The following is a 55680-nucleotide window of genomic DNA, read 5'->3' on the forward strand; positions in this document are numbered from 1 at the left end:
ACGACACGGCAAGACTCCCACCCCGGACACCGCCAGCCACGACCGACACAAGTCACCAACACGACCGCCGCGCCCACGATCGCCCACACCCGAGCGACCACAAACCGCAACAGCCTGGCAGAGGCCCACCCCGTATGCACTTCCACCGTTCAGAACCCACGAACGCGACAGGAGCGCCCGTTTCGCGACCACAGACGGCTGAGAATCGGGGTTGGGGGACGTCAGCTGCGGGGGACTTGGCTCCAGGGGACGTTCTTGTCGACGCGCACGTCGCCGGGCAGGCCGAGGACCTGTTCGCCGAGGATGTTGCGCATGATCTCCGAGGTGCCGCCCTCGATCGAGTTGGCCCGGACGCGGAGGAACGCGTAGCGGAGCCCGTGGCCCGTGCCCTGCACGTCGAGGTCGCCGGGCCGGCGGAACGTGTAGTCGAAGTCGATCAGGGCCTGAGCGCCGAGCAGGTTCATGCAGAAGTCGTACAGCGCCTTGTTCAACTCGGAGTAGGCGAGCTTGGCGATCGACATCTCCGGCCCGGGGTTCCCGGCGCGGGCGTTCTGCGCGGCACGCATGTTGGTGAGCCGGCCGACTTCGGCCTGCACCCACAGCTGCATCAGGCGATCCTTCACGGCCGGGTCGCGGTCGGCCTCGGCGATCTCGTTCCACACCTCGACGGCGTCGTTCGCCGCGCCGCCGGGACGACCGGTGCCGCCGCCACCGCCGCCGATGGCGTTGCGCTCGTTCATCAGCGTGGTGAGGCTGGCGCGCCACCCCTCGCCGACGTCGCCGATGCGGTGCGAGTCGGGGACCCGCACATCGGTCATGTAGACCTCGTTGAACTCGGCCTCGCCGGTGATCTGTCGCAGCGGTCGAACCTCGACGCCGGGTGACCGCATGTCGAGGGCGAAGTAGGTCATGCCCTTGTGCTTGGGTGCCTCGGGGTCGGTGCGGGTGACGAGCATGCCGAAGTCGGCGAGGTGGGCCAGGGTGTTCCACACCTTCTGTCCGTTGACCACCCACTCGTCACCGTCACGCACGGCGCGCGTGCCGAGGCCGGCGAAGTCCGAACCGGCGCCGGGCTCGGAGAACAGCTGACACCACTTCTCCTCGCCGGTGAACATCGGGCGCAGGAACCGCTGCTTCACCTCGGGGCTGCCGTGGGTGGCGATGGTCGGGCCCGCGAGGTGCATGAAGAAGGTGCTCGGCTCGGTCGGCGCCGCGCCGGCTTCGCGAAGCCGGCGCTCGACCAGCTTGTTGAGCTCGGGCCTGACGCCGAGGCCTCCGTCGCCCTCGGCGAAGTGCACCCAGGCCAGGCCGGCGTCGAACTGGGCGCCGCGGAACTCGACGTTGCTCGTCGTCTTCGGGTCGTGCGCGGCGAGGAGCGCGTCGATGGCGGCGTTGACCCGCGTCGTGTCGGCGTCGGTCGAGGTGGGGGCGGCGTCGGTGGCAGTCATCAAGGCCGAAGTGTTGCAGCAGAACGGGCCCGAACCACAAGCGGGCCGGATCGCCACGACGGCGAGCCGAGAGGAAAATCTGGCAGCCCTCGACCCGCACCGGATGGGGGAGCCGGGGGTCGAGGGCTGCGAAAAACATGATGGCCCAAACGTGGCCGTCTTCGCTCGCTGGAATGACGTGTCGTTGGGCACGGGTCTGAGTCCCCCGACACATGGAGGTACTCAGGCGTCGTCGATGACTGCGTCGGGGGGCAGCGGATCCTGCTCGTCCACGGGAGCAAGTCCCCAGTCGATCGTCTGCCAGACCTCGACGAGTTGGGGGCGCAGGTCGGCCTTGACCTCGAGCCGGACCTCGTCGAGGGGCGGGGTGCACGTGGCATCGGCGACGGCGACACTGATCTCGAGGTCGACCAGGTCCTGCCACTCAGGGTGGTCCGGGGAGCTCGGCTTCCATGCCTCCGAGAGCGCGAGCCGTTCGATCGTCTCCGCGTCCCGGTGGTAGTCGACGATCGACGACTGCATCTCGTCGGGTGCGGCGAAATCGTGGCCCGCCGCGCTCACGCACGCCCGCCACTGCTCGCGAGCGTCGCGGACGCGTGGGTCGGCATCGACGTGCGCCTCGAAGTCGGCGAGGGCCTGCTGCACCATCGGGTTCCGGGACGGATCGACGCCGTCCTGGTCGATCGCGTCGTAGCACTCCTGCTGCACGGCGAACCACGCGTCCTGCTCGCTGGGGCTGAGATCGGCGAGCTCGACGCCGATCTCGATGGCCTGGGCCTGACTGACGTCGGGGTCGAGGGCGGTCCAATAGCCATAGCCGTACTGCTGGGCGTACTCGATGCGGTCCATGCCGCGGTAGGGGTCGAACCCGATGAGGTCCTCGTCCACGCCGACGTACTCGAACCCGGCCTCGTTCATGCACGCCTGCATCGCCTCCACGAACCGTCGGTCCTGACTGCGCAGGTACTCGTCCAGCTCGTCGTCGGGGACGAGACCGAGCAGCATGTCGATCTGAAAGTCGATGTCGGGTGGCGGTGCGGGCGAAGTGTCGTCGGGCGGCGCCGCGCCGGCAACTGCGGCGGACGCAGCCGTCGTGACGGCGACGAGGGTCAGGACGCCGGCCATGGCTCGCGGTCGGAACATGGTGTCTCCTGGTGTGAGTTCGGGACGGGACACGACGTCGTGTCGCTGGGTTCTGTCCGCGAGCGGGCCCTCGTTTCCGCGGAAACGGCTCGGACCGTCCGGACAGTTCCCCGTCATGAGGTCCAGTGCAGTCCGTGGTGGTCGCGTCGTCGGCCCGGCGGGGCCCGTTCGATGAGCGGCTCGTCGGCACGCCGGCACGTCGTCGTGGGAGTCGTCGTGGCGACGTTCGTCGGAGTGGCGCTGGCCGGATGGGCAGCCGGCTCGCGGGTGCAATCGCCGGCCGCCGCAGCCGCCAGGGCGCGTGCGCCCGAACCGTCGCTGATCGCCGCCCCCGTGGAGTTGCGGATCCTCGCGTCGCGCGTGGTGACGCGAGGCGATGTGGTTCCGGGCGAGTCGGTCACGATCACGGGGCCGTCATCGGACGATGGCGCGACGGTGACACGGGTCCCCGTCGCCGTCGGCGACGAGGTCGCCGAGGGCGCCGCGGTCCTCGAGATGTCGGGACGGCCCGTTGTGGTGATCGAGGGAACCGTCCCCGCCTACCGGACGATGCGGCCGGGCGTGAAGGGGGCAGACGTGGACCAGTTGCAGACCGGACTCGAGCGTCTCGGCTGCGACACGACCGGCGATCTCGGCGTGTATGGCGACGCGACGAAGGCCTGTGTCGCCGAGCTCTACGACCGGCTCGGGTACGAGCCGGTCCCCAGCTCGGACACCGAGGCCACCGACCTCGCCGACGCGCGCGAGGCGATGGCCGATGCCGAGGAGACGCTGGGCGCGGCGGAGGTCGCCCTCGACGACGCGGCGAAGGGGCCGGCCCGGGCAGATGTCGTCGCCGCCGAGATCGCCGTGGACGCGGCGCGACGCAACGTCGAGCGGTCGACCACCGCAGCGGTCGTGGCCCAGGTCGCTGCCGACGCTGCCGTCGACAACGCCCTGATGTCCGCCAACTCCGTGCTGGCCGATGCCGAGTCGACGGCGCCGGAGCGGGCGGCGGCGTCGGCGGCTGTCGAGGCCGCCGCTCTCGCCGCCGACGTGGCGGCGCGTGACTCCGTCGAGGCTGCTGAGGCTGCCGCCGAGGAGCTCCGTCTCGCCCAGGCGACGCTCGCCGATCTCATCGCGCCACCGGACGTCACGGCCGAGGCCGAGGCCCGGGCGCGGGCCCGAGACGCCCTCGATCGGGCGACCGCGGCGGTGACCGATCTCGAGGCACGGTCCGGACCGACGATTCCTTTCGGGGAGGTCGTGTTCGTGCCGGCGCTGCCGGCGACCGTCAGCTCGTTGCGAGCGGAGGTCGGTGACGACGCGGCAGGCGGCGATGATGGAGGGTCGGGCGCCGACGGCTTGATCGTCCTCGCCACGTCCGCCCTCCAGGTCGAGGCGACCGTGTCGCCGTCGGACGCGGCGATCCTCCGTATTGGCATGACGGTCGAGGTCATGAACGACGGGATGTCGACGACGGCGATCGCCGGTCGGCTGTCGTTCGTGGGCGAGCAGGTCGAATCGTCGGGGGACGGCCGGCAGCGAGGTCTCCCCGTGATCGTTGATGGTGTCGACCCGATTCCGCCGGCATGGACCGGCTCCAACGTCCGCGTCACCTTCACCGCCGCCGCCACCTCGTCGCCGGTTCTGGTGGTGCCCCTTGCCGCGGTGTGGTCCGGCGCTGACGGCCAAGCACGCGTGGAGGTGGTCGACGACGACGCCGGGACCGTGACGGCGGTGGCTGTCGAGCCCGGCCTCTCCGCCGATGGCTTCGTGCAGGTGACGCCCGTGGCGACCGGCGAGCTCGGAGAGGGCGACCAGGTCGTGGTGGGGGAGAACTCGTGAGGCGCGGACGCGTGTCCGGACGTCTGGCCGTGGCCGTGCGACGGCTCGCCGCCGGCCTCGTCGCGGTGGCCGCGGTGAGTTCGGCGGGCCAGGTGGCTGCCGTCGTCGTTGCCGGATCGCGAGCCCCCACGACGTCCGGTGACGCCGTCCGGGCGGCGAAGCTCGGCTGGACGCGGTTCGTCGCCGGCAACGTCGTGGCGCCGACGGCCGTCTCGGAGCCGTGCCCGATGCTGTCCGCCGAGGCGGCGTCCGCAGCGGTGGCCGACGTCGGCGCCGTGCCGAGCGCCCTGCCCTCGGGCGTCTGGCTCGACCGGCGCTCCGTCGGCGCCGGGATCATCAGCATCGCCTGTGGCGTCGACCTCGCCGACGCGTCGGAACCTGCCGGCTCCACCGGGCTCGTCGTCGAGGCGACGATCCTCGACGGCCAGGTCGGCTTCGCCGCGTACGCCGAGCACATCGCCGGTCGCGACGTCGAGGTCGCCGCGGCTCCGGTGCTGGGCGGCGAGCAGGCTGGGCGCTGCCGCAACGACCCGACGATGTGCGTCGCGTCGTGGCACTCGGATGGGCTGGTCGTCACCGTCAAGCTCGATGGGCCGCGGAGCGAAGCCAGCGAGTCGCAGGCGTTCCAGCTGCTCGAGGCCGTCGCGCCGACCGTGCTGACGAACCTCGCGGCGGTGTCGTGAGCGTGGCGACGACACCGGGCAGCGGGCCGACGCCGGACCACGAGCCGCCGGCGCCGGCATCCGTGGTCGAAATGCGCGGTGTGACCAAGACCTACCCGTCGGCTCCGCCCGTGACGGCGCTGCGCGAGTGCGAGCTGCGCGTCCAGCGCGGCGAGTACGTGGCGATCATGGGGCCATCGGGATCGGGAAAGTCGACGCTGCTCAACGTGCTCGGTCTCCTCGACGACCCGTCGACGGGCGAGTACACGCTCGATGGTCAACCGACGGCTGGTCTCTCGGAGCGGGCCCGGTCGGGACTTCGCGCCCATCTGATCGGCTTCGTGTTCCAGTCGTTCCACCTGGTCGGCTACCGCACCGCGGTCGAGAACGTCGAGGCCGGCTTGCTCTACCAGCGCGTCCGTCGTCGAGAGCGCCGGCGTCGGGCGCTCGACGTGCTCGAACGGGTCGGGCTCGCCGAGCGGATGTGGGCGACCCCGTCACAGATGTCGGGGGGAGAGCGTCAGCGCGTCGCCCTCGCCCGCGCCCTGGTGCGGCGGCCGGCCCTCGTCCTGTGCGACGAACCGACCGGCAACCTCGACACGGCGACCGGGGAGCAGGTGCTCGCGCTCGTCGACGAGCTGCACGACGACGGGTTGACGGTGGTCGTCATCACCCATGACATCTCGGTCGGCCGCCGAGCCGATCGAGTGGTCGAGATCCGCGACGGCATCGTGCAGGGGGGAGTCGCGACATGAGCCGGTGGAAAGGATCGCTCCGATCGTCGCTGGCTGCGAGGGATCTGCTCGGCGAGGCGGCCGCGGCGATCACGCGACGACCGGGGCGATCGTTGCTCACCGCACTGGGCACCACGGTCGGTGTCGCCGCCTTCGTGGCGACCACGGGACTCGCCGCGACCGCCCAATCCCAGGTGGGCGAGCACTTCGACGAGTTGGTGGCGACCGAGGTCCGCGTGACCGATACGCAGCAGCCGGCCGGAGGGGCAGCGGAGTCGGACGCGCCGTTCCCCGCCGACGCGCAGCAACGTCTCGAACGTCTGGCCGGCGTCGAACACGCCGGCCTCTACTGGAAGGTCGACGACGACGATCTCGACGTCCGCACACTGGTCGCGCTCTCTCGTCGACCCCGGTCGCTCGGCGTGATGGCGGTGAGCCCCGGCGCCCTCCTCGCGGCCCGCCCCGACGTCGGCACCGGGCGCCTCTTCGACGACTTTCACGACCGCCGGGGCGAGCGGGTCGCCCTGCTCGGCCGCCACGCTGCCGAGCAGCTCGGCATCACGCGGGTCGACAACCAGGCAGCGATCTTCATCTCCGATCACGCGTACGTCGTGCTCGGGATCATCGACCACGTCGAGCGCGTGCCCGAGCTCCTCCAGGCGGTGGTCGTCCCGAGCGGCACCGCCATCGCCGACTTCGCCAACGAGGAGGCTGATGACACCGTGCTCATCGAGGTGGCGCCCGGCGCAGCCGGACTCATCGGGTCCCAGGCCGCGATGGCCGTGCGGCCGCAGGATCCCGACCGGCTGGCGGTCGTCGCCCCACCGGAGCCCGGGGCGTTGCGGGCAACGGTCGAGTCGGACGTCACGGCCCTCCTCTACGGCCTCGCCGGCCTGTCCTTGCTCGTCGGCATGATCGGGATCGCCAACACCACCCTCGTCGCGGTGCTCGAGCGTCGCTCCGAGATCGGTGTACGTCGCGCGCTCGGCGCGCGGCGGCGCCACGTGGCCGGGCAGTTCCTCGCCGAGTCGGCGACGCTGGGGACGCTCGGAGGGGTGCTCGGTGCGAGTCTCGGGATCCTGGTGGTGGTCGTCGTCTCGGCGCAGCGCGGGTGGACCACCACGCTGGATCCCGCGCTCACGCTGCCGGCCCCCGTCATCGGCGCCGTCACCGGTCTCCTCGCCGGGCTCCAGCCGTCGTGGCGAGCGGCGCGGGTGGCGCCGGCCGACGCGCTGCGGACCGACTGAACCGCCGCGTGTAACGACTTCCGGACTCCGGACAGAATTGGTCGTGACCTTCGACGCGCGCCAGCGGTTCGACGCGATCTTCCGTGCGCACTACGCAGCGGTGCGTCGCTACGCGCACCATCGGTCGATCGTCGGCAGCGACGCCGACGACCTCGTGAGCGAGACCTTCCTGGTCGCCTGGCGCCGCCTCGACGTCGTGCCGGCCGACGCGCTGCCGTGGCTCCTCGCCGTGGCCGCCAACGTTCAGCGCAACCAGGCGCGCACCCGTCGGCGCCATCGCTCGCTGTTGGAACGTGTGCCGCGTCCCGAGCCGGTCGCGCCGCCGGCCGAACCGGGTCTCGGGTCGAGCCGGATCCGGTCGGCCCTCGATCGGCTCTCGGCGGCCGACCGGGAGATCCTCATCCTGGTCGCCTGGGACGACCTGACCGCCCAGCAGCTGGCCGTGGTGCTCGGCACCACGGCCGGAACGGCGCGGTTGCGCCTGCATCGGGCCCGCCGCCGGTTCGCCGGGCAGTTGGAAGCCGACGAACCGGCGGCGGTCATGTCGATGGTGGCGCTTCTCGACGAACGAGCGGGGCTTGCGACATGAGCCGATCGTTCGAGCCGGGCCGCGACGATGACCGGTCCCAGTCGGCATTCGACGCCCTTCGCACCGCCCGGCCGTCCATGGCCGATGACCTGGCGGACCCGGACGGCCCTCGCGCCCGAGCGATCTGGCGCGAGATCCTTGAGGACCAGCCGGAACCGGCGCGACGGACACGCCGTGTCGTGTTGCGCGTCGGGCTCGGTGCCGTTGCGGCGGCCGCGGCGATCGCCGCCCTCGTCGTGGTCCCGGGACGCCAGGGGGCGCCCGCGTCGGGTCGACCGGCCGTGTCGCCGGAGGCACCACCGTCCACGGTCGGGGCGACGCTCCTCCCGCCGACGACATCTGGTCCGCAGCCGACGAGCCCGCCCAGCGCGCCGATCGTGCCGACCGTACCGATCACGGCTGCGCTTCCGTCGTCGTGGCCGGTGATCGCCTCTGCCGATCCGGTCGGCGACGCGATGACGGCGCAGGCGACGGTGTCGTTCGAGTCCGGCTCCTCGGTGTGGCACGCGGTGGTGACGCTCGCCGACGGCGCCTTGCTGATCGGGATGGACACTTCCGACGGCGGTACATCGGTTGCCGACGAGCGCCTCTTCGTCGATGGCCACTGGTACGAGCCGACCCCGGATGGATGGCAGCCCGACCCGTCGCCGACGCTGCCGATCGTTCGTCCGACGCCGTCCGATCCACGGGAGCTCCTCGATCGGCTCACCCCGACGGCCGGCTTCGAGCCCGACGGGACCCACATCGTCGACGGCATCGAGACCGTGCATCTCCGGGCAATGACGCCTGGCGCGATCGACCCGGCGTTGCTCGCCCTCCTGCCGACCTCGGCCGACACGTCGATCGGGTCGCTGGAGCTCTGGGTCGACTCGAACCGCATCACGCGGCGCATCGACGTGGTCTACGTCGATGGGGACGACGTGGACGGCGCCGTCGTCGGCGCCGACGGCACGCGCGTCATCGAGCTCGAATCGTCGTTGGTGTCCATCGTGTTCAGCGCCGTCGGTGAACCGATCGCTCTCGACCCGGCGACCACCACGCAGCGCTGAGCCCGCCGTACCGCGCCGTAGCGCCCTGCACTGCCCGGTCGTTCGCAAACCGGAGCGGGCGCCTGTCGCAGTGCAGTATTCTAGAGACGTCGACGAAGAGCGCCGGGGAGGGCTCGCCGACGGGCAGGTACCCGAGCCGGCTCCGACAGGTGCGGGCCGACGGGCCGTGCGCACCGTCGGACAACACCCGCTGGTCACGGCCAGCGGGTGTTGCACGTACGGGCCGTTGCGGCCGAACCTGCTGCTACAGCGCGGCGGGCAGGAGCCGGTTGACGTTCTGGTAGAAGAAGTAGAGCGTCACGAGGAACGGCACGACGCCGACGGCGAGGCCGACCCAGCTGTTGCGCAGGCGGCGAGCCAGCAGGTACGCCGCCACCACGACGGCGGTGGCGATCACACCCCAGAGGGCCACCTGGGGGAACGCCGCCCGATCGTCGAACCAGTGGCTGGAGAAGGCGTCCTCGCTCCCGTCGCTGGCCTCGCCGAGCGTGCCGCTCCCCGCGTCGTCGGCGCCGGCGACGGCCGGTGTGGTGTCCGGCCCGGTCTCGACCGGCGCCGGGCTGGTGGACACGACCGGGTCGTCGACGAACGTCGTGGTGGGGGCGACGGCCGAGGTCGGCGGGGCGACCGTGGCCGGCTCGGTGGTGGCGGGCTCGGTGGTGGCGGGCTCGGTGGACAGCGCCGGGATCGTCGTGGCCGCAGGCGCGGCGTCGCCGCCCTCGCCCGGAAGGGCGACCGCACCGTTGTTGCCTCGTGGCACGTAGGCGCCGACGGGCGACGACAGCTCGGGCACGAAGTCGGCGTAGAGGATGTAGCGCTGCTTGGCGGTGCCGACCGGCGTGCAGGTGGTGAGCGTGAGCGTCGCCCTCGTCGTGTCGGTGGTGGCCACGACGTGGCTGTCGTCGGGGTTGACGGTCTCGCTCCCGGTCATCACGTAGACGTAGATGCGCCCGTCGGGCAGGAGGAACCCGATCTGGTCGCCGACCTTCACGTCGGGAAGATCGTGGAACGGCTGACCCCACGTGGTGCGGTGGCCGGCGATGGCGGCGTTGCCGAGCTCACCGGGGAACGGCGTGTCGGGGTAGTGGCCGGGCCCGTCCTGCAAGTCGGTGGGGCCGACGCCCTGCACCACGTTCTGCCCCTCGATGCCGATCGAGGGGATCCACAGCTGACCGATGAACTCCTCTTCGTCGACGTAACTCCAGTCGAGCACCTGCGGCGCCGCCGCAATGGACGTCGTGGGGGCGGCCGTCGTGGTGGGGGCCAGCGTCGCGGTGGTCTCGGGAGCCGCGGTTGTGGTCGGAGCGACCTCGCCGGTGGTCGGAACGCTCGTGGGCGCCGCCGTGGTGGGCGCCGTGGTCGGCGCGGCAGTGGTGTTCGTGGTGGTGGAGATGGCCTCGAACGGGTTGACGTCGGGATCGACGCCATTGGCCTCCATCAGCTCCTCGAAGCGCCCATCGAGACGGTTCTGCGCCCGGGCGTACTCGATGCCGGTGCCCCAGAGCTGGTACGCGACGAAGCCGAACATCAACAGTCCGGTGCAGATCAGCACCTTTCCAAACAGCCGCACACCCCACCGGACATCCTTGGGAACGGGCGGACGATCCCACCTCGACGTTCGCGCCATGCCGGGAAAGGTACAGGCCGGTGCCCGTCGACGACTCGCACTTGCGCCAGCGCCCAGCAGCACGACGAGGTGGACGAAGGCGTTGACCGCACTGGGAACCCGCCCGGTTGCGCCAGTAGCGTCCCTGCAGATGGATGCGGCCGGTCCCGACGCGCAGCCGCGCCCACCGGTTGTGGAGCTCGACGGGGCCGTGGCCGTCCTCGGCCGCTTCCCCGCTCTCGCGGGGGTCACGCTCACCGTCCGGCCCGGCGAGATCGTGCTGTTGCGCGGGCCCAACGGAGCCGGTAAGACCACGCTGCTGCGGCTCTGCGCCGGGCGGATCCCGCTGGTCCGCGGCGAGGGGACCGTGCTCGGCTGCGACCTGCGCACCGATCGCAAGCAGCTGCGCCCGCTCGTCGGCGTGCTCGGGCACCGCAACGGGCTGTACCTCGACCTCACGGTCGCTGAGAACGTGCAGTTCTGGGCGTCGGTGGTGGGGGCTGGCCCGGGCGAGGTGGACACGGTGCTCGGCCGCCTCGGCCTGTCGGGCCGGCTGGCCGGGTTGCCGGCGCGCCGGCTGTCGGCCGGTCAGATGCGCCGCACGGCGTTCGCCTGTTTCGTCGTGCGCCGGGCCCACCTCTGGCTGCTCGACGAACCTCACACCGGCCTCGACGCCACCGCCCGTGACGAGATCGACGACATCATCCGGCAGGCCTCGTCGTTCGGGGTGACCGTCATCCTGGCCAGCCACGAGCTCGAGCGGGCGTCGGCGCTGGCCACCCGCACGATCGAGCTGGCCGGGGGCACCGTCGTCGGCGACTTCGACCCCCGGGCCGAGGCGTTCGGATGACGCCCTTCAAGCGCTGGTTGGCGACGGTGGGCATCGTCGTTCGGCGAGATCTGCTGGTCGAGTGGCGCAGCCGGGTCGCCGTGCAGCAGGTGCTGCCGTTCGCCGGGATCGTCGTGGTGATGTTCGCCTTCGCCATCGACGACCTCACCCTGCTGCCGCTGGTGGCACCGGGGCTGATCTGGCTCGCCACGCTGTTCTCCCTGCTCGTGATGGTGCAGCGCTCGTTCTCGTTCGAGACCGAGGACGGCGCTCTCGACGCCCTGCGTACCGCGGGCCTGCCCGCGTCCGCCCTGTACTGGGGCAAGACGCTGGCCCTCGCCGTGCAGCTGGTCGCCCTCGTGCTCGTCCTGCTGCTCGTGGCGATCCCGCTGTACGACGTCGAGGTCGAACCGGGATCGATCGTGCTGTTGGTCACGACGGGCCTCGCCGTGACCTTCGCGATGGCCGCCGTTGGTACCCTCTACGGAGGTCTCGCGGCCGGCGCCCGAGGGCGGGAAACCTTGCTCCCGTTGCTCTTGCTCCCGGTCGTGGCGCCTGTTCTGATCGGAGCAACCCGAGCGGTCGAACCGGCTATCGGTGCCGAAGGCACGGTGTCGGAGGGCTGGCCCTGGATGGGGCTCGTCGTCCTCTTCGCCGTGCTCTACGGCGCCGCCGGCACGGTGGCATTCGGCCCACTCATCGAGGAAGAAGAAGCTGCATGAGCGCAGAGACGGCAGGAACGACCGGCAGCGCCCGCACCGGCACGACGGCCACCCGCAACCTCGGCATCGCCTGCCTCGCCGGGTGTGTCGCCCTGGCGGCGTTCGCCCTCGTGTTCTCGCCCCGCGACTACGCCCAGAAGGACGCCGTTCGGCTCATCTACCTGCACGTTCCCACGGTCTGGGTGGCGTATCTGGCCTTCGGTGTGACGGCGATCGCGTCGGCCACCTACCTCTTCTCCAAAAAGAAGGCGCTCGGCTGGGACCGCCTGGCCGGGGCGTCGGCCGAGGTCGGGGTCCTGTTCATGGCCCAGACGCTGCTGGTCGGCGCGCTCTGGGGGCGTCTCACCTGGGGCGTGTTCTGGCAGTGGGATGCGCGTCTCACCACCACCGCGTTCCTCTTCGTGACCTACATCGGCTACCTGGCCGTGCGTGGTCTCGGCGGCTCGCACCAGCAGCGGGCCAAGCGCAGCGCGATCCTCGGCCTGCTCGCCGTCCTCGAGATCCCGCTCGTGCACTTCAGCGTCGAGATCTGGCGCAGCCTCCACCAGGAGGCCTCGGTGCTCAACCCCAACGGTGACGTGCACATGGAGGGGATGATGCTGTTCACGATGTTCTTCGGGCTCGTGGTGTTCACGCTGGTGTTCGCCTGGCTCGTCATCCACCGCATGCGCACGCTCGCCGCCGAGGACCTCGTCGACGACCTCGGCCTCGACCACGCACTCGACCTGCGCCGCCGCGAATCGCTCGGCAGCGCCACCGTCCCGACGTCCGGCGGCACGCCCGGCGCATCGACAGGAGCCTTCTGATGGAAGACGCCGGATTCATCATCACGGCCTACGTGGCCGTCGCCGTCTCGACGATCGCCTACGCGTGGAACGTCATCCGCCGGGGTCGTCGAGCCGCCGCCCAATTGGCCGACGACGACAAGCCCTGGATGTGACCGGGCGTGACTGAAACCCAAAGTGGCGACATCGGTGACCGCGGCGGCGACCTCGACCTGTCGCCCCGGACGCCAGCGCCCACCACGTCGAGCCGCACGGTCAGCTCCCGTCGCAAGTGGGTCTCGATCGGCGTGCTGGTCGCCGTGCTCGGCGCCGGCGTCGTCATCGTCACGCAGTTCCTGCGATCGGCGGTCGACTACTACTGCAATGTCGACGAGATCGGTGTGCGCGACGGCTGTGATGCCGGCCGCCGGTTGCGTGTGCAGGGTGTGGTCGACGAGGGCACGGTGACGCAGAGCGCCGGCTTCACCGAGTTCTCCATCTCGTTCAACGGTGTATCGCTCCCGGTCCGCTACCGCGGCGAGCCGGGCGGCATGTTCGCCGAGTGCGAGCCCGTCGTCGTGCACGGTCGTCTCGGTGACGACCAGGTGTTCGCCGGCGACGCCGTCGAGGTGAAGCACTCCAACGAGTACAAGGAAGAGAACCCCGACCGCGTCGAGGGGTCGGGACCCAACTGCGGCGTCTACGACGAGAGCGCCTGATCGATGTTGCTCGCGGCCAGTATCAACCGCGCCTTCGGGCAGGCCGGGTTGTTGCTCGTGCTGGCTGCCGCCGTGTCCGGCGCCGCGTCCACCGTGTACGCCATCCGCTCCGGGAATCGCAAGCTGCTGCGCCAGGGTCCGATGTACGCCGCGCTCGGGCTGTTCGGTGCGGTGCTGGCCGTGGCGATGATGCAGCGGGCGCTGATCACCCGCGATTTCTCGATCGCCTACGTGCAGCAGGTCGGCTCGCCCAACACTCCGCGGCTGTACAACATCGCTGCCATGTGGTCGGCCCTCGAGGGCTCGATCCTGTTGTGGCTGCTCATCCTCGCCGGCTTCACCGCCGCCGTCGGCTGGCGCTTCCGCAGGCGCACCGACGACCCCTTGGTGGGCTGGGCGTTCGTCGTGATGTTCGTCGTGCTGGCCTTCTTCGCCCTGGTCAGCTTCGGCCCGGCAACGCCGTTCGGCGCCGGGGCCGAGACGTTCGCACCGGGCGGACCCAACCCGTTGCTGCAGAACCACATCCTCGTGCTGTTCCACCCGCCGATCCTGTACCTCGGCTACGTGGGCATGACGGTGCCGTTCGCCTTCGCCATCGCCGCCCTGATCACCGGCCGTCTCGGCGAAGGCTGGCTGCTCGAGACGCGGCGCTGGGCGTTGTTCTCGTGGGCGTTCCTCACCATCGGCATCCTCCTCGGAGCCTGGTGGAGCTACGAGGTGCTCGGCTGGAGCGGCGTCTGGGCCTGGGACCCGGTCGAGAACGCCAGCCTCCTGCCGTGGCTGACCGCCACCGCCTACATCCACTCGGTGCTCGTCCAGGAGCGACGCGGCATGCTGCGCGTCTGGAACCTCTCGTTGCTGATCTCGACGTTCTGCCTCACGATCCTCGGTACCTACCTCACCCGCTCGGGCATCCTCAGCAGCGTCCACGCCTTCGGCGACGGTCCGGTGGGCAACTACCTGCTCGCCTTCTTCGGTGTCGTGCTCGCCGTGTCGCTCGGCCTGATCGCGTGGCGGGGCGACCGCCTCCGATCGCCGGGAACGATCGACTCCCCGCTCTCGCGTGAGGCGGCGTTCCTCGCCAACAACGTGATCTTCGCCCTGTTCGCCTTCGTCGTGTTCCTCGGCACGCTGTTCCCGCTGCTCGTCGAGGCGTTCCAGGACCGGCGGATCACGGTCGGCGAGCCGTACTTCGACCGCCTGACGATGCCGATCGGGCTCCTCCTGCTGTTCCTGATGGCGATCGCCCCGGTGCTGCCGTGGCGCAAGGCGAGCAGCGAACTGCTCCGTGAACGTCTCTTCTGGCCGGCCGTGTGCGGTGTGATCGTCCTGGCGATCGCCGTCGCCGTGGGCGCCACCGGCTGGGCGCCGCTCGTGGCGTTCGGCCTGGGCGGCTGGGCCGCAGGGGCGTCGCTGCGCCAGGTCGTGCTGGCCACTCGCCGCAACGGCTGGCGCGGCCTCGTGGGCCGGGCCAACGGCGGCATGATCGTCCACCTCGGCGTGATCCTCATCGCCGTCGCCCTCGCCGCGTCGAACAGCTACACGCGCTCGGGCACGCTCGCCCTCGAAGCCGGCGAACCGGTGGCCTTCGGCGGGCACACGTTCGAGCTGCAGGGTGTGGTGATGGAGGAGACGTCGGTCGGTCCGGCGACGATCGCCAACGTCCTCGTCGACGGCGAGCAGGTCTACCGGCCTCGCATCACGCTGTACACCGACTTCGGCCAGAACATCCCGACGCCGAGCGTGCGAACCGGGCTGGTGAAGGACGTCTACCTCACGCTCGAGGGGCGCAACTCGGAGAGCCTCGACACCGAGGCGACGATCCGCGTGTTCGTCAAGCCGCTCATCGTGTGGTTGTGGATCGGCGGCGGGATCATGGCGATCGGTACGTTGCTCGCCGCCTTCCCTGGCTCACGCCGGCGCCGGCCGACCGATCCCGTCTCGGCCCCCGTCACCCCGTCGGGCGCACGCAAGCCCACCACGCCCGACGCGCCCGACACCCCGGATCCCGAACCGGAGCTCGCCAATGTCTGACACCCTCGCGCCATCGACGCCGGCCGATGCCGACGGTGACGGCGGCGGCCGCAGCGGCCGCTCGCGCATCGCCCCGTTCGTCGCCCTGGGCATCGCTGCGGTGTTCGCCCTGCTGTTCTTCGTCTTCGCCCGCAGCGACTCCGGCGAGGCCGAGTCGGCCGACACCAGGTGGCTGAACCAGCCGGCGCCGGACACGACCGGACGGCTCGCCGGCACCGGCGGCAACACCGGTGTCCCCGAGCGGACGTGGAGCCTCGCCCAACGCAGCGGCAGCTGGGTGGTGCTCAACTTCTTCGACTCGACGTGCGGGCCGTGCGTCGCCGAGCATCCCGAACTGGTCGACTTCGACGCCGGCCAGGACACGCGCGGCGCCGACCAGATCGAGCTCGTCTCGGTGCTGTGGGGCAACGACCCGGCGCGCTCGTTCGAGTATCTCCAGGAGAACGGGCTCGACTGGGACGTCGTGTACGACGACGGGTCGATCGCCAACGTCTACGGCGTCACCAAGGTGCCCGAGACGTGGATCGTCGACCCCAACGGGTACGTGCGCCGGCGCTACATCGGCGAGGTGAGCGCTCAGCTGCTCATCGACACCGTCGCCACGTTCGAGGCGCCGGTCCAATGACCGCCACGCTCGCTGCTCGCAGCTCCTTCAACCACCGGCTGAAGGGCTGGCCGGGGTGGATCGTCCTGCTCTTCCTCGCCGTGTTGTTCGTCGTGATGGGCGCCGTCGGCAACGATGGCGTGTCGACGCCCGAAGAGCGGGCCGACGCCATCTCGAGGCGACTGGCGTGCCCGGAGTGCAACGGCGAGACGGTGTACGAGTCGCAGGTGACGGCGTCGGTGAACATCCGCCGCGAGATCCAGGCGATGGTCGACGAGGGGCGTCTCAGCGACGACGAGATCGTCGCCGCGCTCGAGGAGAACTACGGCGAGCGGCTGCTCCTCCTGCCGACCGGGAAGGGCGTCAACGTGTTGGTCTGGGCCCTGCCGGTGGCCGCCGGTGTCGCCGGACTCACCGGGCTCGTGCTCGTGTTCTCGAAGTGGCGGCGCGAGGCCGCCCTCGAGGACGGACCCACCGACGAGGACCGGGCGCTGGTCGCCGCCGCCCTCGACGACGAGTCATGACCCCGCGCGTCGACCTCGACCGACTCGCCACCCTCGAGGCCGAGCGGACGTTCCTGCTGCGCTCGCTCCGCGACCTCGAGGCCGAGCACGACGCCGGCGACGTGGAAGACGACGACTACGTCACCCTGCGCGACGGCTACACCAAGCGGGCCGCCGACGTCCTGCGCCAGATCGAAGCCGGCCGGGCCGAGCTGCCGCCGAAACGGCCGGTCAACTGGTCCCGCCGACTGGGCATCGGCGCCGCCATCGTGGCTGCCACCGCCGGAATCGCGTGGCTCGTCGCCGATCGATCCAGCCAGCGTCTGCCCGGCCAGGAGATCACCGGTGGTCAGGCCGTGGCCGAGCGCGACGACGTCCCGGCACTGATGGCCGAGGCCCGGCAGTTGTTCGGCGCGGGCGTCAACGCCGACGCCGCCGATCGCTACCAGCGGGTGCTCGAGCTGGAGCCCGACAACGTCGTCGCCAAGACCTATCTGGCGTGGCTGCTGTACATCAACACGCTCGGCCAGCCCGACGAGATCCGCACGGTCGCCGTCGAGGCGGCGAGGGATCAGCTCACGGAGGCGGCCGAGCTCGATCCGGGCTACGCCGACCCACACTGCTTCTTGGGTGTGATCGCCGGCAACTTCGACGGCGACGTGGAGACCGCTCGCGCCGAGGCGGAGACGTGCATCGAGCTCGACCCACCCGGTCAGATCGAGGGCATGGTCCAGGACTTCATCGACGGCCTCGAGCCGTCCACCCGTCCCGAGTCGACGGCTCCATAGCCAGCGCCGCTCACGTGCGGTCCCGAGATAGTGCCAGGCACTATCTCGGAAGAGCGTCTGGCACCCTCGCCGCGTTCAGTCGAAGCGGGGCGGGTGTTCGACGGCGGCGGTGGTGAAGATCGGTTCGTCGTCGGGGGAGCGCTCGTCGGGGCCGTCGAGCACCCAGATGGTCGCTTTGCGCCAGTCGGGCTCGGTGGTCAGTTCCATGCCCCGCCGGACGAGGGCGCTGATCAGATCGGGGATCACGTCGCCGTGGCTGCAGATCACGGCCCCGTCGGGCAGCTCGGCCACGAGGGCCAGAGACTCCTCGAACGAGGCGCCCTCCATCAATCGTTCGTCGACCTCCACCGCCAGGCCCGCCTGTTCGCCGAGCGGCTCGAGCGTCTGCACGCATCGCAGGATCGGCGACGACACGAGGCGCGTCGGCTTCTCCTCGATCAGCCGCTCGGCCAACGCCGCCGACTGCGCCCGTCCACTGTTGGAGAGCGGCCGGACCTCGTCGGGGGCCCCCTTCCAACGCTTGCGGTCGCCGGCCTTGGCGTGGCGGACGACGAACAGTCTCATCGCGCCGATGCCTCACCAGTCAGGCGGGTGTGCCGGGCGGTGATGGCCCGCACCACGAGGAACCAGGCGACGGCCGAGACGATCGACACGACGGCCTGGGCGATGATCAGCCCCTTGCTGTCGTTGAGGTACTCGGCGAGGTCCTCGACGTCGCCGCCCAGCTGGGTGCCCGACCCGAGGACGAACTGGCCCACCTGCACGGCGGCGAGGATCGTGAAGACGAGCGGCAACACGCCGTAGACCACGAACCAGAACCAGATCACCGGGTTGTCGCGGCCCTGCCGCCACGCCGGCGAACCGGGCGGGACGTCGGGGTCGGCGGCCTTCCACGATTCGCGCAGCACGAGCAGCGGGATGATGAAGAGGATCGGGGGGAGGACCCATCCACCGATCGCCCAACCCGGCGCCCACGTGACCTGGCGCCCGAGGGTCTGGTGGTTGCGGATCACGCGATAGAGCCAGACGATGCTGAGCACGAGCAGGGCGATGCTCGCCGCACCGCCGAGCAGACCGCTCATCGAGTTGGCCGTGATCGCGTCGCGGAACTCGTCCTCGTCGTTGTTGCGCAGGAAGTCCTCGGCGGCGTCGAACGCACTCGACGTGGTGGCCAAGCCGATGATCCCGCTCAACGCCGACACACCGAGGAGGATCGAGATCCAGCGCTCGAGGCCGCCGACACGGGCGAGGTCGCCGCGCCAGTTGGTCTCCGTGTATCCCACGTAGCCAGGTGGCGGGGCCATCGGCGGGGGAGGCGGCTGGGGCGGAGGCGCAGGCGCGTCGCTCATCGCCTGCGGACGTTACTTGTGATCGACGACGTTGTCGCCAGGAGGGGATCTGTCACAGCACGCGCAGGGCGTCGCTGAAGATCTTCTTCGGCCGCAGATCGACGGCGATGCGCTCGGCGAGGGCATGGAACGCCCGGCCGGTCTGGCTGTCCGGTTCCACCGCGGCGATCGGCTTGCCGGAGTCGCCGCCCTCGCGCAGGGCCGGCACGAGCGGGATCTGGCCGAGCAGCGGCACGCCCAGCTCGGCGGCCAGTTCGGCGCCGCCGCCTGACCCGAAGATCTCGTAGCGCTTGCCGTCGTCACCGGTGAACCACGACATGTTCTCGATGACGCCGCGGACCTCGAGATTCACCTTGGCCGCCATCGCCGCCGACAGGCGCGCCACCTTCTGCGCCGCCTCCTGGGGCGTGGTCACCACGTACACCTCGCCGCGGGGCAGGTACTGCGCCAGCGAGATCGCGATGTCGCCGGTGCCCGGCGGCATGTCGATGAGCAGGAAGTCGGGGTCGTCCCAGAAGACGTCGGAGAGGAACTGTTCGAGCGCCTTGTGCAACATCGGGCCACGCCAGATGACCGCTTGGCCCTCGGGCACGAAGTAGCCGATCGAGATGCACTTGACGCCCCACGACTCGGACGGGATGAGCATCTGATCGATGGCCACCGGCTCGGCGTCGGCGCCGAGCATGCGCGGGATCGAATAGCCGTAGATGTCGGCGTCGACCACCCCGACCGAGTGACCGCGCGCGGCGAGGGCGACGGCGAGGTTGGTGGTGACCGACGACTTGCCGACACCGCCCTTGCCGGAGGAGATCAGCAGCGGGCGGGTCTTGGAGCCGGGCTGATTGAACGGCACCGGGCGGCCCTCGGCGTGACCCTGGGGCTGGCCGTGGCTGTGACCGTGGGCATGGCCGCCCGACGACTGCAGCTTGATGCGCAGGTCCTCGCGCTCCTGGTCGGTCATCACGGTGAAGTCGAGGTCGACGGCGGTGATCCCGAGCGGGGCGAGGGCGCCGTGGACGCGGTTCTGGATCTCGTTGCGCAACGGGCAACCGGCGACCGTGAGGGCGATCGTGACGGCGGCGGCGCCGTCACCCACCGGTTCGGCACGGCGCACCATGCCCAGATCGACGATCGAACGGTGCAGCTCGGGGTCCTCGACGGGGCGTAGCGCCTCGACGATCTGCTCGGACGTGACGGGCATCGGCTTCTCCGTGGCTCGTGGGGAACGCTGCCGGCCTGGACTGGTCGGGAGCGCCGCGCCAGGGCCTGCGCGGCCCGGACGCTGCGGAAGGACATTTGCACTATCCCGATAGGTAGAATACCGGCATGACGCAGCCGGTGACGGGTGCGCCCCACGCGACATCCGGCCCGCAGGCCGGTTCGGGGGCAGCGGGAGACCCCGGGTTCACGGCCGTCGTGTCGGCGATCACCGACGCCTTCGGCGACCCCACCCGCCGCCGCATCTATCTGTTCGTCCGCGAGCACACGACGCACGACGACCAGCCCGTCGGCGTCACGGCGTCGGAGGTGGCCGCCGAGGTCGGGGTGCACCCCAACGTCGCTCGCCATCACCTCGACAAGCTCGCTGCCGGCGGCTACGTGGAGGTCGTCGCTCGCTCGGTCGGCGACAGTGCCGGTCGCCGTGCCGGCCGCCCGTCGAAGCACTACGTCGCCGTACCGGGCGACACGGCAGCCGAGCTGCCGCCCGTGCGCAGTGACGATCTCGTGCTCGCCCTGCTCGGTCAGGCCCTCGCCCGCCTTCCCCAGCCCGACGCCGAGGCGATGGCCGAGGAGGTCGGAGCGACCTACGGCCAGCAGCTCGCCGCCGGTCTCACGGGCGACGCCCTCGTGGCCGGTCAGCGATCGTTGCGCTCGGCGATGCAGTCGGTCGCCGCCGCCCTCACCGCCCACGGCTTCGCCGCTCGCACGGGGGCCGGCGACAAGTTGCGCATCATCAACGACCACTGCCCGTTCGGCAGCCTCGCCCTGGACCACCCTGTCCTGTGCGCGGTCGATCGGGGACTGGTGCGGGGCATGCTCACTGCCCTGTACCCGTCGGGCGTCACGCTCGACGTGGCGACGGAGTCCAGCCGCGCCCGCGGCGACGCCATCTGTACAACCGCGTTGTGAGAGCGCTCGTTCCCCGCACCAACAAACTCGCCGCAGGCGACGAGCGCAGCGAGGTCGCCGAGGACGAACGCCGTACGATGCGGGCGTGGACGTACGCATCGGTGTGACGCAGGCCCCTCGCGAGATCAACCTCGAGCTCTCCGACGACGACGAACTGGCGGTCCCGCGTATCGAGGCGGCCCTGGCGGGCACCGACGACGTGCTCTGGCTCACCGATCGCCGGGGCAAGCGCGTCGCCGTGCCGTCGGCGAAGATCGCCTACGTCGAAATCGGTGCCGCCGACGGCGAGCGTCGCATCGGCTTCGGGGGCTGAGCGACCCCCCGGCAGTCTCGAGAGCGAGCGACCGGCACGATGCACCTGCTCGACCGGCAGCTCCTCTTCGTCACGGGCAAGGGCGGCGTCGGCAAGACGTCGGTCGCGGCCGCCCTCGCTCACCTGGCTGCCCGCTCGGGCAAGCGAACGCTCGTGTGCGAGATGGACGCCAAGGGCGCCCTCGCCGCCACGCTCGACGCCGGCGAGCTGCAGTTCGAACCGCGCCGTCTCGACGACGACCTCTACGGCATGGCGATGAACACCGAGGACGCCCTGCGCGAGTACCTCAAGCTGTTCGTGCGGCTTCCGCTCGTCGGCCGGATCGGGCCACTGGCCCACACGTTCGACTTCGTCGCCGACGCCGCGCCGGGCGTGAAGGAGATCCTCGGTGTCGGCAAGCTCGCCTACGAGGTGCGCGAACGCCACTACGACCTCGTCGTCGTCGATGCCGAGGCGAGCGGCCACATCGTCGCCCAGGTCGCCGCGCCGCGGGTCATCAGCGAGCTCGTGCAGGTGGGCATGGTGCGTGACCAGACGCGCTGGATGCTCGACATCCTCGAGGATCCGGCCCGCACGGGAGTCGTGGTGGTCACCACCCCCGAGGAGATGCCGGTCACGGAGACGATCGATCTGCTCGGAAGGCTCGGTGCCGAGTCGGACGTGGCCCCGGCTGCGATCGTGGCCAATCGGGTGCTGCCGGCGCTGTTCGATCGCCGCGAATCGGCGGTGGTCGACCGGCTCGGCGAGGTGGAATCGCAGCTGGCCGCGGCCGCCGGCGCCGCCGTCCACGAGGTGGTGGTCGCCGCACAGCTCAACGAGGCCCGCCGGCAGGTCGGCAACCGACACCTCGAGACCCTTCGCGCTGCGCTCCCGGAAGGGTTGCCCGTGCTCTACGTGCCCGAGCTGTTCACCCGTGCCACCGGCCGCCGCGTCGTCGCCCTCGTCGCCGAGGCGCTGTCCGAAGAGTTGGATGTGGAGTAGTCGTCGTGGCCGGAAAGAAGCAGCGATCGGAGGCGGTGGCGCCGCCGGGTCTCGATGCTTTGCTGGCGAGCAAGGAGATGGTGCTCGTCTGCGGTTCGGGCGGTGTGGGCAAGACGACGATCGCCGCCGCCCTCGGCCTGGTCGCCGCCGTGCATCAGGACGCCAAGGTGCTCGTGCTCACGGTCGACCCCGCCCGCCGCCTCGCCGACGCGCTCGGCGTCGGTGCGCTCGGCAACCGTGCGGTTCGTGTGCCCGAGTCGGCGTTCGCCGGGACCGGCGTGCAGCCGCGGGGAGAGCTCTGGGCGGCGATGCTCGACACCAAGGCGGGGTGGGACGATCTCATCCGCCGCCACGCACCAGACGCCACCGTGCGCGAGTCGGTGCTCTCCAATCCGCTGTACCAGAACATCACGGGCCGCTTCGTGCACAGCCACGACTACCTCGCCATGGAGCAGCTGCACGAGGTCCACGCCTCGGGGGCCTACGACCTCGTCGTCGTCGACACCCCGCCGTCGCGCAACGCCCTCGACGTCCTCGACGCGCCGGCTCGCATGGTGGAGTTCTTCGGCAGCCGTCTCCTGCGGTGGTTGACCGTGCCGTACCGGTCGCGCCTGTTCAACGTGGCGTCGAAACCGTTCATGCAGGTGGCCGACCGCGTGCTCGGCTCCCACTTCCTGCAGGACATCGCCCAGTTCTTCATCCTCTTCCAGGCGATGGAGAAGGGCTTCGTCGCCCGGGCCCGTGAGGTCGAGGCGCTCCTGGGCGACCCGCGCACGACATTCGTCATCGTCTCCACCTTGGAGGCCGCCCCCGCCCACGAGGCCACGTTCCTCGCCCGTGAGCTGTCGTCGCGCCGCTACCAGCTGGGGGCGATCGTGGCGAACCGGGTGCTGCCGAAGGGCCTCACGTCGCGCGCCGCGGCCACGAGCGCGCGCAAGCTCGCCGACGCCGTGGCGACGACCGGGCTCGCGTCCGAGGTGGCCGCCACGCTGTCCGGCGGCCGGCGGTCACGCAGCACGGACGACGCGGTCGCCGCCGAGACGGTCTCGACCGTGCTCGCCGAGATCGCCGGACGATTCCACGACGTCGCCCTCGTGGCCACGCGCGAGGCCGAGCGCCGCACGGAGCTCGCCGCCCTCGCTCCGCAGCTGCTCGATGTCGAGGCGCTGCCGACCGACATCCACGACGTCGCCGGTCTGCTCGCCATCGTCGAGCAGCTCGTGTAGCCATTTCCTCAGCGCGCGATTCTTTTTACAGTCTCTTGACGACGCGTCCGCATGATGGGCGAGCGCATGGGGCAAACTAGGACCGATGTACCGAGTCGAGTCAGAGCCCCAAAGACTGACCTTTGGGACCGGTCCGGAGCTCAGCGAGCGCAGCGAGCGTCCCGGGGTCCGAGCGGTGAAGGCCTGCGGAGCGCTAGCGGACCCGGCCGTTCACGCGGCCTGCGTGGCCGGGGAACGCAAGTAGATGGCATCGCTCGCGGGCCTCGTCCGGGAACACACGACGCTCGATCGAGAGCAGGTCAGTCACCTCAACCGGCTGACGTCGGAGTGGGGTCTGCTCGCCGACCTGAGCTTCTCCGACCTCCTGCTCTATGCGCCGGGGCCCGATGACCGCTGGTTGATCATCGGCCAGGTGCGCCCGGCCACGGGCCAGACCGTCTACCGCACCGACTGGGTCGGCACGTTCGCCAACTCCGCCGAGCAGAGCATCCTCGCCTCGGTGCTCGCCACCGGCGAGATCACCGAGGGTGACGTCACCGTCGAGGAGCAGACCGATCCGGCGCGCATGCTCGCCGTGCCCGTGCGCCACGCCGGCCGCACGATCGCCGTGATGACCCGCGAGTGGGTCGAGCGCTCCGGTCGCGTGCCCGGCGAGCTCGAGCGCCAGTACGTCTCGTTGTTCGACCGCTTCGCCGGCATGATCGCCGACGGCGTGTTCCCCTACGCCGGGCCGATCGGAGACTCCACGGCCGCGCCGCGCGTCGGCGACGGTGTGCTCGTCGTCGACGGCGACGCGCGCGTCCAGTACCTCTCGCCGAACGCCAACTCGGCGATGCACCGCGTGGGCATCAACGCCAACGCCGTCGGCATGCGCCTCGCCGAGCTCGGCTTCTACGACGACATGGTTCGCCGGGCGTTCGAGGACCGCACGCCGGTCGTCGAGGAGTTCGAACAGTCATCGGACGTCGTCCTGCTCTGCCGCTGCATGCCGATCCTGTCCGATGACAAGGTCACCGGTGGCGTGCTGCTCATCCGTGACGTCACCGACGTCCGCCAGCGCGATCGGATGCTGCTCAGCAAGGACGCGACCATCCGTGAGATCCACCACCGGGTGAAGAACAACCTGCAGACGATCTCGTCGCTGCTGCGCCTTCAAGCGCGCCGCCTCACCAATCCCGAGGCGGTCGCGGCGGTGGGGGAGTCGGTCCGCCGCATCCGCACCATCGCCCTCGTCCACGAGTCGCTGTCGCGCGAGCCCGGCGACGACGTGACGTTCATCGAGATCGTCCGACCGCTGCTGCGGCTCGCCGAGGAGAGCCTGCAGTCGCCCGATCGCCCCGTCGAGTTCTCGCTCGCCGGTGACGGCGGCCGCATCCCGGCGCGCGTCGCCACGCCGCTGTCGGTCGTGCTCACCGAGCTCATGCAGAACGCCGTCGACCACGGCTTCCCCGAAGGCAGCGCAGGGGGCCGCGTCGTCGTGTCGCTCACCAACGACGGTGACGAGTTGAGCATCGACGTGGTCGACGACGGCAAGGGACTCGACCCGTCGTTCAAGATCGAGGCGGCCACCGGGCTCGGCCTGTCGATCGTCCGCACGCTCGTCACGACCGAGTTGAACGGCACGATCACGATGCGGCCGGCCAAGCCGGTCGACCTGGAGTCGGTCGGGCTCGAGGCCCACGGCGGCGATCGCCAGGGAACGGTGGTGCAGTTGGTGGTGCCGCTCTCGCAGCGGTGAGGCGGGGCCGCCCGCGTGCGGGCCTACTGTGCGGACGAGGCGAGGCGATTGCGACCGGCGCGCTGGCGCCGGATGACGCGACGCTCCTCTTCGGACAATCCGCCCCAGACGCCAGAGTCCTGGTTGGTCTCGAGGGCGAAGTCGAGGCACTCGGAGCGCACGTGGCACTCGCCGCAGACCTGCCGGGCCTTGTCGATCTGCACCAGCGCCATCCCTGTCGTGCCGACCGGGAAGAACAGCTCCGGATCGGTGTCACGGCACAGTGCGTGGTCGCGCCAGGAGTAGTCGGCGGCTCCCAGCGCGAGGCTTGAAGCAAGGATTGACACGGACCCTCCTCGAAGTGGATTCATGCAGACGTATCTCGCCTGAGACGGACTGGCGGAGGGGCGGTTCGTCCGCACCGTTCCACCCCGCGACCGATCCGTCGGCGAGACGCATTCGGTCTTGTTCAACGGAAGTTAGGCCACGATTCAGGCACTTGACAAGGGCTAGCCTGCCGACGTGACAGACGTCATCGCGCACCGCGGCTTACATCTCACCATGCGGGAAAACACGGTCGAAGCTTTCCATGCTGCCGTGGAAATCGGAGCGTCGGGAATCGAGCTCGACGCGCGCCGGTCGGCGGACGGGGCGTTGGTTGTGCACCATGACGCGCATCTGCCCGACGGCCGGGCGATCGTCGAGTGCCTCCGGGGCGACCTGCCGGACTGGCTTCCTGATCTCCCCGCCGCGCTCGACGCCTGCGCCGGCGCGTTCGTCAACATCGAGATCAAGAATGACGCACAAGAACCGGATTTCGACCGGGACGAGGCGGTCGCCGAGGCCGTGATGGAGCTGCTCGCCGCGCGGCACGAGCCGGCGTCCACGTGGCTGATCTCGTCGTTCCGCATCGAGACGGTCGATCGGTGCCGCGCCGTCGACCCGAACATCGCCACGGCGTGGCTGACCGCCGGCGCCGTGGACGATGCCGAAGTGGCCGATGTCAGCGAGCGCGGGCACCCAGCGATCCACCCGTGGGACCCGACCGTCGATGCGGCGACGATCGAGCGCTGTCACGCCGCCGGGCTCCGTGTGAACACGTGGACGTGCAACGACGCCGCCCGCGCCGCCGAACTGGCGGCGTGGGGCATCGACGGCATCTGTACCGATATTCCTGCCGATGTTCTCGCCGTGCTCAGCACGGAATGACGAGCCGCACCGCCGCGGGGACGTGCTGGAACTCGAGCTTCGTCGTGTCGCCGAGGTAGTCGCCGTCGAGCTGGTACGGGAACGGGGTGTCGTGCTCGATGGTCAGGTGATCGAGGTCGATCTGCTCGTCGAGCGTCGCTGACGGCTTCACACCGCCGCCTCGCAGCGCCCCGGCCAAGCCCGACAGGATCGCCGTCGCGCGCATCGTGCGGAAGGTGACGGCGACCAGTCCGCGGTCGAGAGTGGCCGCCGACGACAGGTCGAGCGGCCGGTTCCCGAGGTATGTGTAAGGGTTGGTGTTGAGCACGATCGTGAAGAAGCCGTCGTCGATGGTGCCGTTCGCCGTCTCGACGCGGAAGTGCGGCGTGCGCCGGTCGTAGCCGCGCGCCCAGGTGCTCAGCGCGGCAGTGATGAACAGTGGATGGCCGAGCCATCGCTTGAGGGAGGCCCGCTTCTCGACGGCGGCCACGACGGCAGCGTCGTAGCCGACGCCGGTGTGGAAGCAGAAGAACCGACCGTTGACCCGACCGAGACCGATTGCCTGGAACGCCGCGGCGTCGATCCCGTTGGCCAGCAGATCGACCGCGGCCGCCGGGTCGTTGGGCAAGCCGATCGTGCGCGCGAACACGTTCGTCGAACCGCCGGGGAGCACGCCGAGCGCCGTGTCGGTCCCGGCGATCCCGGTGGCGACCTCGTTGAGCGTGCCGTCGCCGCCGAACCCGACGACGACGTCGATCCCACGGCGGGCGGCATCGGCCGCGAAACGCGTGGCGTGTCCCCGGCGATTGGTCTCGACCACCTCCACCTCGTGATGGCGCGAGAGCCGGCGCTGGATCACCACGGTGTTGCGCGCCGTCACGGACGTTGCGAACGAATTGACCACGAGCAGAATGCGCAAGAGCCCCGACGGTACTGGAGTGACACCCGTCGTCGCGGTGCGTCCAGTGTTGCCCGGTGGATACTCGCCGGTAACAATGGCGCGTCATGAACGTCATCGTCTGTGCGAAGCAGATCCCTGACCCGGCCGTTCCGGGGGAATTGAACCCGGCCGACAACACGCTCAAGCGTGACGGCAAGCTGATCCTCGACGAATCCGACATGTACGGGGTCGAGATGGCGCTGCAGCTCGTCGACGCCGCGGGCGGCGGTGAGGTGAGCCTCGTGTCGATGGCGCCCAACGGAGAGGTGTCCGGTCTGCGCACCGCGCTGGCGATGGGGGCGGCCAAGGCCGTGCTCGTGTCCGACCCCGAGCTCGCCGGCTCCGACGCCCTGACGACCGCCAAGGTGCTCGCCGCGGCGACCAAGCGCCTCGGCGAGGCCGATCTGATCATCGCCGGCACCGAGTCGAGCGACGGCTACACGGGCACCGTTCCCGAGCAGATCGCCGAGATCCTCGGTCTGCCGTCGATCACGTTCGCCAAGTCGGTGGCCGTCGACGGCGGCACGCTGAAGGTCAACCGCCAGACCGAGGCCGGCTACGACGAGGTCACCTCGACGCTGCCTGCCGTGGTCAGCGTGACGGCCGGTGTGGTGGAGCCCCGCTACCCGAGCTTCAAGGGCATCATGGCCGCCAAGTCGAAGCCGGTCGAGACGGTCACCGCCGCCGACCTCGGCGTCACGCCGGTCGGCTGGGCCGGCGCCGGCCAGCAGATCGTCGACGTCGCCGCGGCGCCCGCTCGGGCCGCCGGTGAGGTGATCGAGGACGACGGCGAAGCCCATCTGAAGATCGTCGACTTCCTCGACGGTCTCAAGGTCATCTGAGCACCGAGACGACGCAGAGACGACGCAGAGACGACGCAGAGACGACAAGGAACGACGAACAACATGGCTCTTTCATCCATCTGGGTTCTGGCGCAGGGCGCCAACGGTGCGCCGACCTCGGCGACGCTCGAACTGCTCACCAAGGCCCGCTCGCTCGTCGCCGGGAACGGCGGCACGGTCACGGCGTTCTACGTCGGCGATGCCGCCGACGTGGCCGGCGCGCTCGGTGAGTACGGGGCGACGAAGGTGTACGCGACGGGCGACCTCGCCGGCAACCTGCCCGGCGCCGCGGTCGCCTCGGCGATCAAGGCCGTCATCGACGGCGGCGACAAGCCCGACGTCTTCCTGTTCCCACAGGACTACGTCGGACGTGACGTCGTCAGCCGCCTGTCGGTCAAGCTCGACCGCAGCGTGCTGACGAACAACGTCGACCTCGCGATCGAGGGCGACTCGGTCAAGGCGACGACGCCGGTCTTCGGCGGCACGCAGAACGTCACCACGACGTTCACCGGCGAGGGCCCGTACCTGCTGGCGTTCCGCCCCAAGAGCTTCGCGGCCGAGTCGGCCGGTGGCGCGGCGGCCGAGGTGGTCGCGGCTCCCATCCCCGATCTGGGGGCGACCGGCGGTGCCAAGGTCGAGGCCGTGCACGTCGAGGAGACCACCGGCCCCAAGCTCGACGAGGCCAACGTCGTCGTGTCGGGCGGTCGCGGTCTCGGCGAGGCCGGCAAGTTCGAGCTCATCGAGGCCCTGGCCAAGCAGCTCAAGGGTGCGCCCGGTGCGTCGCGTGCGATCGTCGACGCCGGCTGGGTGCCCTACAGCTACCAGGTCGGCCAGACCGGCAAGGTCGTCAAGCCCACCGTGTACATCGCCGCCGGCATCTCCGGTGCGACCCAGCACATGGTCGGCATGAAGGGCTCGAAGAACATCATCGCGATCAACAAGGACAAGGAGGCGCCGATCTTCGGTGTCGCCGACCTCGGCATCGTCGGTGACGTGCACAAGGTGCTGCCCAAGCTCCTCGAGGCGCTCCAGGCCCGCTGAACATCTTCTGGATCTGGGGCCGGATCGTGACGATTTCCGTCACGATCCGGCCCCAGGTCGCGTTTTGGCACGATCGGGCCCCAGATTCGTGACGGCTCAGGCGTCGTCGCGGGCGGAGATGGCCCAGGCGATGCCTTCGGCCCGGTCCTCGATGGCCAGCTGCAGGCGCCACCCGGTCGCCGGTTCGCCGGCGTCCCACCAGTACCAGCACAGGTCGCCGGCGAGCTCGCCGAGCTCGTCGAGCGGGACCGGCCACTCGTCGACCACGTCGAGCAGCGTGGCGAGGGTCCACAGCGCCCCGAACCGCCCGAGGGCGGCGCCGCGGCGGCGTCCGTGGGCACCGCCCGAGGCGCCGGCCCACGCCAGCCAGGCCATCGCGTCGGACAGGCTCAGCGGCGTGAGCGAACTCCTCGTCAGGCCGAGGGCGTGGAGTGCGCTCCCGGCGTCGCCGACGACGCTGGCCATCTCGGCCCGCCCGTTCGACCGGGCCGTCCAGGCCTCGAGGAGCTGACGCACGGCCAGCTCCACGGGCGGGTCGTCGAGCCGCTCGGCCGGCGCCGTCGTGGCGTCGCGCAGCATCCCGGCGGGGTCGGGCAGCGGAGGGGCCGGGGCGTCGACGCCGTCGTCGGAGTAGGTGGCCAGCGGATACGCCGGTTCCCAGTCGGCGACGCCGTACGGGAGCTCCAGCGCGTTCGGCAGGCGTCCCACGGCAGTGGTCACGTCCTCGCCCCGCAGCGCCCGCTCGTGGGCGATCAGGCTGGCGGCCGGTCCCGAGACGTGGGGCGCCAGCTCGACGAACGTGTGGTGCTGGGCGATCACCTCGCTGAGCGGTCCGATCGTGAATCGCCCGGCGTCGTCGTCGATGACTCCGGCCGCCCACTCGGCCGGCGCCACCAGCGCGAGTCGGTACTCGGCGAGTGTGGCGGCGGGCCACACCTGGCGGCCGGTGACGACGGCCTGCCGAGCGCGGTCGCGACACCGGCGTAGCCCCGGCCAGTCCCGCGACGCCGTCCGATCGTCGATGAGCCGGACGAGGCCGTCGAGGTCGGCCCGATGGATCAGCTCGTCGAGGCGCTCGTCGACGTCGGCCAGGTCGTCCCCGCCCCGAACGGCGTCGTCATCGATGCCGCTCACGCCGGTGCGCTCAGATCAACGGCCACGGGTAGCCGTGGCCCGACCGGTCGAACGGAAAGATCCCCTCGTCGGTCAGTTCGGCCGCTCGTTCCTGCATCGCCTCCACCTCGTCGTCGTCGAGCAGCTCGGCGACGTCGTCGGGGACCTCGTCGGCGATGGCCGCGGCGACGGCGCGCAGGGTGTCCCCGAGCGGCTCGCCGGCGAAGTTCCAGATCACCGTGCGGAGGCGGGCGTCCTCGGAGAAGCACAGACCGTTGTCGATGCCCCACACCTGCTCGGTGGCCGGCTCGAACAGGCAGTGACCGCTCTTGCGGTCGGTGTTGTTGACGATCACGTCGAACGCGGCGAGCGCCCGGAACTGGTCGTGGAGCTGCGGCCGTTGCTCGAACAGGGAGAAGAAGTGCTCGGCGAAATCGGCGTTGACGAACCACTGCAGCGAGCCCTCACCGAGGGGAGCGTCGGTGCGCAGGACCGTCGGCGGCACGACGTGGAGTCCGGCGGCGTGGCTCAGCCGGTAGGCGGCGACCTCACGGCGATGGAGGCCGGGCGGGAAGTCCCACAGCGGCCGTTCACCGCGCAGTGGCTTGTAGATGGCGAGCCCCAGCGGTTGGGCGCGCTCGTTCTCGTCGTCGGGCAGCTCGGTGCCGGCCGGATCGAGGCGCACGAGGAACGTGGCGTTGCTGGCGTTCGGCATCCGACCGAGGAGCGTGACCTCGGCGGTGGCCAGGTGCTCTGCCGCGCCGGTGGGAATCGCCGCGGGGATCTGCACCGGCACGCCAGAATCCATCACGAGCGTTCCCTACAAGCGATTCGCTGAAGCTCAGTACAAGCGATTCGCTGAAGCTCAGTACAAGCGATTCGCTGAAGCTCAGTGGCCACGCAGGCCGCGCGAACGGCCCGCCGACAAGTCGGCTCGACTGAAGCCTCGGCAGCTGGCGCGCCGCGGCCCTTGGCCGCTCGAACTCCGGGACGCTCGCTGCGCTCGCTGAACACGACAGGCTCTCAGTTCATGCGGGGGCAGGCGTGGCCGGCGGGATCGATCGGGTTGCCGCACCACGTGCACGACGGACGGCCGGCGGCGACGAGGACGTCGGCGTGGTCGCAGAAGGCGTCGGCCTGGCTACGCGTCACGTAGAAGCGGATGTGGCCGCGGTCGGGGGTCTCGGCCTCGGCCTCGTCGTCGTCGCCGGCTGCGTCGCTCTCGAGCATCTCCTCGAGCTGGACCAGCAGGCGGTCGTTACGCCGGTCGTAGCCGAGCCCGATCGGCCCGAGGACGAACAGCGGATCGCCTGTCGGCGCCGACTCGATCGGCGTGGCCATCGGCCGGTGCTCGGGCGGCGGCAGGTCGCTCAGCACGTGGCGCAGGTACATGGCGATCGCCTTCACCTGCTGCTTCTCGCAGCGGACCGTCACACGGTGCGGCCCGGAGCGGGCGTTGAGGAAGAAGACCCGCGAGCCGGGTTGGCCGACGACGCTGGCCGAGAACTCGTCGACATCGTCGAACTCCACGAACGCGCTCATGAGGGGGCCAGGTCCTTCAACGAGCGGCCGGTGGTGTTGACGGTGAGGGCGATCGGGCCGGCCACCGACCACGACAGCGCGCTCACCGCGCACGTGCTGATGACGATGCGCTGGAAGAGATCGAGATGGGTGCCGAGGGCGTGGGCGACGGCGGCCTTGATCGGATCGGCGTGCGACACGCAGACGATGACCTCGCCGGGGTGGGCGGCCCGCAGACGGTCGAGCGTGGACACGATGCGCACCTGCATCTCGGTGAAGCTCTCACCGCCGGGGAAGCGGAAGCTCGACGGGGCACGTTGCACGAGCTGCCATTCGGGCAGCTTCATCAAGGCCTTCAGCTCCTTGCCGGTCCACTCGCCGAAGTCGCACTCGAGCAGGCCCTTGTCGACCTTCGGTCGCAGACCGACGGCCGAGCCGATGGGCGCCGCGGTCTCGCGGGCCCGCTCGAGCGGCGACGTGTAGACGGCGGCGACGGCGGGCAGCTCGCCGATCAGTTCGGCGGCTCGATCGGCCTGGCTGCGTCCGGTGTCGTCGAGATGCAGCCCGGGCGCCCGCCCGGGCAGGAGCGTGCCGGTGGTGGACGTCTTGCCGTGCCGCACCAGCAGCACGGTGGTGGGCCGGGGATGCCGGTCGGGGCCGCGGCGGCGCCCGCCGGACGTCGAGGATCGGGAGGATCGGGTCGAGGGGCTCATCGTAGGACCAGGCGCTCACGATACCGAGCCGCCCGCGAGGCCTGCATCGCCGGGGAACCCAGCCGATGCCCCGTTAGCCTCCCATCCTTGTGAATTTCGGCCGCCGCCTTCCCGTTACCGCACTCGCCACGGTCGTCGTCGGGGTGCTCGGGCTGTCGGCGTGCGGCACGAGCACGCCGAGCAACCGTCGCATGGCCGAGGACATCATCGAGACCGTCGAAGGCCTGACCGACGACGAGCGGGCGTGCATGCTCGAGACCCTCGAGGAGAACTACTCCAGCGAGGACCTCGAGGCGATCAACGAAGAGAACAAGAACGTCGACTGGGACGCCGAGGGCGCCACGGGCGGCGAGCGGTGGCAGGCGTTCGTCGCCGATCTCGAGTCGTGCCGGGACGGCGCCACCGATGCCTCGGCCGCCGGGTCGAGTGACGTCGAGTCGAGCGCCGTCGAGGGCACCGAGACCGAGGACTCGGCCGCCGAGTCGACCGAGGCCGACGACACCGAGCCGGCTGCCACCACCGAACCCGGCAGCCGCTGACCGGTAACAGATGGTGCCAGGCACCATCTGTTACCCGCCGAGCGGGTGACGGGTCTCGGAGGTTGCGTCAGCCGGCGGGGGCTGGTGCCGGCGCTGCCGCCTTCTTCTTGGGTGGCGGGACGCCGACGGTGGGGGCGGGGTCGGCGTCTTTGGGCCAGCGTCGCCGTGAGACGATCGACAGGGTGCGCAGCAGCTTCATCGCCACCTCGTCTTCTTGCGCGGGACGGGCGACGATCGTGCCGTCGGCGATCATGCGGTTGATCACTTCCTCGCCGAGCTCGGTACGCACGATCGTCAAGGTCCAGTCGTTGTCCTTGCCGATGCCTCCGGTGGAGATGTCGGCGTGCTCGGCGGCGAAGTCGGGGCAGTGCTTGCAGCCCTCCCGCGTCCACTGGTGGCACTCCTTGAGGTCGATCTCGTGGTACGACCCGTCGCGCATCCAGATCTGGAACACGCCCTTGATGTTCATCTTCACCATCTCGGACTTGCGCAGGCCGTACTTGGCCTCGAACAGCTCCGGGAAGATCGCGTCGTCGAACGTCTTCGAGCACAGCAGGCCGATGTTGAACACGAACGGCTTGGACACCTTGCCGGCCTTGCGGTCCCACATCGTCGGCGGCGACGACGTCTGGCAGCCCATCCCCACCAGCGCCAACCGTGACAGGCCTTCCTCCTTGGCCTGACGCAGGGCGAGCGGGTTGGCGCAGTAGGTGTAGCGGCTCCCGGCGGTGGCGATGACCTCGTCGGGGTTGTGCACCAACACCGGCTTGGCCTTCCAGGCGTCGTCGTCCTCCACGCCCGACACCATCGCCGCTTCGATGTAGTCGTGGTCCATCAGCCACGTGAGCATCGCCGTGACGAAGCCGCCGTCTTGACCCTTGTCGTGCTGGGTCTCGTCGGCCGCACGCGTGAGCAGCAGCTGACGCCAGATCCCCGACATCTCCTCCGGCTCGCGGACCCGCCCGAACAGATGGGTGTCGGCAGCAGGTTCCCACGAACGGAACCGCGGGCACGCCCGCGTGCACGTGGTGCAGCCCCCGCCCGCGCCGAACCCGTGCACGCAGTTGGCCGGGCCGAGCTCCTCCTCGAGATGGAACGGGACGTACTTGCCCTCCTCGTGCTCGTAGCCGATCACGTCGTGGGGACACGTGACCACACACGCCGCACACCCGGTGCACAAACCCGTCGTGATGACCTCCTCGAACAACTCCTTCCACTGAGCCGTCCAACGCCCCGCAGCGGGAGCGACCGTGCCGGTCGTCTCCGTGCCGGTCATGTCCGTCCTCCGATGCGAAGGTGCGAGCACCAGCGAGCGACCGGCCCCACGCGGTCTTCGTGGCCGTCGAGCCTCGGCGACTCGCCTGCAAGGAACGCAATGGGCGTCATGATCCGAAACTACTGACCTGCGTCGGAGCCGGCACAGTCGATGCGGTCCCGTGGTGCGCGTGGGTCGCCTACGGTCGTGTTCGTGTGCGGGGTGACGTCACCACGATTCCGGGCCCGATGGGAGCTCGGCCACGCCGATGGACCGCATGTGGCGGTCGACGTGATCCGCGCGTTCACCACCGCGGCCTGCGCCCTCGCCGCCGGTGCCCGCCAGATCGTGCTCGCCGACACGGTGGCCGCGGCGCTGCGATTCGGCGGCGAGTACGACGGCGCGGTCGTCATGGGCGAGGAGCACGGCCGCCGGCCCGATGGCTTCGACTACTCCAACTCGCCCGTGCTGATCGCCGACGCGGATCTCGAGGGCCGCACGGTCGTCCAGCGCACGTCGGCCGGCACTCAGGGCGTGTACGCCGCCCGCGCCGCGCCGGCGCTGTGGTGTGCGAGCCTCGTCTGCGCGTCGGCGACCGCCGCCGCACTGTGCGGGGCCGGCTCCTCCGAGCCGACCTATGTGATCACCGGCCGCTTCGTCGATCGCCCGGACCTGACCGGCGACGACGACCTGCTGACGGCGCAGTTCATCGAGGCCCGCCGGACCGGGGCGCCGGCCGATGCCGCCGCCGTCGCCGCGGCGGTCGCGGCCACCCACGAGGCGGCGCGCACCCTCGCCCTCGGCGGTACCGACGCCCATCCCGACGACATCGCCGTCTGCACTGACGTCGACCGCTTCGACTTCGCCATGCGCGTGTCGTGGGACGGCGACCGGCCGGTGGTGCGCGCCGAGCGATAGCCGCGCACCCACGTCACGCCCGCCGGTCGATCGCCCGCGTTGACGTTGTTACCCGGCGGTAAGTCATGATGGGTGCATGCAGCTGACCTACGACGATGCCGCGGAGTCGTTCCGCACCGAGATCCGCTCCTGGCTGGCCGACAACCTCCCCGCCGGCTGGGTCGAGGCGGCGGAACGGGGCGAGGCGCTGGAGATGACGGCTGAGGAGCGGGAGTCCTTCAACCAGTCCTGGCCGAGCAAGCTCTACGGCGGCGGTTGGATCTGCGCGACCTGGCCGACCGAGTACGGCGGCAAGGGCCTCACCACGCTCCAGGGCGTCGTGCTGGCCGAGGAGTTCGCCCGTGTCCGGGCTCCGATGCGCGCCGACTTCTTCGGTGACACGCTCGTCGGCCCGACCATCCTGCAGTGGGGGACCGAGGAGCAGAAGAAGCAGTTCCTCCCGCAGATCCTTCGCGGTGAGGTGCGCTGGTGCCAGGGGTTCTCCGAGCCCGACTCGGGGTCCGACCTGGCCAGCCTCAAGACGACGGCGACGCTCGACGGCGACGAGTGGGTGATCAACGGTCAGAAGGTCTGGACCACCCAGGCATACGTGGCCGACTACTGCTTCCTGCTCACCCGCACCGATCCCGACGCGCCGAAGCACCAGGGCATCTCCTACCTCCTCGTGCCGATGAAGCAGGACGGGATCGAGGTCCGCGGGATCACCCAGCCCGACGGCACGGCCGAGTTCTGCGAGGTGTTCTTCAGTGACGCCCGCTGCCCGGCCGAGAACGTCGTCGGCGGCGTCAACAACGGTTGGAAGGTCGCCAACTCGACGCTTGCGTTCGAGCGCGGCCAGTCGGCGACCACGGGCTATCGCCGCTTCGAGGAGGAGTACCGCCAGCTGGTGGCCGAGGCGAAGCGCAACGGCGCCATCGACGATCCGCTGATCCGGCAGCGGCTCATGCAGTACTACACGAAGATCCAGATCCTGCGGGCCAACGGGCTGCGCACCCTGTCGACCCAGCTCGCCGGCGTGAAGGACCCGTCGATCGCCGCCCTCGGGGCGCTCAACAAGATGTTCTGGTCCGAGATGCACCAGCGGGCGATGGAGCTGGCCCTCGACATCTGGGGCGCCGAGTCGATGCTCGTGAACGCCGGCCCGGAGTCGGGATCGTGGCCCGGTGCGCTCCGGGAACGCCGCCGTGAGGGCTATCCGGTCTCGCCGATGGTCTCGACGTTCTTCTTCTCGCGCTCCGAGACGATCTGGGGCGGCACGAGCCAGATCCAGCGCAACATCGTCTCCGAGCGCGTCCTGGGTCTGCCCAAGGAGCCCAAGCCGGCCTGACGGCGTCGCCCCTCCGTAGGTCCGGGCGGTGGAACCGGAGGGTAATTACCCCACCGAAGCGTCGGGTACATACCCTCCGGTCGTTCCGGGACGTCGCCGGCGGCGGGCGCCGGCGCGCCGTCAGAAAGGGCGGAAGGTGGCGCGGTAGTCGGACGGGGTCTGGCCGACGAGGTCGCGGAACGCCGCGTTGAACGCCGACAGCGAGGAGTAGCCGACGTCCATGGCGATCGCCGCGATCGATCGTGATTCGTCGCCGGCGAGCAGCTCGATCGAGCGCAGCAGTCGGGCGCGACGCAGCGCGGCGCGCCAGGTCATGCCGAGCTCGTCCTCGAACCGCCGCGCCAAGGAGCGCGAGGCGAGGCCGACGTCGTGGGCGACCGCCTCGATGTTCGGGGCGTCGGCGATCGTCGCCTCCGTCAGGGCCAGCGCCCGGCGAACTTCGGGTGATCGCCCGACGGGCATGCGTGCCGGGCTCGGACGGGTGGCGAGCTCCCAGCAGCACGCGGCGAGGGCTCGGAACATCGACGCGGCGTGATCCGACCAGGTGCTGTTGGGGCCCCAGCGGCCGCACTCGGAGATCAGCGCCCGGGCGAGTGGGGTCAGGTCGAACACGGCCAGCGGCGCCGGGGGAGCGGCGACGAAGTCGGGGGAGAAGAGCGCCGACGACGACACGACCGCCTGCGGGATGGCGATCTCCACCGGGTGCCCGGCGGCGATGATCGCCGCCCGGGCCGGCGGCAGGGTCCAGGACGTCCCGCCGGACTCGAGCCGGAGGACGCCTCGGGACACGCAGACGAGGTAGTGGTGGTCGACGCGGAACGTCTCGGCGGGTGCGGATGCGAAGTCGCGCACGAAGCTGTGGGCCGGAGGCGTCACGCCGGGGATCATCGCACGGCGGCCGATCCTGGTCAGTCGACGACTTCGAGAAGATGGGCCTCGAAGCGCCGGCTGACGGGCGGTTCGGCCACGAGCGGGAAGATCACCTCACCGGAGCGGGCGAACTCGTTCGACGCCGTGTAGGCGTCGAACGAGGCCCTGTCGGCCCACTCGTGCAGCACGGTGAGGCGGCGGTCGTCGTCGGGAGCCTCGAACACTCGGAAGTCGATGCAGCCGGGCATCGCTCGCACGGCCGGTCGTTCGGCCAGCAGTTGGGCCCGGGCGGTGGGGCGGTCGTCGGCGGCGGTGCAGAGATCGAGGATGGCGATGAACATGGGGCCTCTCGTGGTCGGGCCGGCTCGTGGTGGGCCGGGTCGGTGGGACCGGGCCATCGTGCGTCCCCGCACGCCTGTCCGGCCACCGCCGATCGGACGCCGACCCGCGCCGATCGGACAGCTTTCGCCGGCGGCTGGAGAATCGGTTGACACCAACATTTGAACGTGTTCAACTATTGCTTGAACACGTTCAAATCGCGTCGTTCGACGCCACTCACAGGAGACCTTCCATGACCGACACGTTCGTCGCCTACCTGCTCTACGTCGCCATCACCGTCCCCCTCGTCGTGTACGTGGCGAGAACCCTCCACCGTCACGGCGCCCTGTTCATGCGCGAGGTGTTCGCCGGGCGAGAGGCGCTCGCCGACGCCGTCAATCACCTGCTCGTGGTCGGCTTCTACCTGCTCAACCTGGGCTACGTCGCCCTCTTCCTGCGCACCGACACCGAGATCGTCGGGGCGGCCGAGGTGACCGAGTTGGTGTCGCGCAAGGTCGGTGTGGTGGCGATCGTCCTCGGCACCGTGCACCTCGCCAACGTCTTCGTCTTCAACCGCTTCCGCCGCAACGCCGAGTTGCACCATGCCCCCGAACTGCCCGTCCAGCCCGACGCGTGGACGACGGTTGCCGAACAGCGATGAAGGTCGACCAGGTCTCGGCGCCGGCCGACGTGCTGCGCCCCCGCGAGCTCACGGTGCTCTACGACTCTGGCTGCCCGGTCTGCCGGCGAGCGCGGCGGTGGGCATCGTCTCGCCCCCAGCTCGTGCCGTTGCGATTCGTCGCCGCCGGGAGCCCGGAGGCCGCCCGGCGATTCCCCGATCTCGACGCCGCTCGGACGCTCGCCGAGATCACCGTGGTCACCGACAGCGGCGCCGTGCTGACCGGCGAGAAGGCCTGGATCGCCGTCCTCTGGGCTCTGGCCCCCACGCGGCGTGCCGCCATCGCCATCGCCGCCGGTCGCCGCCGGTTCGCCTTCCACGCCCTGAAGGACGCGACCGAGACGATGCGGCGGTTGTCGGGAGCGGTCCCCGCGACCGGGCCCGCCCTGCCCCCGCCGCAGCTGCCACCGCCGTTCGTCCGTGCCGGCTGCGCCGACGATGCCGAACGACGACGGTGACGCCGCCGAGCGCGCCGTCGAGGACGGGTCGGTGACTCGTAGCCTGCAGCCGATGGCCCGTCGGCAGACGAAACCGGCAATCATCGACGCCGCCCTCGGACTCTTCGAGGAGCGGGGGTTCGAGGCGACGACGATGCGGGCGATCGCCGAGCGGGCCGGTGTCTCGGTCGGCAACGCGTACTACTACTTCGCCTCCAAGGACGAGCTGATCCAGGGCTTCTACGACCGGGCGATGGAGGAGCACGCGGCGGCGTCGGCCGAGCGCCTGGCCGGGCTGACCGACCTCACCGAGCGCATCGTCGCCCACGCCGACTCGTGGTTCGCCGCCCTCGGCCGGTACCACCAGTTCGCTACCCAGTTCTTCCGCGTGGCGTCCGATCCCTCGAGCCCCCTCAGCCCGTTCTCCTCCCGATCGGCGCCGGCACGTGAGGCGGCGATCGCCGGCTGGCGTGACGTCGTCGAGGGCGCCCGGACGGGAGACGGGTCGCCGGCCGTCGCCGACCGACTGCGGTCCGAGCTGCCCGAGCTGCTGTGGCTGTACCACCTGGGCCTCATCCTGTTCTGGGTGCACGACGGCTCGGCCGATCAGGCGGCCTCACGGCTGGTCCTCGCCGGTACCGCTCCCGTCATCGTCCGGGCGATCGGTCTCGCCGATGTACCCGAGCTCGCCGCGACGATCGACGACCTCGCCCGGCTGGTCGCGACGATCCGGCCGATGCTGGCGACCTGATCGCCTCGACCTGATGCTTGCGACCTGACCCTCGAGCCCACCTCCCGCCGCGGAACCGAGCACGTTCATCTCGCGTTCGCCTAGTGTCCTCGCCGATGCCGGAACCGTGGGACGAACTCGTCGACAGCGAGGGGTTGCCGCGCCCGGCCGCCGACGAGCTCTACGCCGTGATCAACTCGCTCGAGCTCGACGAGCTGCGGAGCCGGCAGGCCGCGGCCACCGCCGACATCCTCACCCAGGGCATCACGTTCACCGTGTACTCGGACGGGCGCGGCATCGACCGGGCGTGGCCGTTCGACGTCATCCCGCGCATCATCGAGGCCACGGAATGGGCCCGCATCGAACGCGGCCTCGTGCAGCGACTCGTCGCCCTCAACCGCTTCATCGACGACCTCTACAACGACCAGCGGATCGTCGCCGACGGCGTCTTCCCCGCCGACCTCCTCGCCGACTCGGCGAACTTCCGGCCCGAGTGCACGGGCGTGCACCCGCGCTTCGGCGTCTGGGCCCACATCTCCGGCTCCGATCTCGTACGGGACTCCGACGGCACGATGTACGTGCTCGAGGACAACCTGCGCGTGCCGTCGGGGGTGAGCTACGTGCTGGAGAACCGGGCGGTCTGCAAGCGGGCGTTCCCCGAGGTCTTCGCCCGCCAGAGCATCGCCCCGGTCGACTCGTACACCGAGGAGCTGGCCAAGCTGCTCCGCTCACTCGCCCCCGACGACGTCGCCACGCCGAGCGTGGCCGTCCTCACGCCGGGCATCTTCAACTCGGCGTACTTCGAGCATTCCTTCCTCGCCCAGCGCATGGGAGCCACGCTCGTCGAAGGCGGCGACCTCGTCGTCACCAGCGACGGCAGTTCGGGCGACCGCGTGTTCATGCGGACGATCGACGGCCTCGAGCCGGTCGACGTGATCTACCGCCGCATCGACGACATGTTCCTCGACCCCGAGGTGTTCAACCCGGAGTCGATGCTCGGTGTGCCCGGCCTGATGCGGGCGTGGAAGTCCGGCCGCGTGGCCATCGCCAACGCGCCGGGCGCCGGCGTCGCAGACGACAAGGTCGTGTACGCGTGGGTGCCCGACGTCATCCGCTACTACCTCGGCGAGGAACCGCAGATCGACAACGTGCCGACGTACCGGTGCCTCTACGACGATGAGCGGACGTTCGTGCTCGACAACCTGCGCGAGCTCGTGCTCAAGCCGGCCAACGAGTCGGGCGGCTACGGCATCCTCATCGGCAACCGGGCGAGCGACAAGGAGCTGGCCGCCGCCGCCGAAGCCGTCCGCAACGATCCCCGCAACTGGGTGGCCCAGCCGATCCTCCAGCTCTCCACGGCCCCCACGCTCGTCGAGGATGGCCTCGAGCCACGACATGTCGACCTGCGGCCGTTCATCCTCACCGGCGAGACCAGCTACGTCACCGCCGGCGGCCTCACCAGGGTCGCCCTGCCCAAGGACAGTCTCATCGTCAACTCCTCGCAAGGCGGCGGCTCCAAGGACACCTGGATCGTCGACCTCGGCGCCGGCTGGGGTACGTATTGATGGTTTCGGTCGCCTCGCCCTGTTGCCCCACGATCCGGCGTCGACCGGTCGCGGACCGATCAACGATCCGACTCCGAAGGGGGGATGCTCGAAGGGGGGATTCCCCCCTTCGATGCGGCGATCAGCGGAGCTTGCTCCGCCGCCGCCAGCAGAACAGCGCGAGCGAAGCGAGCTCTTCGACAACTCGCCGCAGGCGGCGAGCGAAGCGATGCCGCCGAGGACGACACTGATGGCGACGAATCTGTTGTCGAGGGTGGCGGACCGTATCTATTGGGCGGCGCGTTACATCGAGCGGGCCGAGGACGTGGCCCGCATCGTGCGGGCCCACGGCGACATGCTCGCCGACCTGCCGACGCACGCGCAGATCATGTGGCGGCCGGTCATCGCCATCGTCGGCAGCGGCGCCCAGTACGACTCGCGCTTCGGTGGTGACGCCCCCGAGACGAAGGACACCGAGACGGCCGTCGTCGAATTCCTGCTCGCCGACCGCGAGAACCTCGCCAGCGTCGTCAGCTGCGTGTCGGCGGCCCGCGAGAACCTCCGCACCACACGCGAGACCGTCCCGCGAGACGGCTGGCAGGCCCTCAACGACCTGTACCTCTACGTCTCGACCGAGGTCGACCGGGGCGTCGATCGACGCGCCCGAGAGCGGTTCCTCGGTCGCGTCATCGCCGACAGCAGGCGTCTCGACGGCATCCTCGCGACCACGATGAACCACGACGAGGCCTACGCGATGTGGCGCCTCGGGCGGGCCCTCGAGCGGGCCGACATGACGACGCGCGTCCTCGGCGTCCGTGCCGCCGCGCTCCTCGAGGAGCGCGAGAGCGAGGAGACTCATCAGCACGACGAGCTGCAGTGGATGGGAGTGCTGCGCTCGCTGTCGGCCCTGCAGATGTACCAGCGGGCGGTCCGCGGTCCGGTGGAGGGCGCGTCGGTGGTCCGCTTCCTGCTCGAACACGATCGCTTCCCCCGCGCCGTCCGGGCGTTGCTGCGCGAGATCCGCCGGGCGCTCGGTGAACTGCCCGACCCCACCGCCCTGTTCGACGAGGTCGACCTCGTCGACGCCGCACTGCGCGAATCCACCGCCGGATCGGGTGACGGCACGCTGGCGGGCGAGGAACTGGACGACTCGATGGACGCCATCCAGGTCGCCCTCGCGCAGCTCGACAAGCGCATCCACGACCGCTACCTCCGGCTCGGATAGCGACACGATCGCCCCCGAGCGCGTACGGTCGTAGCCCGTGTCGTCACCGAACACGGCCGAGTTGCTCGACCATCTCCTGCGTGATCGCGTGGCGCTGAGCCGGCGCCAGGCGGAAGCGGACCGGGTGATCGCGGCCTCGGGTGCGGGTCATCTCGTCCACGAGATGAACGTTCGGCCCGACGAGGCAGGGAGCCGGCCGTGGCGCATCGACCCCGTCCCGCTGATCGTCGACGGACCGACGTTCGACAGGTTGGCCGCGGCCATCGCCCAGCGCATGCGGGCGTTCGAGTCGATCCTCGCCGACCTCTACGGGCCGCGGCAGCTCGTCCGCGACGGGGTCGTTGCCGGCGAGGCGCTGAGCTCGAGCCGGCGGTATCGCATGGCGACGGTCGGTGCGCCGGCTCCGCCGCGCTGGTTGACCACCTACGCCGCCGACGTCGTCGCCCTCGCCGACGGAACGTGGCGGATCGTGCAGGACTTCACGGACGCCCCGACCGGCGTCGGCTACGCGTTGCTCGACCGGTCGGCGATGATGCGCGTCGCCGACGAGATCCTCGGGTCGCGACTCGGATCGGGTGACGTCGGCGACATCGCGTCGCTCAATGGCTTCCCGGCCGAGCTGCGCCATGCGCTGATCACCACCACGGCCGCCACCAATCCGCGCATCGTGCTCTTCACCGGTGGTGTCAACCACCCGGGCTACGTCGAGCACTCGTCGCTGGCCCGGACGTTGGGGTTCACGCTCGTCGAGCGGCCCGACCTCGTCGTCCGCCAGGGGCGGTTGTGGCTGCGCACGCTCGCCGCCGGCACGGACGGTGAGCAGCGCGACGGTGACGGGGCGCCGTTCCGCATGCGCAGCGGGCGGCGGATGAACCTCGACCCGGTCGACGTTGTCTATCGCCGTATCGAGGACGACCACCTCGATCCGATCGAGATCGGCGCGCCGGGGGGCGAGGGCGTGCCCGGACTGCTCGGCGCCGTCGCCGAACGAGGCGTCGTGCTCGCCAACGCCCACGGCAGCGGCGTGATCGAGGACAGCGAGCTCGCCGACGGGTGGGCGGCAGCTGCGGAGGCCCTCACCGGTGAGTCGTTCAGGCTGCCGATGCTCGGTGGCGAGCACGCCCGATCCGTCGAGCTCGCCCAGTACCCGATCTTCCGCAACGGCGACGTGTCGGAGGCGTCGGTCGTCGTGCGGCTCCACGCCGTGGCCGGACCCGACGGCGTGGCCGTGATGCCCGGTGGCAACGGGCGGGTGCTCGGCCCCGGCGACGACCCGCGGGATCCCGGCGCCCGGCGGGCCAAGGACGTGTGGGTGATCGGGGAGCACGCCGCCCTCCCCGTGATCGTCGCACCGCAGCTCCCGCAGGTCGACCTCGCGGCGTCGGTCCCCACGCGGGCGGCCGACGCCCTGTTCTGGTCGGGCCGGGCGGCCGAGCGAGCCGAGGCGATCGCCCGAACGCTGCGCGTGATCGCGGCGCGGCGTCGGCAGGATCCGGGGCTCGTCACGTTCCAGCGCGGCGCCTGGGCCCGGCGCATGGCCGGTGCCTTGCGGGTCGTGCGCAACGAGGCGGTCCAGTCGACCGACGACGAGGACCAGCAGGACGTTCGCCGGACGCCGTACGCAGAGCTCGACGCCGAGCTGGTGGCGACGACCGAGGCGCTCGTCTCACGCTTGCGCAGCTTCGTCGCCGAAGCAGCGACGGTCGGCGAGTTCCTCGCCTCCAACACCGCCCGCATCCTCAATACGATCGTCCGGCTCCTCGACTCGTTCGACGAGGGCGCGGCGCCGATCGACGCCATCGACGACGTGCTGGCGGCGCTGGCTGCCTACATGGGGATGTGGAACGAGTCGACGGTCCGGGGGCCGGCGTGGCGGTTCGGCGACATCGGCATCCGCCTGGAACGGGCGTTGATCGTTCTCGAGCTGGTGTCAGCGTTCGTCGAGCCGGAGACCGATGACGCACGGGAGATCGGCGTCCCGATCGTCGATGTCGTGGCGACGAACGCCCTGGAAAGCCTTCTCGCCGCCAACGAGTGCCTGATCGCCTACCGACGGCAATACCGCAGTGATGTGGAGATCGCGCCGACGCTCGAGCTCCTGCTTCGGGACCGAGACAACCCCCGCGCCTTCGTGTCGTGCCTCGATCGTGTGGCCGAGCACGTCGCCGACGTCGATTGGCCCGAGGGATCGGCGCGGGTGGCGCTGCTGACCGAGATGGTGGCCGCGGTGCCGGCGGACGCCCTCGCCGGTTCCGATCCCGTCGTCGATCGCGTACGGGTGGTGCACGACGCGGTCGGCGCCTTCGCCGGCGAGGTCGTCGACACGTGGTTCGCCACGCCGGTCAAGCCCGTCGTGGTGCGCGCCAGGCGGAGCGACCCGGCGGCCCGGCGATGACCGCCAGCCGGTACCTCGTCCGCCACGAGACGAGGTACGAGTACTCCCAACCGATGACCGACGGGTACACGGTCGCCTACCTCCTGCCCCGGCCGACGCCGGAGCAGATGGTGGAGCGGGCCCTCGTCGACGTGACGCCCGAGCCGGACGAGCGGTTCGAGCACATCGACGCGTTCGGCAATCGCGTGCTGCAGATCGGGATGCACCACCAGCACGACTCGCTGGTGGTGGCGGCGACGTCGGAGGTCGTGTTCGAGCCGATGACGCTCGACGGCGACGGTCCGCCGTGGGAGGCGGTGGCCGACGCGGTGGATGCGGTACGCGGGGGAGAGGCGCTGCAGGTGCGGCCCTTCGCCGGCGGGCTGCCGCTGGTGACCACCGACGAGGATCGGCGCGAGCTGCGGATCATCGTCGAGGACGCGTTCCGGCCCGGTCGGCCGGTGATCGACGCGGCGCGGGCGTTCTGCTCGGCGATCTACACCACGTTCGACTACGACCCGTCGTTCACGGACGTGTCCACCCCGCTGTCGGCGGTGCTCGCCGCGCGCCGCGGCGTGTGCCAGGACTTCGCCCACCTGGCGGTGAGCGGCCTGCGTCTCCTCGGCCTGTCGGCGCGGTACGTGAGCGGCTACCTCGAGACGGATCCTCCTCCGGGCGCCGAGCGGCTCGTCGGTGCCGACGCTTCCCACGCCTGGGCGTCGCTGTGGGTGCCGAGCATCGGCTGGGTCGACTTCGACCCGACGAACGACCGCCTGCCGACGCACCGCCACATCACGGTGGCCTGGGGCCGCGACTACGGCGACGTGCCGCCGGTGCGGGGAGTCGTCATCGGTCCGCAGGCCGAGCAGCAGCTCTCGGTCGCGGTCGACGTCCGCCGGGTCGAACAGCTCGCCACGTGACCTCCTGCCAGCCGCGGCGGCCGGCGCGCCGAGCGCTGTTCGGTGTGAATTTCGCAACACCGACGTAACGCGGTCGTGGCGACGGCGCGGTCAACCAGCAGGATTGCTGACGTGTTGACCGCGACCGCCGCCGAACCCACCGAGGCGCCGGCGCGTCTCGTCACGCGGCCGTTCGTGGCGGTCACGATGGCGGTCTTCGCGTTCTTCGTCTACGTGGGCGTGCTGGTGCCGATCATCCCCACCTACGTGGAGGACGAGATGCGCGGCGGCGAGCTCGGCGTCGGCCTGGCCATCGCCGCGTTCGCCGGGGCGGCGATCGCCGTACGGCCCCTGATCGGCCGCCTCATCGACCGCTTCGGCCGCCGGGCGCTCATGATCGGCGGATCGTTGCTGGCCGCCGTCGTCGGCTCGATGTACGGCTTCGTCGACTCGCTTCCGGCGCTCCTCGTCCTGCGCGGGCTGACCGGCATCGGCGAGGCGGCGCTGTTCGTCGGCGCGGCGACGCTCGTGGCCGATCTCGCGCCGGCCCATCGCCAGGCCGAGGCGTCCAGCTACTTCTCGGTCGCCGTCTACGGCGGCATCGGGGTGGGACCGCTGCTCGGCGACCTGGTGATGGACCACAACGGCTTCCGCGAGGCGTTCATCCTCGCCGCCGGGTGCGCCGCCCTCGCTGCCGGCTTGTCGGTGGCCGTGCCGAAGTGGGTGCGTGGCGTGTCGAGCACGAGCCCCGTCGAGGGCATCGACTCCGGGTCGATCGATCTCGACGGGACCGGCCGCGCCGCGTTCATCCATCCCGCCGCGCTGGCGCCGGGTCTCGTGCTCGCAGTGGGAATGGCGGCCTACTCGACGTTCTCGGCATTCCTCCCCGACCACTCCCGATCGCTCGGGATGTCGGGATCGGGCGGCTTGTTCACCACCTACAGTCTCGTGTGTCTCGCCCTGCGGGTTGCCGGCGCGCGGGTGCCCGAGCGGCTCGGTCCCCGCACGTCCGTGACAGTGGCCTTCACGGCGCTCGGCGGAGGGTTGGCGTTGCTCGCCGCCGTGCCCCAGCAGTGGGCACTGTGGGTGGCCGCCGGCCTGGTCGGGTGCGGCATGGCGTTCCTGTATCCGTCGTTGATGGCGCTCACCGTCAACCGGGCGTCGGATCGCGACCGGGCGCGGGCGATCAGCTCGTTCACGATGTTCTTCGAGATCGGCACCGCCGTCGGTGGCCTGACGCTCGGGGCCCTGGCCGATGCCCTCGGCAAGCGCGTCGGGTTCGGCTCGGCGGTCGCCCTGTGCGTGTTCGGGGTGTGGATGTTGTGGACGGTGACGTTGCCCCGTCCGGCCGCCACGCCGGCGCTGACGGTGCCCGCGGGCGCCGGCCCCGCGTTCGTCCCGGTCTGCGGCGAATAGGCGTCGCCGCACCGGCCCGCCCCCGAGACGCGCCTGATCGGCGCGGTCAGCCGCGGGCGGCCACCTCATCGGCGGCCGCGAGGAACGCCCGCAGCCCGCGGTGGCGATCGCGGGCGCGCCAGGCGAGGGCCGATCGGGACGGCGGCAGATCGTGGATGCGCACGTAGGTGACGTCGGGGTGGGCGTAGGTCGCGGCGAACGCCGACGTCACCGGGTGGACGACCGTCCCGTCGGCCACGGCCAAGATGAGCGTGCTGGCCTCGTCGGCGCGCAGTGGTATCCGCCGTATCGGCCGCCCGGACGGCGTCGTGGTCGGTGTCATCGCGGCGACGAGGTCCCGGGGCGCCTCGATGTCGAGGTCGGCGATGGCGTGGTCGGCCAGGTCCTCGATGGAGATGGACGCGCGCCCGGCCAGCGGATGGTCCCGGGCGACCGCCAGCATGCGTGGGTGGCGGGACAGCACGCGACCGGTCACCACGCCGGGGATCCCGACCGGGAGCGACGCCACCATGACGTCGACCTCGCCGCGTCGGAGCGGACCGAAGCGGTCGCGGAACGGCAGGCCGACCATCTCCACACGGCTTGCGGGGTAGGCGCGCTGGTGAGCCTCGATGATCGCTCGCACCTCGGGACCGACGACCGCGGCGGCGATCACCCCGAGACGGACCGGATCGCTGACGTCGCTGCTCGCCCGCTCGGTGGCGGCCAGGACGCGCTCGAGCGCGTCAAGGGCGCTGCCCGCGTCGGAGCGGAAGCGTTCTCCCGCCGCGGTCAGTTCGACGCGGCGGCTCGTCCGGCGGGCGAGCTGGACCCCGAGCTTGCGCTCGAGCTCGCGCACGCTCTGACTCACGCGTGACTGCGTGACCCCTGCGCGTTCGGCGGTCCGGCCGAAGTGCAGCTCCTCGGCGAGGATGAGGAACAGGCGGATCTCCCGGAGCTCGACCGAGCGCCACATCGATGAGCGACACTACTTGGTGTCAGTCGTGATCGGTCGTTGTTCCGTGACCGCTCCCGGTCGGACACTGGTGGGGACCACCCTTGAGAGACACAGAGCATCCGATGACCGAGATCCAGACCCAGACCCAGACCGTCGAGGCCGACGGCGCGATCGTCACGTTCGACATCCGCGAGCGCGCCGACGCATCGGGCGAACATCCGACGCTGGTGATGGTCGCCTCGCCGATGGAAGCGCTGGGCTTCGGCAGCCTGGCGCCCTACTTCGCCGACCGTCGCGTCGTCACGTACGACCCCCGCGGCGTCGGACGGAGCACCCGGACCGACGGGGCGACCGAGTCGACGCCCGAGCAGCACGCCGACGACATCCGTCGCGTCATCGAAGCGATCGGAGGAGGGCCCGTCGACGTGCTGGCCAGCAGCGGTGGCGCCGTCAACGCCTTGGCCCTGGTCGCCGCGCACCCGCACCTGGTCCGCACACTCGTCGCCCACGAGCCGCCGCTCGCCGCGTTCCTTCCCGATCGCGACGAGGTGCTGGCGGCCAACGACGACATCGGCGAGACCTATCGCCGGCGCGGCATGGGCCCGGCGATGGCGAAGTTCCTCCGCGTCGTGATGGTCGAGGGCCCGGTGCCGTCGTTCGCCGGCGAGCCGGATCCCGATCCGGCGGCGTTCGGGCTGCCCGTCGACGACGACGGATCCCGCGATGACCCGCTGCTCGGGCAGAACAATCGCACGTGTGTCCCGTACGAGCCCGACGTCGAGGCGTTGCGCGCCGCGTCGACGCGGATCGTCCTCGCGGCGGGCGAGGAGTCGGCCAACCAGATGACCGGCCGCGCCGCCGCGGCGACGGCTGCTGCACTCGGCGTGGAGCTCGCCGTGTTCCCGAGTGGCCACGCCGGGTTCCTCGGCGGCGAGTTCGGCCAGCACGGCCAGCCCGAGGCGTTCGCGGCCAAGCTGCACGAGGTGCTCGACGGCTGACCGCGGCGCTGCGCTCAGGTGTGGCGGATCGTCATCCCCCCGTCGACCGGGATGGTGGCCCCATTGAGGAAGCTGGCCGCGGGAAGGCACAGGCTCAACGTCATCTGGGCGACCTCCTCCGGCTCGCCGTAGCGGCGCAGCGGCACCTTGCGGCGGGCGTACGTCGCCTTGTCGTCGTCGGCGATGCCGGCGGTCATCCCGGTGTTGATCGGGCCGGGACAGATGCAGTTGACGGTCACGCCGTGCCGTCCGAGCTCGACGGCGAGGCTGCGCGTGAGCCCGGTGACGGCGGCTTTCGACGCGCTGTAGGCGGCGATGCCCGCGGTGGCCACGATCGCCTCGGTGGACGCGATGTTCACGATGCGCCCCTTGCCGCTCTCGATGAGCAGCGGTGTGGCGAGCCGGGCGAGATGCGCGTAGGCCGTGATGTTGACGGCGAGCGTGCGGTCCCAGTTCTCCCAGAAGGACTGGGCGTCCTGGAAGGCCGACGTCACCAGCGACACGCCCGCGTTGTTGACGAGGGCGTCGAGGCCACCCAGCCATCCCGTCGCCCCGGCGACGGTGCGCTCGCCCTCGTCGGCCGACGCCAGGTCGGCGACGAAGCCGCGGGCGGCGTCGGGTCCGTGGGCCGTCGTGATCTCGTCGACGACCGTGTCGACCCGATCGGCAGTGACGTCGACGACGGCGACACGCGCGCCCTCGTCGGCGAACAGATGAGCCGTCGCCCGTCCCATGCCGCTCGCCGCGCCGGTGACGATGACGCGATGGCCGGCGACGGAGCGTGAGAGCGTGGTGAGCCGCATCGCGGCGATGGTAACGATGCCCTTCGCTCCGGCACGGACCAGACGGGGGTCTCGATGACGTGGTTGTGAGGTTTACTTCATATGATGCGTCAGGTAGTCAAGATCTCAACTGCCGGCTGCCCTGACGAACGGAGGACACATCCATGCTTCGACGCTCTCGCCTCGTCGCCGCCACGGCCCTCGCCGTGGCGGTGGTCGCTCCCGCTTCCGCGGCCGCGGTGTCGGCCACGTCGGTTCCTCCGGGCTCGCGTGCCGAGTCGCCGGCTGCCGAGTCGCCGGCGACGGTGGTCGACGGTGTGTGGTCGTACACGGACGGCAGCGGTCGCACGACCACGCTCGACGAGGTGCCCGAGCGCATCGTGATGCACTCCGGGGCGGCCGCCGCGTTGATCCCGCTCGGCATCCGGCCGGTCGCGGTCTTCGCCGACGACAACGTCGACGCGGATCCGTACCTGCGGGGTGTCGACCTCGAGGGCATCGAGATCGTCGGTGAGGAGTGGGGCGTCATCAACCTCGAGGCCGTCGCGGCGCTCGAACCGGATCTCGTCATCGCCGAGTACTGGCCCGTCGAGGACGGCTACAGCGGCATGGAGGAGTCGACGGGCAACGGCTACGAGCTGATGACCGACATCGCGCCCGTCGTCGGTCCCGCCCAGGGGCCCTCCGTCGTGGCGATGATCGAGGACTTCGAGAACCTCGCCGTGTCGCTCGGAGCCGACCTCGACGCCGCCGATCTGGCCGGCGAGCGCGTCCGCTTCGAGGCCGCCGTCGCCGCGTTCAGCGCGGCGGTCGAGGCCAAGCCGGGTCTCACCGTGCTTGCCGTCGCGCCCACGACCGAGGGGCTGTACGTCGCCGTCCCCGAGAACGCGGCCGAGCTCGCCGACTTCATGTCGTGGGGGCTCGACATCGTCGTGCCCGATCCCGACCCCGAGTTCCCGTACTGGCAGCAGCTCAGCTGGGAGCAGGCCGACCTGTATCAGGCCGACGTGATCATCGTCGACGATCGGTCGCCCGAGTCGATCGACGTCGCCGAGGAGCAGCCGACGTGGGACCTGCTCGATGCCGTGCGCGCCGGGGCCGTCGCCGACTGGCCGGCGTTCCGACTCCGCAACTACTCCGCGTATGCCGACGCCCTGGAGGCGCTCACCGGCGTCATCGACGCCGCCGACCCCGACCTCGTCGACTGACCGGGCCGACGTTCCGAGATAGTGCCAGGCACTATCTCGGAACACGCTCGCCGCCGGCGGGTGGTTGTCCGAAACCCGCTCATCGGCCGCGGCCGGAGCGGGCAGACTCGTGGACGTGGAGCTCGATCACGAGTGGTGCTACCGGGCGGTGTCGAGCCGCGACGGGCGGTTCGACGGCTACTTCGTGACCGCCGTCAAGACGACCGGCATCTACTGCCGGCCGAGCTGTCCGGCCGTGACGCCCAAGCGGCAGAACGTCGAGTTCTTCGCCACGGCCGCCGCCGCCCATGATCACGGGTATCGAGCGTGCAAGCGCTGCCGACCCGACGCCTCGCCGGGCTCGCCCGAATGGGACGTCCGGGGCGACGCCGTCGCCCGGGCGATGCGCCTCATCGCCGACGGCGTCGTCGACCGTGAGGGAGTCACGGGCCTCGCCGCACGCCTCAACTACAGCGAGCGCCACGTCAACCGTCTCATCACCGACGAGCTCGGGGCCGGCCCGCTCGCCATCGCCCGAGCTCAGCGCGCCCAGGTGGCCCGCGTCCTCATCGAGACGACGACGATGCCGTTCACGGCGATCTCGTTCGCAGCCGGATTCGGCAGCGTCCGACAGTTCAACGACACCGTGCGCGCCGTGTTCGCCGCCTCGCCCAGCGAGCTGCGCGCCGCGCGACCGGACAGGGCGTCCCGCCGGGCGACGCCACTCGACGAGCACACGAACACCGTCATCGTCGACCTCGCCGTGCGGCTGCCGTTCGACCTGACGAGCACGATCGGCTTCCTCGCCATCCGCGCCGTGCCCGGCACCGAAGCGTTCGCCGACGGCGTGTACCGACGTTCGCTCGTGCTCCCGCACGGTCACGGCGTCGCCGCGATCCAACCCGAGCTCGTCCACGTCGGCGGCCGGACCGCCGTACGCGTCGAGCTCGTGCTCGATGACTGGCGTGATCTCGCACCCGCCGTCCGCCGGATCCGTCGGCTGCTCGACCTCGACGCCGACCCGACGGCGATCGACGACGTGCTCGGCTCGTACCCGGCGATGAGGGAGCTCGTCGACCGTCACCCGGGACGCCGCGTGCCGGGCAGCCCCGATCCGTTCGAGACGGCGGTTCGGGCCGTCGTCGGCCAGCAGGTGTCGATCCTCGGCGCCCGCACCGTGACCGGACGGATCGTCGCCGCCGTGGGAGCGAGCCTCTCGCCGGCGCTCGCCGGGAGAGGCCTCACCCATGTCTTCCCGACGCCCGACGAGATCGCCGGCATCGACCCCCGGCTCCTCGCCATGCCGATGCGCCGGCGCGCCACGCTCGTCGACCTGGGCGTGCGGGCGTCGCTCGGCAAGGTCCTGCTCGATGTCGGTGCCGATCGCGACGATGCCCGCCGTGCGCTCCTCGACGTGCCGGGGATCGGACCGTGGACGGCCGACTACGTGATCATGCGCGGCTTCGGCGACCCCGACGTGTTCCTCCCCGACGATCTCGGCGTGAAGCAGGGCCTCGCCCTGCTCGGGCTGCCCGTCGCCGCCGCCGACGACTGGCGACCGTGGCGGTCCTACGCCCTGCATCATCTCTGGGGCGCGCTTGGCGCGTCGTCCCGCTCATCGACCGCACACCCGAAGGAGGCCACCTGATGCCCGTCGACGCAGCCACCGACGTCACCACCCGCGCGGGCGCTCCCCGCCGTCACCTCGTCGTGGACAGCCCGATCGGGCCGTTGACGTTGGTCGCCGCCGACGGGGCACTCGTCGAGCTGCGCTTCGCCAACTCCCCACTCGCGCCGGGCGAGGGCGGCGCCGAGGACTCCGGTGACCCCGTGCTGCGGCAGGCCGCCGACGAGCTCGACGAGTACTTCGCCGGCGAACGGACCGACTTCGGCGTCCCGCTCGCCCCACGAGGCACGGCCTTCCAGCTCGCCGCGTGGAAGGCCCTGCGGGAGATCCCGTACGGCGAGACGGTGAGCTATGGGGATCAGGCGCGCCGACTCGGCGATGCCCGGAAATCACGCGCCGTGGGCGCGGCCAACGGCCGCAATCCGATCCCGATCATCGTCCCGTGCCACCGCGTGATCGGCGCCAACGGCAGCCTCACCGGATTCGGCGGCGGCATCGAGACGAAGATCTGGCTGCTCGACCACGAACGCGGGATCCGGGGCGGCCAAGCCACCCTCTTCTGACCGGCGCTCCGGAATCCGCGATCAACGCGCCGATGAGGAGCGGTCGCGTCGCGACCATCGCGCACAGCGCCGTTGGGGAGGTTCGGAGGGGATTCCCCTCCGATGCGGCGACCAGCGGAGCTTGCTCCGCCGCCGCTCTTTCAACTCTTCGTGCGAGCGCAGCGAGCTTCTTCGATCACCTCGCCGCAGGCGAGCGAGGAGCGAAGCGACGATGCGAGCCGAGGACGAAACGTCAGTTGCGGTTGCGGGCGCGGGAAGCTTGTTCGCGGCGGGCGGCGGCTTCGGCCTGCTTGCGGCGGCGGGCCTCGAGGCGGCGGGCCCGGAGCGCCTCGCGCTCGGGGTCGGGCGCGGCCTCGGCGGTGGGCTCGACGGCGGGAACGATGCGCCGTGGCTCCTCCTTGGGGAGCTTCACGAGGTCGTCGTTCTTCAGCAGATCGCGGATCACGTTCGCAGCAGCCGCTTCACCGGCCACGGTGGAGGCCAGCATGACGCGAGTGATGGCGAGGCCGTGACGCTCGACGACGCCGGGCAGCACCTCGCGCAGCTGCTCGCTGGTGGGGTTGTCGCTGTGGTCGCCGAGCTTCTCGATGCAGTCGGCGAGACAGGCGTCGGTGAGGATGATGGCGATGCTCTCCATCGTGCCGTTCATGCGGCCCTTGGTGGCGGCGGAGCGGATCGCCTCGGGGGTGACGGCGTCGCCGGTCTCGCCCACGAGGCGCTCGATCGCCTCGCGATGGTCGTCGCCGAGGGCGGCGACAGCGGCCGTCAACTCGTCGTCGGACGTCTCCCTGAGCGCCCGGTCGAGCAGCCCGAGCGCCTGCAAGCGGGACTTCATCTGATTCACGGTCGTCAGACGCTATCGGGCGCACCGGCGAAGCTCTCACCGGTGCCCTGGCCACGAACACATGGACGATGCGACCGTCCGTGGCCGCGGTGGTTGGCGAGTAGGGTGTGCCGATGGCCACAGTGGTGCTCGAAGACGTCAACAAGATCTACGACAACGGCTTCCATGCCATCCACGATCTCAGCCTCGAGATCGCAGACAGTGAGTTCCTCGTCCTCGTCGGCCCGTCGGGCTGCGGCAAGTCGACCGCTCTGCGCATGGTCGCCGGCCTCGAGACCATCACGGCCGGCAAGCTGATGATCGGCGACCGCATCGTCAACGACGTGCAGCCGAAGGACCGCGACATCGCCATGGTCTTCCAGAACTACGCGCTGTACCCGCACATGACGGTGTTCGACAACATCGGCTTCGCCCTCAAGCTCGCCCGCGTGCCCAAAGACGAGATCGCCACCCGCGTGAAGAAGGCCGCCGAGGTGCTCGAGCTCACCACATACCTCGACCGCAAGCCGGGTCAGTTGTCCGGTGGTCAGCGCCAGCGCGTCGCGATGGGCCGGGCGATCGTCCGCCAGCCGGCAGCGTTCCTCATGGACGAGCCGCTGTCGAACCTCGACGCCAAGCTGCGCGTCCAGATGCGCGCCGAGATCGCCCGCCTGCAGCGGGACCTCGGCGTCACCACGATCTACGTCACCCACGACCAGGTCGAGGCGATGACGATGGGCGACCGTGTCGCCGTCCTCAAGGACGGCTACCTCCAGCAGGTCGACGCACCGCAGACGCTCTACGATCACCCGACCAACGTGTTCGTCGCGGCGTTCATCGGCTCGCCGTCGATGAACCTGTACGACGCCGGGCTCACCGTCGACGGCGACTCCGGAACGGTCGAGATCGGCAGCCAGACCGTCGCGTTCGGACCGGCGACGATCGCCGGTTTCCCCTCGCTCGCCCAGTACTCGGGTCGGCGCGTCATCGTCGGCATCCGCCCCGAGGACTTCGAGGACGTCGAGGTGATCGATCCCGACGACGCCCCCGCCGACCGCCGCATCCGCGGTCAGGTCAAGCTCGTCGAGGCGCTCGGCTCGGAGCTGATGGTGCACTTCGTGATCGACGCCCGGACCGTCGACTCCGGCGATCCCGACGCTCCCGAGCAGGAGATGGGCGAGGGCATCGCCAACGCCGTCGCCCGGTTCCATCCGCGGTCGCGGGCGAAGGCCGACTCGATGATCGAGATCGCCGTGACGAGCGACAACCTGCACTTCTTCGATCCCGAGACGCGCGAACGCATCCGGTGATCGTCCGGGCTTCGTTCGCCGCTCATCCGCCCACCGAGCGCTGGAGCACGCCGGCGGGCTGACGGCCTGCCGCGGGCATCCTCCACTCGGACGGGTGGGCGGCCGATCAGCCCTTGACCGACCCGGCGAGGATGCCCCGGACGAAGAATCGCTGCAGCAGGAAGAACACGACGAGCGGTATCGCCGACTGGACGAACGCCCCGGCCGTCAGCAGGTGCTCGGAGGCGCCGAAGTTCGCCGACGCCTGACCGGCGATCACGATCGTTGTCGGGTACTGCTGGTAGTCGGGCTGCCCGATGAGGCGCAGCAGCACGTTGGCGACGAGATAGTCGTTCCACGTCCAGAGGAACTGGAAGATGGCGAAGGCGGCGAGGACCGGCACCGACAAGGGCAGCACGAGCCGCCAGAAGATGCGGAAGTGGTCGGCACCGTCGATGCGGGCCGCCTCGAACAGGTCTCGCGGCAACGACGAGATGTAGTTGTGCAACAGGAAGATGGCGAACGGCATGCCGAACGCCGTGTGGCTGAGCCAGACGGCATTGGTGGTGCCGGCGAGGCCGAGGTCCGGGAACACGGTGAT

General features: G+C 70.7%; 58 protein-coding genes (1 of these 58 only partly in view). 39 read left to right on the plus strand and 19 right to left on the minus strand.

Annotated elements, in window-relative coordinates; genetic code table 11:
• Positions 1–221: 221 nt before the first annotated feature.
• The gene (locus DN771_RS19060) at positions 222–1448 is read right to left on the minus strand and encodes an acyl-CoA dehydrogenase family protein (protein ID WP_116999150.1); all 1227 of its coding nucleotides are present in this window, start codon (positions 1446–1448) and stop codon (positions 222–224) included.
• A gap of 222 nt (positions 1449–1670) precedes the next feature.
• Complete coding sequence (locus tag DN771_RS19065) at positions 1671–2591, minus strand: hypothetical protein (RefSeq protein ID WP_116999151.1); 921 nt, start codon at positions 2589–2591, stop codon at positions 1671–1673.
• A gap of 171 nt (positions 2592–2762) precedes the next feature.
• On the opposite strand from DN771_RS19065, the gene DN771_RS19070 reads away from it, so the two are divergent.
• From DN771_RS19070 to DN771_RS19095, 6 genes are read left to right on the plus strand one after another with little or no spacing between them, the layout of a single operon-like run.
• On the plus strand, positions 2763–4418 hold the full coding sequence (locus DN771_RS19070; protein ID WP_116999152.1) for an efflux RND transporter periplasmic adaptor subunit: 1656 nt from the start codon (positions 2763–2765) through the stop codon (positions 4416–4418).
• Positions 4415–5101 carry a hypothetical protein gene (locus DN771_RS19075; protein ID WP_162942141.1) on the plus strand — a complete coding sequence of 229 codons (687 nt, stop codon included), beginning with the start codon at positions 4415–4417 and terminating at the stop codon, positions 5099–5101. The genes DN771_RS19070 and DN771_RS19075 overlap by 4 nt, the downstream gene beginning before the upstream one ends.
• Before the next feature lie 2 nt (positions 5102–5103).
• Positions 5104–5835: an ABC transporter ATP-binding protein gene (locus DN771_RS19080; protein ID WP_205528663.1), complete on the plus strand. Its 732-nt coding sequence runs from the start codon at positions 5104–5106 to the stop codon at positions 5833–5835.
• Positions 5832–7061 (plus strand): ABC transporter permease, encoded by a 1230-nt coding sequence (locus DN771_RS19085; RefSeq protein ID WP_116999154.1) that lies wholly within the window; start codon positions 5832–5834, stop codon positions 7059–7061. Before DN771_RS19080 ends, DN771_RS19085 begins: the two co-directional genes overlap by 4 nt.
• A gap of 43 nt (positions 7062–7104) precedes the next feature.
• Positions 7105–7650 carry an RNA polymerase sigma factor gene (locus DN771_RS19090; protein WP_162942142.1) on the plus strand — a complete coding sequence of 182 codons (546 nt, stop codon included), beginning with the start codon at positions 7105–7107 and terminating at the stop codon, positions 7648–7650.
• Positions 7647–8699, plus strand: coding sequence for a hypothetical protein (locus DN771_RS19095; RefSeq protein WP_116999156.1), 1053 nt, complete (start codon positions 7647–7649; stop codon positions 8697–8699). Before DN771_RS19090 ends, DN771_RS19095 begins: the two co-directional genes overlap by 4 nt.
• A 244-nt stretch (positions 8700–8943) precedes the next feature.
• Here the strand turns inward: DN771_RS19095 and DN771_RS19100 are convergent, their stop codons facing one another.
• Positions 8944–10326, minus strand: coding sequence for a sortase (locus DN771_RS19100; RefSeq protein ID WP_162942143.1), 1383 nt, complete (start codon positions 10324–10326; stop codon positions 8944–8946).
• Positions 10327–10456: 130 nt separating this feature from the next.
• On the opposite strand from DN771_RS19100, the gene ccmA reads away from it, so the two are divergent.
• From ccmA to DN771_RS19140, 9 genes are read left to right on the plus strand one after another with little or no spacing between them, the layout of a single operon-like run.
• A complete protein-coding gene (gene ccmA / locus DN771_RS19105; RefSeq protein WP_116999158.1) occupies positions 10457–11155 on the plus strand; it encodes a heme ABC exporter ATP-binding protein CcmA in 699 nt (232 codons plus the stop codon).
• Positions 11152–11856 carry a heme exporter protein CcmB gene (locus DN771_RS19110; protein WP_116999159.1) on the plus strand — a complete coding sequence of 235 codons (705 nt, stop codon included), beginning with the start codon at positions 11152–11154 and terminating at the stop codon, positions 11854–11856. Before ccmA ends, DN771_RS19110 begins: the two co-directional genes overlap by 4 nt.
• Positions 11853–12662 (plus strand): cytochrome c biogenesis protein CcsA, encoded by an 810-nt coding sequence (gene ccsA / locus DN771_RS19115; RefSeq protein WP_116999160.1) that lies wholly within the window; start codon positions 11853–11855, stop codon positions 12660–12662. Before DN771_RS19110 ends, ccsA begins: the two co-directional genes overlap by 4 nt.
• Positions 12662–12796 carry a hypothetical protein gene (locus tag DN771_RS30705; protein WP_276113882.1) on the plus strand — a complete coding sequence of 45 codons (135 nt, stop codon included), beginning with the start codon at positions 12662–12664 and terminating at the stop codon, positions 12794–12796. The genes ccsA and DN771_RS30705 overlap by 1 nt, the downstream gene beginning before the upstream one ends.
• Positions 12797–12802: 6 nt before the next feature.
• Entirely contained in the window at positions 12803–13339 is a 537-nt protein-coding gene (locus DN771_RS19120; RefSeq protein ID WP_116999161.1) for a cytochrome c maturation protein CcmE, read from the plus strand.
• A 3-nt stretch (positions 13340–13342) separates the two neighbouring features.
• Positions 13343–15373, plus strand: coding sequence for a heme lyase CcmF/NrfE family subunit (locus DN771_RS19125; protein ID WP_227462411.1), 2031 nt, complete (start codon positions 13343–13345; stop codon positions 15371–15373).
• Positions 15366–15998, plus strand: a complete 633-nt coding sequence (locus DN771_RS19130) for a TlpA family protein disulfide reductase (RefSeq protein ID WP_116999162.1) — start codon at positions 15366–15368, stop codon at positions 15996–15998. Before DN771_RS19125 ends, DN771_RS19130 begins: the two co-directional genes overlap by 8 nt.
• Positions 15995–16501, plus strand: a complete 507-nt coding sequence (locus DN771_RS19135; protein ID WP_116999163.1) for a cytochrome c-type biogenesis protein — start codon at positions 15995–15997, stop codon at positions 16499–16501. Before DN771_RS19130 ends, DN771_RS19135 begins: the two co-directional genes overlap by 4 nt.
• The gene (locus tag DN771_RS19140; protein WP_116999164.1) at positions 16498–17268 is read left to right on the plus strand and encodes a tetratricopeptide repeat protein; all 771 of its coding nucleotides are present in this window, start codon (positions 16498–16500) and stop codon (positions 17266–17268) included. Before DN771_RS19135 ends, DN771_RS19140 begins: the two co-directional genes overlap by 4 nt.
• Positions 17269–17343: 75 nt before the next feature.
• Here DN771_RS19140 and DN771_RS19145 read toward each other — a convergent pair whose 3' ends face one another.
• Genes DN771_RS19145 through DN771_RS19155 form a run of 3 tightly spaced genes read right to left on the minus strand, consistent with a single transcriptional unit; the run spans position 17344 to position 19818 of the window.
• Positions 17344–17832 (minus strand): SixA phosphatase family protein, encoded by a 489-nt coding sequence (locus DN771_RS19145; RefSeq protein WP_116999165.1) that lies wholly within the window; start codon positions 17830–17832, stop codon positions 17344–17346.
• Complete coding sequence (locus DN771_RS19150; protein ID WP_116999166.1) at positions 17829–18617, minus strand: DUF4328 domain-containing protein; 789 nt, start codon at positions 18615–18617, stop codon at positions 17829–17831. Before DN771_RS19150 ends, DN771_RS19145 begins: the two co-directional genes overlap by 4 nt.
• Positions 18618–18669: 52 nt before the next feature.
• Positions 18670–19818, minus strand: a complete 1149-nt coding sequence (locus DN771_RS19155) for an Mrp/NBP35 family ATP-binding protein (protein WP_116999167.1) — start codon at positions 19816–19818, stop codon at positions 18670–18672.
• Positions 19819–19943: 125 nt separating this feature from the next.
• Between DN771_RS19155 and DN771_RS19160 the strand changes: the two genes are divergently transcribed.
• The 5 genes from DN771_RS19160 (at position 19944) to DN771_RS19180 (ending at position 25005) form a co-directional block, all read left to right on the plus strand.
• Complete coding sequence (locus DN771_RS19160; protein ID WP_116999168.1) at positions 19944–20747, plus strand: helix-turn-helix transcriptional regulator; 804 nt, start codon at positions 19944–19946, stop codon at positions 20745–20747.
• 85 nt (positions 20748–20832) lie between these two features.
• Positions 20833–21060, plus strand: coding sequence for a DUF3107 domain-containing protein (locus DN771_RS19165; protein ID WP_116999169.1), 228 nt, complete (start codon positions 20833–20835; stop codon positions 21058–21060).
• Between the two features lie 39 nt (positions 21061–21099).
• Positions 21100–22041, plus strand: a complete 942-nt coding sequence (locus DN771_RS19170; RefSeq protein WP_116999170.1) for an ArsA family ATPase — start codon at positions 21100–21102, stop codon at positions 22039–22041.
• 5 nt (positions 22042–22046) lie between these two features.
• The gene (locus tag DN771_RS19175; protein WP_162942144.1) at positions 22047–23267 is read left to right on the plus strand and encodes an ArsA family ATPase; all 1221 of its coding nucleotides are present in this window, start codon (positions 22047–22049) and stop codon (positions 23265–23267) included.
• A 244-nt stretch (positions 23268–23511) separates the two neighbouring features.
• A complete protein-coding gene (locus tag DN771_RS19180) occupies positions 23512–25005 on the plus strand; it encodes a sensor histidine kinase (RefSeq protein WP_116999172.1) in 1494 nt (497 codons plus the stop codon).
• A 23-nt stretch (positions 25006–25028) separates the two neighbouring features.
• Here DN771_RS19180 and DN771_RS19185 read toward each other — a convergent pair whose 3' ends face one another.
• Entirely contained in the window at positions 25029–25331 is a 303-nt protein-coding gene (locus tag DN771_RS19185) for a WhiB family transcriptional regulator (protein ID WP_276113884.1), read from the minus strand.
• A gap of 175 nt (positions 25332–25506) precedes the next feature.
• Between DN771_RS19185 and DN771_RS19190 the strand changes: the two genes are divergently transcribed.
• On the plus strand, positions 25507–26193 hold the full coding sequence (locus DN771_RS19190) for a glycerophosphodiester phosphodiesterase (protein ID WP_116999174.1): 687 nt from the start codon (positions 25507–25509) through the stop codon (positions 26191–26193).
• On the opposite strand, the gene DN771_RS19195 is transcribed toward DN771_RS19190, so the two are convergent.
• The gene (locus DN771_RS19195; protein WP_162942145.1) at positions 26180–27091 is read right to left on the minus strand and encodes a diacylglycerol/lipid kinase family protein; all 912 of its coding nucleotides are present in this window, start codon (positions 27089–27091) and stop codon (positions 26180–26182) included. The two genes, DN771_RS19190 and DN771_RS19195, sit on opposite strands and share 14 nt — an antisense overlap.
• 86 nt (positions 27092–27177) lie before the next feature.
• Between DN771_RS19195 and DN771_RS19200 the strand changes: the two genes are divergently transcribed.
• Both DN771_RS19200 and DN771_RS19205 read left to right on the plus strand, forming a co-directional pair.
• Entirely contained in the window at positions 27178–27954 is a 777-nt protein-coding gene (locus DN771_RS19200; protein WP_116999176.1) for an electron transfer flavoprotein subunit beta/FixA family protein, read from the plus strand.
• Between the two features lie 63 nt (positions 27955–28017).
• Positions 28018–28995 carry an electron transfer flavoprotein subunit alpha/FixB family protein gene (locus DN771_RS19205; RefSeq protein ID WP_116999177.1) on the plus strand — a complete coding sequence of 326 codons (978 nt, stop codon included), beginning with the start codon at positions 28018–28020 and terminating at the stop codon, positions 28993–28995.
• 96 nt (positions 28996–29091) lie between these two features.
• On the opposite strand, the gene DN771_RS19210 is transcribed toward DN771_RS19205, so the two are convergent.
• The 4 genes from DN771_RS19210 to DN771_RS19225 all read right to left on the minus strand — a co-directional run bounded on the left by DN771_RS19210 (position 29092) and on the right by DN771_RS19225 (position 32342).
• The gene (locus DN771_RS19210) at positions 29092–30129 is read right to left on the minus strand and encodes a hypothetical protein (RefSeq protein ID WP_116999178.1); all 1038 of its coding nucleotides are present in this window, start codon (positions 30127–30129) and stop codon (positions 29092–29094) included.
• Between the two features lie 10 nt (positions 30130–30139).
• Positions 30140–30916 (minus strand): SCO1664 family protein, encoded by a 777-nt coding sequence (locus DN771_RS19215; RefSeq protein WP_116999179.1) that lies wholly within the window; start codon positions 30914–30916, stop codon positions 30140–30142.
• Positions 30917–31131: 215 nt separating this feature from the next.
• Positions 31132–31650, minus strand: a complete 519-nt coding sequence (locus DN771_RS19220; protein ID WP_116999180.1) for a DUF3090 family protein — start codon at positions 31648–31650, stop codon at positions 31132–31134.
• Complete coding sequence (locus DN771_RS19225; RefSeq protein ID WP_116999181.1) at positions 31647–32342, minus strand: MSMEG_4193 family putative phosphomutase; 696 nt, start codon at positions 32340–32342, stop codon at positions 31647–31649. The genes DN771_RS19220 and DN771_RS19225 overlap by 4 nt, the downstream gene beginning before the upstream one ends.
• Positions 32343–32431: 89 nt before the next feature.
• Between DN771_RS19225 and DN771_RS19230 the strand changes: the two genes are divergently transcribed.
• Positions 32432–32881, plus strand: coding sequence for a hypothetical protein (locus DN771_RS19230; protein WP_116999182.1), 450 nt, complete (start codon positions 32432–32434; stop codon positions 32879–32881).
• Between the two features lie 67 nt (positions 32882–32948).
• Here the strand turns inward: DN771_RS19230 and DN771_RS19235 are convergent, their stop codons facing one another.
• On the minus strand, positions 32949–34157 hold the full coding sequence (locus DN771_RS19235; RefSeq protein WP_116999183.1) for a Coenzyme F420 hydrogenase/dehydrogenase, beta subunit C-terminal domain: 1209 nt from the start codon (positions 34155–34157) through the stop codon (positions 32949–32951).
• Positions 34158–34358: 201 nt separating this feature from the next.
• Here DN771_RS19235 and DN771_RS19240 point away from each other — a divergent pair, with 201 nt between their 5' ends.
• Complete coding sequence (locus tag DN771_RS19240; RefSeq protein ID WP_162942146.1) at positions 34359–35054, plus strand: 2-phosphosulfolactate phosphatase; 696 nt, start codon at positions 34359–34361, stop codon at positions 35052–35054.
• Between the two features lie 76 nt (positions 35055–35130).
• Positions 35131–36381, plus strand: coding sequence for an acyl-CoA dehydrogenase family protein (locus DN771_RS19245; protein ID WP_116999185.1), 1251 nt, complete (start codon positions 35131–35133; stop codon positions 36379–36381).
• 120 nt (positions 36382–36501) lie between these two features.
• On the opposite strand, the gene DN771_RS19250 is transcribed toward DN771_RS19245, so the two are convergent.
• A complete protein-coding gene (locus DN771_RS19250; protein ID WP_116999244.1) occupies positions 36502–37257 on the minus strand; it encodes a helix-turn-helix domain-containing protein in 756 nt (251 codons plus the stop codon).
• Positions 37258–37289: 32 nt separating this feature from the next.
• A complete protein-coding gene (locus tag DN771_RS19255; RefSeq protein WP_116999186.1) occupies positions 37290–37592 on the minus strand; it encodes a putative quinol monooxygenase in 303 nt (100 codons plus the stop codon).
• Positions 37593–37822: 230 nt separating this feature from the next.
• Between DN771_RS19255 and DN771_RS19260 the strand changes: the two genes are divergently transcribed.
• The 8 genes from DN771_RS19260 to DN771_RS19295 all read left to right on the plus strand — a co-directional run bounded on the left by DN771_RS19260 (position 37823) and on the right by DN771_RS19295 (position 46873).
• Positions 37823–38230: a hypothetical protein gene (locus DN771_RS19260; RefSeq protein ID WP_116999187.1), complete on the plus strand. Its 408-nt coding sequence runs from the start codon at positions 37823–37825 to the stop codon at positions 38228–38230.
• Positions 38227–38706 (plus strand): DCC1-like thiol-disulfide oxidoreductase family protein, encoded by a 480-nt coding sequence (locus tag DN771_RS19265; RefSeq protein ID WP_116999188.1) that lies wholly within the window; start codon positions 38227–38229, stop codon positions 38704–38706. The genes DN771_RS19260 and DN771_RS19265 overlap by 4 nt, the downstream gene beginning before the upstream one ends.
• The gene (locus DN771_RS19270; protein ID WP_205528664.1) at positions 38687–39436 is read left to right on the plus strand and encodes a TetR/AcrR family transcriptional regulator; all 750 of its coding nucleotides are present in this window, start codon (positions 38687–38689) and stop codon (positions 39434–39436) included. The genes DN771_RS19265 and DN771_RS19270 overlap by 20 nt, the downstream gene beginning before the upstream one ends.
• 95 nt (positions 39437–39531) lie before the next feature.
• The gene (locus tag DN771_RS19275; protein WP_116999189.1) at positions 39532–40980 is read left to right on the plus strand and encodes a circularly permuted type 2 ATP-grasp protein; all 1449 of its coding nucleotides are present in this window, start codon (positions 39532–39534) and stop codon (positions 40978–40980) included.
• A gap of 229 nt (positions 40981–41209) precedes the next feature.
• Positions 41210–42184, plus strand: coding sequence for an alpha-E domain-containing protein (locus tag DN771_RS19280; RefSeq protein ID WP_162942147.1), 975 nt, complete (start codon positions 41210–41212; stop codon positions 42182–42184).
• 37 nt (positions 42185–42221) lie between these two features.
• Positions 42222–44579, plus strand: coding sequence for a circularly permuted type 2 ATP-grasp protein (locus tag DN771_RS19285; RefSeq protein WP_116999191.1), 2358 nt, complete (start codon positions 42222–42224; stop codon positions 44577–44579).
• The gene (locus DN771_RS19290) at positions 44576–45478 is read left to right on the plus strand and encodes a transglutaminase family protein (protein ID WP_162942148.1); all 903 of its coding nucleotides are present in this window, start codon (positions 44576–44578) and stop codon (positions 45476–45478) included. The genes DN771_RS19285 and DN771_RS19290 overlap by 4 nt, the downstream gene beginning before the upstream one ends.
• 111 nt (positions 45479–45589) lie before the next feature.
• Complete coding sequence (locus DN771_RS19295; protein WP_116999193.1) at positions 45590–46873, plus strand: MFS transporter; 1284 nt, start codon at positions 45590–45592, stop codon at positions 46871–46873.
• Between the two features lie 46 nt (positions 46874–46919).
• Here DN771_RS19295 and DN771_RS19300 read toward each other — a convergent pair whose 3' ends face one another.
• On the minus strand, positions 46920–47828 hold the full coding sequence (locus tag DN771_RS19300; protein WP_116999194.1) for a LysR family transcriptional regulator: 909 nt from the start codon (positions 47826–47828) through the stop codon (positions 46920–46922).
• Positions 47829–47932: 104 nt separating this feature from the next.
• Between DN771_RS19300 and DN771_RS19305 the strand changes: the two genes are divergently transcribed.
• A complete protein-coding gene (locus DN771_RS19305) occupies positions 47933–48808 on the plus strand; it encodes an alpha/beta fold hydrolase (RefSeq protein ID WP_116999195.1) in 876 nt (291 codons plus the stop codon).
• A gap of 14 nt (positions 48809–48822) precedes the next feature.
• Here DN771_RS19305 and DN771_RS19310 read toward each other — a convergent pair whose 3' ends face one another.
• Positions 48823–49611 carry an SDR family NAD(P)-dependent oxidoreductase gene (locus tag DN771_RS19310; RefSeq protein WP_116999196.1) on the minus strand — a complete coding sequence of 263 codons (789 nt, stop codon included), beginning with the start codon at positions 49609–49611 and terminating at the stop codon, positions 48823–48825.
• A 143-nt stretch (positions 49612–49754) separates the two neighbouring features.
• Here DN771_RS19310 and DN771_RS19315 point away from each other — a divergent pair, with 143 nt between their 5' ends.
• From DN771_RS19315 to DN771_RS30710, 3 genes are all read left to right on the plus strand, one after another.
• Positions 49755–50798 carry an ABC transporter substrate-binding protein gene (locus tag DN771_RS19315; protein ID WP_116999197.1) on the plus strand — a complete coding sequence of 348 codons (1044 nt, stop codon included), beginning with the start codon at positions 49755–49757 and terminating at the stop codon, positions 50796–50798.
• 115 nt (positions 50799–50913) lie between these two features.
• Complete coding sequence (locus tag DN771_RS19320) at positions 50914–52425, plus strand: DNA-3-methyladenine glycosylase 2 (protein WP_116999246.1); 1512 nt, start codon at positions 50914–50916, stop codon at positions 52423–52425.
• The gene (locus DN771_RS30710; RefSeq protein WP_116999198.1) at positions 52425–52967 is read left to right on the plus strand and encodes a methylated-DNA--[protein]-cysteine S-methyltransferase; all 543 of its coding nucleotides are present in this window, start codon (positions 52425–52427) and stop codon (positions 52965–52967) included. The genes DN771_RS19320 and DN771_RS30710 overlap by 1 nt, the downstream gene beginning before the upstream one ends.
• A 232-nt stretch (positions 52968–53199) precedes the next feature.
• Here the strand turns inward: DN771_RS30710 and DN771_RS19330 are convergent, their stop codons facing one another.
• The gene (locus DN771_RS19330) at positions 53200–53802 is read right to left on the minus strand and encodes a hypothetical protein (protein ID WP_116999199.1); all 603 of its coding nucleotides are present in this window, start codon (positions 53800–53802) and stop codon (positions 53200–53202) included.
• A 122-nt stretch (positions 53803–53924) separates the two neighbouring features.
• Between DN771_RS19330 and DN771_RS19335 the strand changes: the two genes are divergently transcribed.
• On the plus strand, positions 53925–55100 hold the full coding sequence (locus DN771_RS19335; protein ID WP_116999200.1) for an ABC transporter ATP-binding protein: 1176 nt from the start codon (positions 53925–53927) through the stop codon (positions 55098–55100).
• A 106-nt stretch (positions 55101–55206) separates the two neighbouring features.
• On the opposite strand, the gene DN771_RS19340 is transcribed toward DN771_RS19335, so the two are convergent.
• Positions 55207–55680, minus strand: partial view of a carbohydrate ABC transporter permease gene (locus DN771_RS19340; protein ID WP_116999201.1) — the 3' portion only. It continues 492 nt past the right edge of the window; only the last 474 of its 966 coding nucleotides appear in the window; its start codon lies off the right edge, out of view; its stop codon occupies positions 55207–55209.

It is taken from the genome of Desertimonas flava (assembly GCF_003426815.1).
GTDB classification, from domain to species: Bacteria; Actinomycetota; Acidimicrobiia; order Acidimicrobiales; family Ilumatobacteraceae; genus Desertimonas; species Desertimonas flava.

What these genes read in the sequence shown, in the direction of transcription:
- DN771_RS19060 (WP_116999150.1), bottom strand. Translation starts at nt 1,448, where the DNA reads ATGACTGCCACCGACGCCGCCCCCACCTCGACCGACGCCGACACGACG.
- DN771_RS19065 (WP_116999151.1), bottom strand. Translation starts at nt 2,591, where the DNA reads ATGTTCCGACCGCGAGCCATGGCCGGCGTCCTGACCCTCGTCGCCGTC.
- DN771_RS19070 (WP_116999152.1), top strand. Translation starts at nt 2,763, where the DNA reads ATGAGCGGCTCGTCGGCACGCCGGCACGTCGTCGTGGGAGTCGTCGTG.
- DN771_RS19085 (WP_116999154.1), top strand. Translation starts at nt 5,832, where the DNA reads ATGAGCCGGTGGAAAGGATCGCTCCGATCGTCGCTGGCTGCGAGGGAT.
- DN771_RS19095 (WP_116999156.1), top strand. Translation starts at nt 7,647, where the DNA reads ATGAGCCGATCGTTCGAGCCGGGCCGCGACGATGACCGGTCCCAGTCG.
- DN771_RS19100 (WP_162942143.1), bottom strand. Translation starts at nt 10,326, where the DNA reads ATGGCGCGAACGTCGAGGTGGGATCGTCCGCCCGTTCCCAAGGATGTC.
- ccmA (WP_116999158.1), top strand. Translation starts at nt 10,457, where the DNA reads ATGGATGCGGCCGGTCCCGACGCGCAGCCGCGCCCACCGGTTGTGGAG.
- DN771_RS19110 (WP_116999159.1), top strand. Translation starts at nt 11,152, where the DNA reads ATGACGCCCTTCAAGCGCTGGTTGGCGACGGTGGGCATCGTCGTTCGG.
- ccsA (WP_116999160.1), top strand. Translation starts at nt 11,853, where the DNA reads ATGAGCGCAGAGACGGCAGGAACGACCGGCAGCGCCCGCACCGGCACG.
- DN771_RS30705 (WP_276113882.1), top strand. Translation starts at nt 12,662, where the DNA reads ATGGAAGACGCCGGATTCATCATCACGGCCTACGTGGCCGTCGCCGTC.
- DN771_RS19125 (WP_227462411.1), top strand. Translation starts at nt 13,343, where the DNA reads ATGTTGCTCGCGGCCAGTATCAACCGCGCCTTCGGGCAGGCCGGGTTG.
- DN771_RS19130 (WP_116999162.1), top strand. Translation starts at nt 15,366, where the DNA reads ATGTCTGACACCCTCGCGCCATCGACGCCGGCCGATGCCGACGGTGAC.
- DN771_RS19135 (WP_116999163.1), top strand. Translation starts at nt 15,995, where the DNA reads ATGACCGCCACGCTCGCTGCTCGCAGCTCCTTCAACCACCGGCTGAAG.
- DN771_RS19140 (WP_116999164.1), top strand. Translation starts at nt 16,498, where the DNA reads ATGACCCCGCGCGTCGACCTCGACCGACTCGCCACCCTCGAGGCCGAG.
- DN771_RS19145 (WP_116999165.1), bottom strand. Translation starts at nt 17,832, where the DNA reads ATGAGACTGTTCGTCGTCCGCCACGCCAAGGCCGGCGACCGCAAGCGT.
- DN771_RS19150 (WP_116999166.1), bottom strand. Translation starts at nt 18,617, where the DNA reads ATGAGCGACGCGCCTGCGCCTCCGCCCCAGCCGCCTCCCCCGCCGATG.
- DN771_RS19155 (WP_116999167.1), bottom strand. Translation starts at nt 19,818, where the DNA reads ATGCCCGTCACGTCCGAGCAGATCGTCGAGGCGCTACGCCCCGTCGAG.
- DN771_RS19160 (WP_116999168.1), top strand. Translation starts at nt 19,944, where the DNA reads ATGACGCAGCCGGTGACGGGTGCGCCCCACGCGACATCCGGCCCGCAG.
- DN771_RS19170 (WP_116999170.1), top strand. Translation starts at nt 21,100, where the DNA reads ATGCACCTGCTCGACCGGCAGCTCCTCTTCGTCACGGGCAAGGGCGGC.
- DN771_RS19180 (WP_116999172.1), top strand. Translation starts at nt 23,512, where the DNA reads ATGGCATCGCTCGCGGGCCTCGTCCGGGAACACACGACGCTCGATCGA.
- DN771_RS19200 (WP_116999176.1), top strand. Translation starts at nt 27,178, where the DNA reads ATGAACGTCATCGTCTGTGCGAAGCAGATCCCTGACCCGGCCGTTCCG.
- DN771_RS19205 (WP_116999177.1), top strand. Translation starts at nt 28,018, where the DNA reads ATGGCTCTTTCATCCATCTGGGTTCTGGCGCAGGGCGCCAACGGTGCG.
- DN771_RS19215 (WP_116999179.1), bottom strand. Translation starts at nt 30,916, where the DNA reads ATGGATTCTGGCGTGCCGGTGCAGATCCCCGCGGCGATTCCCACCGGC.
- DN771_RS19220 (WP_116999180.1), bottom strand. Translation starts at nt 31,650, where the DNA reads ATGAGCGCGTTCGTGGAGTTCGACGATGTCGACGAGTTCTCGGCCAGC.
- DN771_RS19225 (WP_116999181.1), bottom strand. Translation starts at nt 32,342, where the DNA reads ATGAGCCCCTCGACCCGATCCTCCCGATCCTCGACGTCCGGCGGGCGC.
- DN771_RS19235 (WP_116999183.1), bottom strand. Translation starts at nt 34,157, where the DNA reads ATGACCGGCACGGAGACGACCGGCACGGTCGCTCCCGCTGCGGGGCGT.
- DN771_RS19245 (WP_116999185.1), top strand. Translation starts at nt 35,131, where the DNA reads ATGCAGCTGACCTACGACGATGCCGCGGAGTCGTTCCGCACCGAGATC.
- DN771_RS19255 (WP_116999186.1), bottom strand. Translation starts at nt 37,592, where the DNA reads ATGTTCATCGCCATCCTCGATCTCTGCACCGCCGCCGACGACCGCCCC.
- DN771_RS19260 (WP_116999187.1), top strand. Translation starts at nt 37,823, where the DNA reads ATGACCGACACGTTCGTCGCCTACCTGCTCTACGTCGCCATCACCGTC.
- DN771_RS19265 (WP_116999188.1), top strand. Translation starts at nt 38,227, where the DNA reads ATGAAGGTCGACCAGGTCTCGGCGCCGGCCGACGTGCTGCGCCCCCGC.
- DN771_RS19270 (WP_205528664.1), top strand. Translation starts at nt 38,687, where the DNA reads ATGCCGAACGACGACGGTGACGCCGCCGAGCGCGCCGTCGAGGACGGG.
- DN771_RS19275 (WP_116999189.1), top strand. Translation starts at nt 39,532, where the DNA reads ATGCCGGAACCGTGGGACGAACTCGTCGACAGCGAGGGGTTGCCGCGC.
- DN771_RS19280 (WP_162942147.1), top strand. Translation starts at nt 41,210, where the DNA reads ATGGCGACGAATCTGTTGTCGAGGGTGGCGGACCGTATCTATTGGGCG.
- DN771_RS19290 (WP_162942148.1), top strand. Translation starts at nt 44,576, where the DNA reads ATGACCGCCAGCCGGTACCTCGTCCGCCACGAGACGAGGTACGAGTAC.
- DN771_RS19300 (WP_116999194.1), bottom strand. Translation starts at nt 47,828, where the DNA reads ATGTGGCGCTCGGTCGAGCTCCGGGAGATCCGCCTGTTCCTCATCCTC.
- DN771_RS19305 (WP_116999195.1), top strand. Translation starts at nt 47,933, where the DNA reads ATGACCGAGATCCAGACCCAGACCCAGACCGTCGAGGCCGACGGCGCG.
- DN771_RS19310 (WP_116999196.1), bottom strand. Translation starts at nt 49,611, where the DNA reads ATGCGGCTCACCACGCTCTCACGCTCCGTCGCCGGCCATCGCGTCATC.
- DN771_RS19315 (WP_116999197.1), top strand. Translation starts at nt 49,755, where the DNA reads ATGCTTCGACGCTCTCGCCTCGTCGCCGCCACGGCCCTCGCCGTGGCG.
- DN771_RS30710 (WP_116999198.1), top strand. Translation starts at nt 52,425, where the DNA reads ATGCCCGTCGACGCAGCCACCGACGTCACCACCCGCGCGGGCGCTCCC.
- DN771_RS19330 (WP_116999199.1), bottom strand. Translation starts at nt 53,802, where the DNA reads ATGAAGTCCCGCTTGCAGGCGCTCGGGCTGCTCGACCGGGCGCTCAGG.
- DN771_RS19335 (WP_116999200.1), top strand. Translation starts at nt 53,925, where the DNA reads ATGGCCACAGTGGTGCTCGAAGACGTCAACAAGATCTACGACAACGGC.